The sequence below is a fragment of the Hydrogenophaga sp. L310 genome (genome assembly GCF_055703065.1).
Genome location: NZ_JBVPZA010000007.1, coordinates 164,369 through 219,748, shown reverse-complemented (window position 1 = coordinate 219,748; position 55,380 = coordinate 164,369). Strand labels below are relative to the sequence as shown.

The 55,380-nt window shown below is 66.2% G+C and carries 53 protein-coding genes (2 of these 53 only partly in view); 21 read left to right on the top strand and 32 right to left on the bottom strand.

Annotated features, from left to right (window positions below; genetic code table 11):
• Positions 1-345, bottom strand: partial view of an anthranilate synthase component I gene (gene trpE, locus AC0GNO_RS14035; protein WP_472904372.1) — the 5' end (the start) only. The gene continues 1,155 nt to the left of window position 1, outside the view; 345 of the gene's 1,500 nt are visible here — the first part of the coding sequence; its start codon is at positions 343-345; its stop codon lies off the left edge, out of view.
• 439 nt (positions 346-784) lie between these two features.
• On the opposite strand from trpE, the gene AC0GNO_RS14030 reads away from it, so the two are divergent.
• Positions 785-1,363 carry a chalcone isomerase family protein gene (locus AC0GNO_RS14030; protein ID WP_472890216.1) on the top strand — a complete coding sequence of 193 codons (579 nt, stop codon included), beginning with the start codon at positions 785-787 and terminating at the stop codon, positions 1,361-1,363.
• 37 nt (positions 1,364-1,400) lie between these two features.
• On the opposite strand, the gene gph is transcribed toward AC0GNO_RS14030, so the two are convergent.
• Positions 1,401-2,096, bottom strand: a complete 696-nt coding sequence (gene gph, locus AC0GNO_RS14025) for a phosphoglycolate phosphatase (RefSeq protein ID WP_472890178.1) — start codon at positions 2,094-2,096, stop codon at positions 1,401-1,403.
• Complete coding sequence (rpe, locus tag AC0GNO_RS14020; RefSeq protein WP_472890179.1) at positions 2,096-2,773, bottom strand: ribulose-phosphate 3-epimerase; 678 nt, start codon at positions 2,771-2,773, stop codon at positions 2,096-2,098. Before rpe ends, gph begins: the two co-directional genes overlap by 1 nt.
• An 83-nt stretch (positions 2,774-2,856) precedes the next feature.
• Here rpe and apaG point away from each other — a divergent pair, with 83 nt between their 5' ends.
• Genes apaG through AC0GNO_RS13995 form a run of 5 tightly spaced genes read left to right on the top strand, consistent with a single transcriptional unit; the run spans position 2,857 to position 7,626 of the window.
• Positions 2,857-3,258, top strand: coding sequence for a Co2+/Mg2+ efflux protein ApaG (gene apaG, locus AC0GNO_RS14015; protein ID WP_472890180.1), 402 nt, complete (start codon positions 2,857-2,859; stop codon positions 3,256-3,258).
• Positions 3,259-3,310: 52 nt separating this feature from the next.
• The gene (locus AC0GNO_RS14010; protein ID WP_472904371.1) at positions 3,311-5,536 is read left to right on the top strand and encodes a site-specific recombinase; all 2,226 of its coding nucleotides are present in this window, start codon (positions 3,311-3,313) and stop codon (positions 5,534-5,536) included.
• Positions 5,533-6,543, top strand: a complete 1,011-nt coding sequence (gene thiL, locus AC0GNO_RS14005; protein ID WP_472904370.1) for a thiamine-phosphate kinase — start codon at positions 5,533-5,535, stop codon at positions 6,541-6,543. Before AC0GNO_RS14010 ends, thiL begins: the two co-directional genes overlap by 4 nt.
• A gap of 47 nt (positions 6,544-6,590) precedes the next feature.
• Entirely contained in the window at positions 6,591-7,136 is a 546-nt protein-coding gene (locus AC0GNO_RS14000) for a phosphatidylglycerophosphatase A family protein (RefSeq protein ID WP_472904369.1), read from the top strand.
• 1 nt (position 7,137) lies between these two features.
• On the top strand, positions 7,138-7,626 hold the full coding sequence (locus AC0GNO_RS13995) for a CinA family protein (protein WP_472904368.1): 489 nt from the start codon (positions 7,138-7,140) through the stop codon (positions 7,624-7,626).
• Here AC0GNO_RS13995 and AC0GNO_RS13990 read toward each other — a convergent pair.
• On the bottom strand, positions 7,615-8,586 hold the full coding sequence (locus AC0GNO_RS13990) for an NAD-dependent epimerase/dehydratase family protein (protein ID WP_472904367.1): 972 nt from the start codon (positions 8,584-8,586) through the stop codon (positions 7,615-7,617). The two genes, AC0GNO_RS13995 and AC0GNO_RS13990, sit on opposite strands and share 12 nt — an antisense overlap.
• Positions 8,587-8,658: 72 nt before the next feature.
• Between AC0GNO_RS13990 and AC0GNO_RS13985 the strand changes: the two genes are divergently transcribed.
• From AC0GNO_RS13985 to AC0GNO_RS13975, 3 genes are all read left to right on the top strand, one after another.
• Positions 8,659-9,540: a LysR family transcriptional regulator gene (locus tag AC0GNO_RS13985; RefSeq protein WP_472904366.1), complete on the top strand. Its 882-nt coding sequence runs from the start codon at positions 8,659-8,661 to the stop codon at positions 9,538-9,540.
• A 10-nt stretch (positions 9,541-9,550) separates the two neighbouring features.
• On the top strand, positions 9,551-10,693 hold the full coding sequence (locus AC0GNO_RS13980) for a DNA alkylation repair protein (protein ID WP_472904365.1): 1,143 nt from the start codon (positions 9,551-9,553) through the stop codon (positions 10,691-10,693).
• Positions 10,694-10,897: 204 nt separating this feature from the next.
• Complete coding sequence (locus tag AC0GNO_RS13975) at positions 10,898-11,365, top strand: CZB domain-containing protein (RefSeq protein WP_472904364.1); 468 nt, start codon at positions 10,898-10,900, stop codon at positions 11,363-11,365.
• A gap of 157 nt (positions 11,366-11,522) precedes the next feature.
• On the opposite strand, the gene AC0GNO_RS13970 is transcribed toward AC0GNO_RS13975, so the two are convergent.
• From AC0GNO_RS13970 to AC0GNO_RS13960, 3 genes are all read right to left on the bottom strand, one after another.
• Positions 11,523-12,329, bottom strand: a complete 807-nt coding sequence (locus AC0GNO_RS13970; protein WP_472904363.1) for a YecA/YgfB family protein — start codon at positions 12,327-12,329, stop codon at positions 11,523-11,525.
• Between the two features lie 218 nt (positions 12,330-12,547).
• Positions 12,548-14,284 carry an N-acyl-D-amino-acid deacylase family protein gene (locus AC0GNO_RS13965; protein WP_472904362.1) on the bottom strand — a complete coding sequence of 579 codons (1,737 nt, stop codon included), beginning with the start codon at positions 14,282-14,284 and terminating at the stop codon, positions 12,548-12,550.
• Between the two features lie 341 nt (positions 14,285-14,625).
• Positions 14,626-15,480 carry an SDR family oxidoreductase gene (locus AC0GNO_RS13960; protein WP_472904361.1) on the bottom strand — a complete coding sequence of 285 codons (855 nt, stop codon included), beginning with the start codon at positions 15,478-15,480 and terminating at the stop codon, positions 14,626-14,628.
• Positions 15,481-15,569: 89 nt separating this feature from the next.
• Between AC0GNO_RS13960 and AC0GNO_RS13955 the strand changes: the two genes are divergently transcribed.
• Positions 15,570-16,031 (top strand): winged helix-turn-helix transcriptional regulator, encoded by a 462-nt coding sequence (locus AC0GNO_RS13955; RefSeq protein ID WP_472904360.1) that lies wholly within the window; start codon positions 15,570-15,572, stop codon positions 16,029-16,031.
• A 22-nt stretch (positions 16,032-16,053) separates the two neighbouring features.
• Complete coding sequence (locus tag AC0GNO_RS13950) at positions 16,054-16,299, top strand: hypothetical protein (RefSeq protein WP_472904359.1); 246 nt, start codon at positions 16,054-16,056, stop codon at positions 16,297-16,299.
• A gap of 9 nt (positions 16,300-16,308) precedes the next feature.
• Here AC0GNO_RS13950 and AC0GNO_RS13945 read toward each other — a convergent pair whose 3' ends face one another.
• From AC0GNO_RS13945 to AC0GNO_RS13885, 13 genes are all read right to left on the bottom strand, one after another.
• Positions 16,309-16,701, bottom strand: a complete 393-nt coding sequence (locus AC0GNO_RS13945) for a glutaredoxin family protein (protein WP_210822460.1) — start codon at positions 16,699-16,701, stop codon at positions 16,309-16,311.
• Positions 16,698-17,153, bottom strand: a complete 456-nt coding sequence (locus tag AC0GNO_RS13940; RefSeq protein WP_472904358.1) for a putative toxin-antitoxin system toxin component, PIN family — start codon at positions 17,151-17,153, stop codon at positions 16,698-16,700. The genes AC0GNO_RS13945 and AC0GNO_RS13940 overlap by 4 nt, the downstream gene beginning before the upstream one ends.
• Positions 17,150-18,484, bottom strand: coding sequence for a THUMP domain-containing class I SAM-dependent RNA methyltransferase (locus AC0GNO_RS13935; RefSeq protein ID WP_472904357.1), 1,335 nt, complete (start codon positions 18,482-18,484; stop codon positions 17,150-17,152). Before AC0GNO_RS13935 ends, AC0GNO_RS13940 begins: the two co-directional genes overlap by 4 nt.
• Positions 18,481-20,130, bottom strand: coding sequence for an RNA polymerase factor sigma-54 (gene rpoN / locus AC0GNO_RS13930; protein WP_472904356.1), 1,650 nt, complete (start codon positions 20,128-20,130; stop codon positions 18,481-18,483). The genes AC0GNO_RS13935 and rpoN overlap by 4 nt, the downstream gene beginning before the upstream one ends.
• A gap of 193 nt (positions 20,131-20,323) precedes the next feature.
• A complete protein-coding gene (gene lptB, locus AC0GNO_RS13925; protein WP_472904384.1) occupies positions 20,324-21,100 on the bottom strand; it encodes an LPS export ABC transporter ATP-binding protein in 777 nt (258 codons plus the stop codon).
• Between the two features lie 5 nt (positions 21,101-21,105).
• On the bottom strand, positions 21,106-21,741 hold the full coding sequence (lptA, locus tag AC0GNO_RS13920) for a lipopolysaccharide transport periplasmic protein LptA (protein WP_472904355.1): 636 nt from the start codon (positions 21,739-21,741) through the stop codon (positions 21,106-21,108).
• Between the two features lie 139 nt (positions 21,742-21,880).
• Positions 21,881-22,519, bottom strand: coding sequence for a thiol:disulfide interchange protein DsbA/DsbL (locus AC0GNO_RS13915; RefSeq protein ID WP_472890199.1), 639 nt, complete (start codon positions 22,517-22,519; stop codon positions 21,881-21,883).
• 65 nt (positions 22,520-22,584) lie between these two features.
• On the bottom strand, positions 22,585-23,274 hold the full coding sequence (locus AC0GNO_RS13910; protein WP_472890200.1) for an SPOR domain-containing protein: 690 nt from the start codon (positions 23,272-23,274) through the stop codon (positions 22,585-22,587).
• Positions 23,275-23,288: 14 nt separating this feature from the next.
• A complete protein-coding gene (gene argS, locus AC0GNO_RS13905) occupies positions 23,289-24,962 on the bottom strand; it encodes an arginine--tRNA ligase (RefSeq protein ID WP_472904354.1) in 1,674 nt (557 codons plus the stop codon).
• A 240-nt stretch (positions 24,963-25,202) separates the two neighbouring features.
• A complete protein-coding gene (locus AC0GNO_RS13900) occupies positions 25,203-26,114 on the bottom strand; it encodes an HTH-type transcriptional regulator ArgP (protein ID WP_472904353.1) in 912 nt (303 codons plus the stop codon).
• Positions 26,115-26,157: 43 nt separating this feature from the next.
• Positions 26,158-26,976: an ethanolamine ammonia-lyase subunit EutC gene (eutC, locus tag AC0GNO_RS13895; protein ID WP_472904352.1), complete on the bottom strand. Its 819-nt coding sequence runs from the start codon at positions 26,974-26,976 to the stop codon at positions 26,158-26,160.
• Complete coding sequence (locus AC0GNO_RS13890) at positions 26,973-28,367, bottom strand: ethanolamine ammonia-lyase subunit EutB (protein ID WP_472904351.1); 1,395 nt, start codon at positions 28,365-28,367, stop codon at positions 26,973-26,975. The genes eutC and AC0GNO_RS13890 overlap by 4 nt, the downstream gene beginning before the upstream one ends.
• A gap of 12 nt (positions 28,368-28,379) precedes the next feature.
• Positions 28,380-28,775 carry a hypothetical protein gene (locus tag AC0GNO_RS13885; RefSeq protein WP_472904350.1) on the bottom strand — a complete coding sequence of 132 codons (396 nt, stop codon included), beginning with the start codon at positions 28,773-28,775 and terminating at the stop codon, positions 28,380-28,382.
• A 346-nt stretch (positions 28,776-29,121) separates the two neighbouring features.
• Here AC0GNO_RS13885 and AC0GNO_RS13880 point away from each other — a divergent pair, with 346 nt between their 5' ends.
• Genes AC0GNO_RS13880 through AC0GNO_RS13870 form a run of 3 tightly spaced genes read left to right on the top strand, consistent with a single transcriptional unit; the run spans position 29,122 to position 32,284 of the window.
• Positions 29,122-29,763: a LysE/ArgO family amino acid transporter gene (locus AC0GNO_RS13880; RefSeq protein WP_472904349.1), complete on the top strand. Its 642-nt coding sequence runs from the start codon at positions 29,122-29,124 to the stop codon at positions 29,761-29,763.
• A 10-nt stretch (positions 29,764-29,773) separates the two neighbouring features.
• Entirely contained in the window at positions 29,774-31,447 is a 1,674-nt protein-coding gene (locus AC0GNO_RS13875; protein ID WP_472904348.1) for a flavin monoamine oxidase family protein, read from the top strand.
• 24 nt (positions 31,448-31,471) lie between these two features.
• Positions 31,472-32,284, top strand: a complete 813-nt coding sequence (locus AC0GNO_RS13870) for a carbon-nitrogen hydrolase family protein (protein WP_472890207.1) — start codon at positions 31,472-31,474, stop codon at positions 32,282-32,284.
• Between the two features lie 33 nt (positions 32,285-32,317).
• Here AC0GNO_RS13870 and AC0GNO_RS13865 read toward each other — a convergent pair whose 3' ends face one another.
• The 5 genes from AC0GNO_RS13865 to AC0GNO_RS13845 form a co-directional block, all read right to left on the bottom strand.
• Positions 32,318-33,103, bottom strand: a complete 786-nt coding sequence (locus AC0GNO_RS13865; RefSeq protein ID WP_472904347.1) for a trypsin-like serine protease — start codon at positions 33,101-33,103, stop codon at positions 32,318-32,320.
• Positions 33,104-33,166: 63 nt separating this feature from the next.
• Positions 33,167-34,099, bottom strand: a complete 933-nt coding sequence (locus AC0GNO_RS13860) for a LysR family transcriptional regulator (protein WP_472890209.1) — start codon at positions 34,097-34,099, stop codon at positions 33,167-33,169.
• A gap of 144 nt (positions 34,100-34,243) precedes the next feature.
• On the bottom strand, positions 34,244-34,627 hold the full coding sequence (locus tag AC0GNO_RS13855; RefSeq protein ID WP_472890210.1) for a DUF4189 domain-containing protein: 384 nt from the start codon (positions 34,625-34,627) through the stop codon (positions 34,244-34,246).
• Positions 34,628-34,763: 136 nt separating this feature from the next.
• Positions 34,764-35,684 (bottom strand): hydroxymethylglutaryl-CoA lyase, encoded by a 921-nt coding sequence (locus AC0GNO_RS13850; RefSeq protein WP_472904346.1) that lies wholly within the window; start codon positions 35,682-35,684, stop codon positions 34,764-34,766.
• A 10-nt stretch (positions 35,685-35,694) separates the two neighbouring features.
• Entirely contained in the window at positions 35,695-36,915 is a 1,221-nt protein-coding gene (locus tag AC0GNO_RS13845; protein ID WP_472890212.1) for a CaiB/BaiF CoA transferase family protein, read from the bottom strand.
• 382 nt (positions 36,916-37,297) lie between these two features.
• Between AC0GNO_RS13845 and AC0GNO_RS13840 the strand changes: the two genes are divergently transcribed.
• The 4 genes from AC0GNO_RS13840 to AC0GNO_RS13825 all read left to right on the top strand — a co-directional run bounded on the left by AC0GNO_RS13840 (position 37,298) and on the right by AC0GNO_RS13825 (position 42,958).
• Complete coding sequence (locus AC0GNO_RS13840) at positions 37,298-38,695, top strand: sensor histidine kinase (RefSeq protein ID WP_472890213.1); 1,398 nt, start codon at positions 37,298-37,300, stop codon at positions 38,693-38,695.
• Positions 38,696-38,719: 24 nt separating this feature from the next.
• A complete protein-coding gene (locus AC0GNO_RS13835; RefSeq protein WP_472890214.1) occupies positions 38,720-40,096 on the top strand; it encodes a sigma-54-dependent transcriptional regulator in 1,377 nt (458 codons plus the stop codon).
• Between the two features lie 220 nt (positions 40,097-40,316).
• On the top strand, positions 40,317-42,533 hold the full coding sequence (locus AC0GNO_RS13830) for a malate synthase G (RefSeq protein ID WP_472904345.1): 2,217 nt from the start codon (positions 40,317-40,319) through the stop codon (positions 42,531-42,533).
• A 125-nt stretch (positions 42,534-42,658) separates the two neighbouring features.
• Positions 42,659-42,958, top strand: coding sequence for a hypothetical protein (locus AC0GNO_RS13825; RefSeq protein ID WP_472904344.1), 300 nt, complete (start codon positions 42,659-42,661; stop codon positions 42,956-42,958).
• Between the two features lie 13 nt (positions 42,959-42,971).
• Here AC0GNO_RS13825 and AC0GNO_RS13820 read toward each other — a convergent pair whose 3' ends face one another.
• Positions 42,972-43,613, bottom strand: coding sequence for a hypothetical protein (locus tag AC0GNO_RS13820; RefSeq protein ID WP_472904343.1), 642 nt, complete (start codon positions 43,611-43,613; stop codon positions 42,972-42,974).
• A 345-nt stretch (positions 43,614-43,958) separates the two neighbouring features.
• Here AC0GNO_RS13820 and tnpA point away from each other — a divergent pair, with 345 nt between their 5' ends.
• From tnpA to tnpC, 3 genes are all read left to right on the top strand, one after another.
• Entirely contained in the window at positions 43,959-44,402 is a 444-nt protein-coding gene (gene tnpA / locus AC0GNO_RS13815; RefSeq protein ID WP_247655648.1) for an IS66-like element accessory protein TnpA, read from the top strand.
• A complete protein-coding gene (tnpB, locus tag AC0GNO_RS13810; protein ID WP_210824873.1) occupies positions 44,399-44,731 on the top strand; it encodes an IS66 family insertion sequence element accessory protein TnpB in 333 nt (110 codons plus the stop codon). Before tnpA ends, tnpB begins: the two co-directional genes overlap by 4 nt.
• A gap of 82 nt (positions 44,732-44,813) precedes the next feature.
• Positions 44,814-46,325 carry an IS66 family transposase gene (tnpC, locus tag AC0GNO_RS13805; RefSeq protein WP_210824929.1) on the top strand — a complete coding sequence of 504 codons (1,512 nt, stop codon included), beginning with the start codon at positions 44,814-44,816 and terminating at the stop codon, positions 46,323-46,325.
• A gap of 289 nt (positions 46,326-46,614) precedes the next feature.
• Here tnpC and AC0GNO_RS13800 read toward each other — a convergent pair whose 3' ends face one another.
• The 6 genes in view from AC0GNO_RS13800 to AC0GNO_RS13775 are tightly spaced (at most 9 nt apart) and all read right to left on the bottom strand, a layout consistent with a single transcriptional unit that may run on beyond the window.
• The gene (locus AC0GNO_RS13800; protein ID WP_472904342.1) at positions 46,615-49,356 is read right to left on the bottom strand and encodes a DEAD/DEAH box helicase family protein; all 2,742 of its coding nucleotides are present in this window, start codon (positions 49,354-49,356) and stop codon (positions 46,615-46,617) included.
• Positions 49,353-50,459: a virulence RhuM family protein gene (locus AC0GNO_RS13795; protein ID WP_472904341.1), complete on the bottom strand. Its 1,107-nt coding sequence runs from the start codon at positions 50,457-50,459 to the stop codon at positions 49,353-49,355. Before AC0GNO_RS13795 ends, AC0GNO_RS13800 begins: the two co-directional genes overlap by 4 nt.
• Entirely contained in the window at positions 50,456-52,204 is a 1,749-nt protein-coding gene (locus AC0GNO_RS13790) for a site-specific DNA-methyltransferase (protein WP_472904340.1), read from the bottom strand. Before AC0GNO_RS13790 ends, AC0GNO_RS13795 begins: the two co-directional genes overlap by 4 nt.
• Positions 52,201-54,549, bottom strand: a complete 2,349-nt coding sequence (locus AC0GNO_RS13785; RefSeq protein WP_472904339.1) for an AAA family ATPase — start codon at positions 54,547-54,549, stop codon at positions 52,201-52,203. Before AC0GNO_RS13785 ends, AC0GNO_RS13790 begins: the two co-directional genes overlap by 4 nt.
• Positions 54,512-54,703: a hypothetical protein gene (locus AC0GNO_RS13780; protein WP_472904338.1), complete on the bottom strand. Its 192-nt coding sequence runs from the start codon at positions 54,701-54,703 to the stop codon at positions 54,512-54,514. Before AC0GNO_RS13780 ends, AC0GNO_RS13785 begins: the two co-directional genes overlap by 38 nt.
• Before the next feature lie 9 nt (positions 54,704-54,712).
• Positions 54,713-55,380 carry the 3' end of an SNF2-related protein gene (locus tag AC0GNO_RS13775; protein ID WP_472904337.1) on the bottom strand. It continues 2,188 nt past the right edge of the window, so only the last 668 of its 2,856 coding nucleotides appear in the window; its start codon lies off the right edge, out of view; it ends in the stop codon at positions 54,713-54,715.

Genomic DNA, 55,380 nt, shown 5'->3' with positions numbered 1-55,380 from the left:
CGCGACCTTGAAGCGCTGCTGGTAGGCGGCGATGAAGTCCAGCGGGTTGCCGTGGTTCGTCTCGACCACGGCGCCGTCGCGCACGACTTCGGTCTTGGCCTCGGCACCGAAGCCGCTGGCGCGCAGCAGCGTGCGCGCGGGCAGGCCGATGAAGCTGTAGCGGCCGAAGCGCTCGCCGCCGACGACGGATTCGAGCAGGAAGCTGTATTTGCCGTCGCCCCGCCCGTGGGCGAGCTTGAGGTACAACGAGAGCGGGGTTTCGAGGTCCGCAAAGGCCTCGGCCATCAGCGGGATGCGGTTGTAACCCTGGCTGGCCAGGCTCTTGAATTCGAGTTCGGTGATCATGTTCAGACGCTCCATCGGCTCCTGGCTGCCTAGCAGGGGTGGGGAACCTTTTTTCTGGGGTGCCCGGTCAGGCGCGCTGCCGGGTTCGGGGGCTGGGGTGGCGCGGGCTGGGATTGCCTGGGGGCTGTTCCGGAGTCTGCGCACCGCCGGGGGAGTGCACGTTTACGCTGGCTTGCGCCAGGGCCAGGCTCCCCGGCCATTGCGGCTCGGCAGACCACCTGTGAAGGATGTGCGTGGGATGAACATGGGGCCAAAGTGTAGCAAAGCTGTCGCGCTCCCGGCCAGAAAACGCGGCCGATGGCAGGGTTCTCCGGTGAAACCCTGTTGCATTCGGCCATGGGGGTGCTGAGAATTCTTTTCGAACGGTCGTTCTTTTTCAACATCCTCTCTGTGTGGACCTCACGCCATGAAAACCCCCCATCGCCACATTTCGCGTTCCATGGCTGGCCCCTTGTTGGGGCTGTGCCTCTGTCTGGGGGCGCTGCAGGCCACGGCAGCCACGATCGAACTCAGCGGCGTCAAGCTGGAAGACCAGGTGAGCCTGGCGGGCAGTTCGCTGCAGCTCAACGGCGCCGGCGTGCGCTACAAGGCGGTGTTCAAGGTCTACACCGCCGGGCTGTACCTGAGCCAGAAAGCGAGCACGCCCGATGAGGTGCTGGCCGCGCCGGGCCCCAAGCGCATGACGATCACCATGCTGCGCGAAATCGACTCGACCGAGCTCGGCAAGCTGTTCTCTCGCGGCATGGAAGACAACATGGAACGCAGCGCATTCTCCAAACTGATACCCGGCGTGATACGCATGAGCCAGGTGTTCAGCGACCACAAGAAACTCAAGGAAGGCGAGACCTTCCTGCTGGACTGGATCCCGGGCACCGGCACCGTGCTCACGATCAAGGGCAAGGTCGAAGGCGAACCGTTCAAGGAGCCTGAGTTTTTCAACGCGCTGATGCGCATCTGGCTCGGCCCCAAGCCGGCGGACTGGCAGCTCAAGGACGCGCTGCTGGGCAAAAAGAAATAACTGCAGCCCCCACCCACCGCCGCTGCGCGGGTCGCGTTCAGCTCAGCAACTCGGTCAGCGATCCAATCAACCGGTCGTGCGGCGCCGCGGCGATCGGGTCGCCGTGGTTGTAGCCGTAGGTCACCAGAGCCACCGGGCATCCCGCGGCGCGTGCGGCGATGCCGTCGTTCTGCGAATCGCCCACCATCAGGGTCTGCCCAGGCAACGTGCCCAGCGCTTCGCAGGTTTTCAACAGCGGCATCGGATCGGGCTTCTTGCGCTCGAAGCTGTCGCCACCGAACACCTTCTCGAAAAATTCCTCCAGACCCTTGGCCTGCAGCAGTCCCTGTGCAAACGCAAGTGGTTTGTTGGTCAGGCAAGCGAGCCGCAGGCCGGCGGTGCGCAGGCCTTGCAGCCCGTCGAACACGCCGGGGAACACATCGGCAAACTGGCCGTTGATGCTCCGGTAATGGTGCTGGTACTGGCCCCAGGCACGCTCGTACAGGGCATCCACACTCAGGGCCGGACACGCCTGGCCACAACCGATGACTTCGGGGCGCCGCAACTGCTCGGCCAGCAGGCTGCGGATCAGGTGCTCCGAACCCTTGCCCACCGTGCGCTCGACGGCGGCACGGTCCACCCCGGGCAGGCCCAGATCGGCCATGGTGCGGTTGAGCGCCACTTCGAAGTCGCCCAGCGTGTCCACCATCGTGCCGTCGAGGTCCACGATGACGGCTGTGATGCCCCGGAACATCACGCCAGGGCCACACGCATCTGGTCGATCACACTCTTGTAATCGGGCTTGCCGAAGATCGCGCTGCCAGCCACGAAGGTGTCGGCGCCCGCGTCGGCCACGCGGCGGATGTTGTCGACCTTGATACCGCCGTCCACCTCCAGCCGGATGTCCCGCCCGCTGGCTTCGATGCGCTTCTTCGCCGCTTCGATCTTGCGCAGCGCGGAGTCGATGAAGCTCTGGCCGCCGAAGCCGGGGTTCACGCTCATGATCAGGATCAGATCGATGTCATCGATCAGGTAGTCCAGCACGTCCAGCGGCTCGGCCGGGTTGAAGGTGAGGCCAGCCTTGCAACCCCTGGCCTTGATGGCCTGCACGCTGCGGTGCACGTGGGCCGAAGCGTCGGGGTGGAAGCTCACCAGGTCGGCACCGGCGTCGATGAAGGCGCCCGCGAGCGCGTCCACCGGCTGGATCATCAGGTGCACGTCGATCGGCACCGGCGTGCCGTCAGGTTTTTTCGCGTGCGGCTTGAGGGCCTGGCAGACCATGGGCCCGAAGGTCAGGTTGGGCACGTAGTGGTTGTCCATGACGTCGAAGTGGATCCAGTCGGCGCCGGCGGCGATGACGTTTTTCACTTCCTCCCCGAGGCGGGCGAAGTCGGCGGACAGGATGGACGGGGCGATGCGGTAGGTGGTCATGGCACGTAGAAGTTGGAAACAGGACTGGTGCCGATTTTCGCAGGCCCGGCAAGGATTTGCCGCGCCGCGGTAACATGCCGCTCATGTCGAAATACCAGTTGACCTGCGAGGTCGAGCCCCAGTACCTGAGCGAGCAGTCCTCGCCCGACGAGGATCTCTACGCCTTTGCCTACACCATCACCATCACCAACACCGGTGACATGACTGCGCAACTGATCTCGCGCCACTGGATCATCGACGACGCCCAGGGCCACACCGAAGAGGTCAAGGGCCTGGGTGTGGTGGGCAACCAGCCGCTGCTGCGGCCCGGCGAATCCTTCCAGTACACCAGCGGCACACGCCTGCAGACGCCCAACGGCACCATGCGCGGCAGTTTTTTCTGTGTCGCCGAGGATGGCGAGCGGTTCGAAGCCCTGGTGCCCGAGTTCGCGCTCAGCGCCGGCGCTTCCGGTGCGGGTCCAGGCGCAGCGCGCGTGCTCCACTGACCGCCGCCACTGGCAGCGGCGCGGGCACGCGCTTGCCCACATCCACGCTTTCATGACACTCACCGACCTGCTCGACACGCTGGACCCGGACGCGCCCCTCGCGCAGCGCCACCTCTGGCTGATGGACGCGTTGCGCTGGGTGCGCGGCGAAGGCGAAGATCCTCAGGCCAGCGTGGGGCGCGTGCGCCAGCTGCTGGCCACGGTCCGTGAAGACCCGGCGTGGCTGGCCCGCTGGCACCGCTGGTGGGCCCGTTTCCTGCAGACGGTGGACCTCACGCCGCTGCTGGCCGACTTCGGTTTCGCTCCGCGCACGGCCTTTTTGAGCGAGCTCGGCCACCGCCTGCGCCGCAAGCTGCTGCCCGGCACACCCGAGACCAACGACATCACCGACCTGTTCGGGCTGTTGCTGCCGGGCCGCTTTGACGTGCGCTGGCTGCAGGCACTGGACACGCGGACGCTGGAAGACATCCGGCTGCTGCTGCTCAGCGACGCACCCACGGCACCCGATCCACAGACCCCGTCGCACTGGCAGGCGACCCTGCTCGACGCCCTGGTCTTTTGCGTCGGCCAGGTCAGCGCCACCGGTTTCGCCAGCGAGATCCGCGGCCGCATGAGCCACGAAGAGCGCGCCCGGCGCGCCTTTCACGCGCTGCCGGTGCAGGCGGAGGCCGTGCGCCGCAGCGCCCTGCGCCACGGCGCGCGCAGCGGACAGGTGCGGCACGAGGTGAACAAGCTGCGCCGCCAGCTTGATGTGTGCCGCGTTGCGGCCCAGTCGGTCTACGCGCACCTGGACGAACACGGCGTCTCGGTCGGCATCGTGTTCCGGCTGCGGCAGCTGGCCGAACGCATCGTGCGCATCCAGCAACTGCTCGACTGCATGCTCTCCGAGCAGCCCGACCGGGCCACGGCCGCGCTGCTCGCAGACCTGGCGCAACTCGGGCAGGACAACCGCAGCATCCGCGCCCTGGTCGCCCACAGTTCCGGTCTCACGGCGGCCAAGGTGGCCGAACGCAGCGCCGAAACCGGCGAACGCTACATCACCCGCAACGCCAGCGAATACCGCCAGATGCTGGGCATGGCCGGCGGCGGCGGCGCCGTCCTGGGGCTGACCACCTGGGTCAAGTTCGGCGTCACCGCGCTGGCCCTCTCGGCCTTCTGGGCCGGCTTCGCCGCCGGGCTGAACTACGCGCTGTCTTTCGTGCTGATCCAGTTGCTGCACTTCACCGTGGCGACCAAACAGCCCGCCGTGACCGCGCCGGCCATGGTCGCCAAGCTGCGCGACATCCAGCAACGCGGTGCGGTACGGCGATTTGTCGACGAGGTGGCCCACCTGTTCCGGTCGCAGATCGCCGCCATCCTGGGCAACGTCGGCCTGGTGGTGCCGGTGGTGGTGCTGATCAGCGTCGTGCTGGTGCAGGCCACGGGTGCGCCCATGATCGATGCGGGCGAGGCCTCCCACGTGCTGGAGTCCCTGCACCTGCTCGGCCCGAGTGCCCTGTTCGCGGCGTTCACCGGCGTGCTGCTGTTCGCCTCCAGCATCATCGCCGGCTGGGTGGAGAACTGGTTTGTCTACTACCGGCTCGACTCCGCCATCCGCTACAACCCCCGTTTCACGCAGGTGCTGGGCGCCCAACGCGCCGCACGCTGGGCGCAGTTCTTTCGCGACAACATCTCCGGCCTGGCCGCCAACACCTCGCTGGGTTTCATGCTCGGCCTGGTGCCGGCATTTGCCCAGTTCTTCGGCCTCGGTCTTGACATCCGCCACGTGACCCTGGCCGCCGGGCAGCTCGCGGCGGCGGCGGCGGCCCTGGGGCCGGCTGCGCTCGTCGATGCCGGCTTCTGGTGGGCCGTGGCGGGCGTGCTGGTGGTCGGCCCGCTGAACCTGTTCGTCAGCTTCTACCTGGCGTTTCGTCTCGCCCTGAAGGCGCAAAATATCAGCGACGTCAACCGCAGCCTGATCCACCTCGCCCTGCGCCGCCGACTGCGCAGCCATCCGCTGGGCTTCTTCCTGCCGCCGCGCACCGCGGCGGCGGCGCCGACCGAAGACGTCAGCGACATCGAAGCGGCCTGGGCAGCCGACACCCGGCACGACGCCATGGACGAAGCCAGCCGGCGCTGGGCCGAAGCCTACCTGGCGCGCGCGGCCGACGCCAGCGCACCCGCTGAAGACCTCTGGGACCGCAGCATCACCAGCCCGAACACCGCGCCGGCACCGGGCACCGATGCGCCCGCCGCGGGCGACGACAGCGCGCGCCTGACCGACTTGCGCACCCCATGAAACCCCGTGAAGACGCCGCGCCTGCACCGGGCACCGAGTTCGACCTCATCCGCCGGCACTTCCAGCGCGCAGGGTCGCCAACGACCCCCGCCGTGGCGCTGGGCATCGGTGACGATTGCGCCCTGCTGCTACCCAGCCCCGGCCACCAGCTCGCCATCTCCAGCGACATGCTGGTCGAAGGCGTGCATTTTTTCCATGATGCAGCGCCCGAGGCACTGGGACACAAGGCCCTGGCCGTCAACCTCAGCGACCTCGCGGCCATGGGCGCCCGGCCGCTGGGCTTCACGCTCGCGCTGGCCCTGCCCCGGGCGGACGACGCCTGGCTCGCGGCCTTCTCGCGCGGGCTCTTCGCACTGGCCGACGCGCACGCCTGCCCGCTGGTCGGCGGCGACACCACGCGCGGACCGCTCAACCTCTGCATCACCATCTTTGGCGAATTGCGGCCGGGCCAGGCGCTGCGGCGCGATGCGGCGCAGGTCGGTGACGACCTCTACCTCAGCGGTGCGGTCGGTGAGGCCCGGCTGGCCCTTGAACTGCTGCGCGGCACCCCCTGGGCCAACGCCCACAGCGCGCCCGATGCCCTGTCCCGGCTGCGCGAACGGCTGGAGCGTCCGACGCCCCGCGTCGCGCTCGGCCAGGCGCTGGCGGGGCTGGCCCACGCCGCGATCGATGTGAGCGATGGTCTCACCGGCGATCTGGGCCACATCCTGTGCGCCAGCGGCGCCGGGGCCGAGATCGAACTCGGCGCCCTGCCCCTGCCGCCCGACCTGGCGCGCCTGCCCGAAGCCCAGCGGCTCGAATGCCTGCTGCACGGCGGCGACGACTACGAACTGCTGTTCTCCGCCGGGCCAAATATCCGTGAGCAGGTGTTGGCCGCGGCCCGCGCCAGCCAGACGCCGGTGCAGCGCATCGGGCGCATCATCGCCGGTGCGGGGACACTGCGCCTGATCGGCCAGCAAGGCCAGACGGTGGCCGTGCCCACACGCGGGTTCGACCACTTCGCCTGACCGGCCCCCCGGCAACCGCCAACGCACCCGCGTTCCATAATCGACCCATGATGGTTGACACCGATCTCCCGCTCCGCGCGGCCCTCGCGCAGCCCGCCCCGATCGCTCACCCGGGCGTGCGCTTCCTGCTCGCGCACCCGGCGCATTTCATCGCGCTGGGCGCCGGGTCGGGTCTGGCCCGCTGGGCCCCGGGCACCGTGGGCACGCTCTGGGCCTGGGCTGTCTTCGCCCTGTTGCCATCCTCGATGTCCGACGCCGGCTGGGCGGCCCTGATCGGGCTGGGCACGCTGATCGGCTGGTGGGCCTGCACCGTGACGGCCCAGCACATGCGCATCGCCGATTCGGGCCACATCGTCTGGGACGAGGTGGTCGCCTTCTGGCTCGTGCTCTGGCTCGTCTCGCCCACCAGCTTCTGGGGCCAGCTCTATGCGTTTGTCTTGTTCCGAGTGTTCGACGCCGTGAAGATCGGGCCCATGGCCTGGGCCGACCGGACCTTCAAGGGCTTCGGCCCGCGTGGCGGCTTCGGCATCCTGCTCGACGATTTTGCGGCGGCGCTGTGCACGCTGCTCGTCATCGCAGCCTGGAGATACTGAGATGCCCCCCATCCCTGAACTGGTTGAACAACTGGCCAGCGAACTCAGGGCACGCGGCCAGATGATGGTCACGGCCGAGAGCTGCACCGGTGGCCTGATCGCCGGCGCCTGCACCGAACTCAGCGGCTCCAGCGACTGGTTCGAACGCGGTTTCGTCACCTATTCCAACGCCGCCAAGACCGAGCTGCTGGGCGTGCCCGCGGCGCTGATCGAGGCGCACGGCGCGGTGAGCGAGCCGGTGGCGCATGCCATGGCGGCGGGCGCCGTGGCCAACGCCCATGCGCACTGGTCGGTGGCCGTCACCGGCGTCGCCGGCCCCACCGGCGGCAGCCCTGAAAAGCCGGTCGGCACGGTGTGGTTCGGCTGGGCCACACCCGCTGGCGTGTTCACCGAGCACCGGCGTTTTGACGGCGACCGCGCTGCGGTGCGCCAGGCGACGGTGGCGCACGCGTTGACCGGATTGCGCACCCTCCTCGCCTCAGGCCGCTGAACGCCAGGTCCGGGCCAGGCCCTCGCTGTACGGCGTGGGCCGCAGGCCGAAGGCCTGTTCGATCTTGCCGCTCTCGAAGCGGTAGCCGTGTTGGTACTGGTACATCATCTCGCGGTTCTCGCGCAGCACCGGCACGAACCAGCCCATCGCGTGGAGCAGCCAGGCTGGCGCCACCTGCAGGCGATCGGGCTGACCGGCCAGCGCGCACACGGCCCGCGCCAGCGCCCGGCCGGTCACCGCCGCGCCGTCCAGCGACTGCGCCGTGGGCAGGTGCCAGGTCTGACCGAACGCCTCGGGTGTCTGTCCCAGCACAGCCAGCGCGAGCCCGGCATCGGGCGTGAAGGTGAAGGTGTGCGCCAGATCCGGGTTGCCCACCCACTGCGGCGCTTTGCCGGCGCGCAGGCGAGCGAAGAACACCGCTTCGAGCAAGCTCAACCGGGCACCCGGGCCATAGAAGTCGGCCGAGCGCGCGATCAGCGCCTGCAGCTCGCCGCGCCGCATGGCGCCGAGCAGCGTGGAGGCGATGGCCGCGCGCACCTCGCCCTTGCGACTGCAGGGGTTGAACGGGGTGTCTTCGGTCATGGCGCCGTCCACCCGGCCATAGGCGTAGACGTTGTCGAAGAACACCAGGCGCGCACCGTGGCGGCGGCAGGCATCGATGGTGTTCTGCATCACCCGCGGCCAATGCGCCTGCCAGACGGCCGCGTCGTAGGCCAGCCCCGCCACCAGGTACACCACCTCGCTGCCGGCCACCGCCTCGGCGGTGGCGCCCGCATCCAGCAGGTCGGCGGTCTTCAGCTGATCTCTGGCCTGCACCGCCGCCGGATGGCGCCCCACCTGACGGATGTGCCGTCCATCGCGAGCCAGTTGCAGCGACAGCTCGCGGGCGATCACGCCACCCGCGCCCAGGACCGTGTGCAGGCCGGAGCCCGAAGAAGAAGCAGTGTGTGGTTCAGCCATGCGGTCATTGTGGGCGCCCGGATCGGGCGGCACAATCCACCGAATGTGCACACCGGTTGTGCATTTCCGAACATGTTCGACTTCAACTGGCAGCTGATTCCTTCGTTCCTGGCGGCGCACCAGCATGGCAGCCTGCTGGCCGCGGCGCGTGCGCTGGGCATCAGCCAGCCCACGGTGGGCCGGCATGTGACGCAACTGGAAGCGCAACTCGGCACGCCGCTGTTCGAGCGAACAGGTCGGGGGCTCGTGCCGACACCCGCCGCCCTGCGGCTGGCCGAAGCGGCGCGGGCCATGGAGGCCGGCGCGCAGACGCTGATGCGCGGTGCGCAACAGGCCCAGGCCACGCTCTCGGGCACGGTGCGCATCTCGGCCAGCCAGCCGGTGGCCTGTTTTCTGCTGCCGCCGCTGCTGGCCCAGATGCGCACCGCATTGCCCGGCATCCAGATCGAGCTGGTGGTGAGCAACGCGGTGAGCGACCTGCTGCGCCGTGAGGCCGATGTGGCGATCCGCATGCTGCGTCCGGCGCAGGGCACGCTGGTGGCGCGGCGCATCGGACAGGTGGGCGTGAGCGCCTGCGCGCACCGCGGCTACCTGGCCCGGCGCGGCACGCCATTGACGCCCGCCGATCTGCTGGCCCATGAGCTGGTGGGCAATGACCGCGTGCAGGAAATCTACCGGGGATTCGCGGCCATGGGTCACCCGGTGGGGCCGGAACAGTTCGCGCTGCGCACCGACGACCTGATCGCCTACTGGGCCGCGGTGCGCGCCGGCCTGGGCATCGGCTTCGTGGCCAGCTACCTGCTGCGTCACGACCCGTTGCTGGTGGCGGTGCTGCCCGATCTGCCGGTGCCGGCGATGCCGGTCTGGCTGGTGGTGCACCGCGAGATCCGCACCAGCCGGCGCATCCGTGCGGTGGTGGATTTTCTGGCGCGCGAATTGCCGCCGATGTTGTGAACGGACCGGCATGGAACCCTTCAAGAACCTCATCAACACCGGCACAGTGCAACGCGCTGGGCAACACCTGCAACGCGTGTGGCCGGCGTTCGACCGTCAGGGCTTTGAACTCCGCGCCGCCAGTGGCCTGGACGCCCTCGAATTCAAGGCCCGCGCCATGCAGATCGCCGACGCGCTGGAGGCGGCCCTGCCCGCCGACTTTGCCGACGCCGCCAGCGTGCTCGAAGCCAGCCTCGCGCCGCCCATTCCACTGGACGCTCGGGGCGAACCTGCGGGCCTGAGCGACGCTCAGAGCGAACAGGGCCTCTCGGGCTGGATCGTGTGGTCCATGGGGGACTGTGTGGCCCGCCGCGGCATGGGCGATGTGCCACGCGCCCTGCGCTGCCTGCACGCGCTCACGCAGCGTTTCTCGGCCGAGTTCGCGATCCGCCCTTTCATCCAGCGGGCACCTGACACGGTGCTGGCGACGCTGGCGCAATGGGTCGAAGACCCGAGCGCCCACGTGCGCCGGCTGGTGAGCGAAGGCAGCCGCCCGCGCCTGCCCTGGGGTTTGCGGCTGCAGGCGCTGGTGGCCGACCCCACGCCCACGCTGCCCCTGCTGCGCGCCCTGCAGGACGACCCCAGCGCCTACGTGCGCCGCAGCGTGGCCAACCACCTGAACGACATCGCCAAGGACCACCCCGAGCTGGTCGCCGACTGGGTGCACCAACACCTGCGTGCCGCCAGCCCGGCGCGCACGGCCCTGTTGCGCCACGCCAGCCGCAGCCTGATCAAACAGGGCCACGCGCCCACCCTGTCCGCCTGGGGTGTGGGCCAGGGCCTGCGGGGCACGGTCTCGCTCGGCCTCTCGGCCACCCGCGCCGCGGTGGGCGGCGAAATCGCGCTGGCGGTCTCGCTGGCGTCCAGCAGCCCGCAGCCGCAGGACCTGCTGGTGGACTACGTGGTTCACCACGTGCGCGCCAACGGGTCCACCTCGCCCAAGGTGTTCAAGGGCTGGAAGCTCACGCTGGGCCCCGGCGAACAGCGCACACTGAGCAAACGCCACAGCCTGCGCCCGGTCACCACACGGGTGCTCTACCCCGGTCCGCACCGCATCGAACTGCAGGTGAATGGCCAGACACTGGCCCAGGCGGACTTCGATCTGATGAACTGATCCCGCCGTCCGCCCCTCGGATCGCCCCTATCAGGGTGCAATGCGTCACATCGCTGATGCATCCACACCAAAAATGGCGCCCCAAGGCCGGCGTTGTCACTTTTGACAGGCTGCCAGCGCCCCGCAGGGCCCGCGCCGCTAAGGTACCGGTTGCACCCGCTGGCCCAAGGACCGACGGCGGGTCCTTGTCACACACCCCAAGCCATGAGATTCCAGCAACTGCTTCAACGCCTGCCCTGGCTGCTCTCGTTCATGCCCAACCGTTCCGCGCCGGGGACACCGCGTCTGTCCACGCCGGGCCCGACCACCGCCCTGCGGCCCGAGCGCCTCGACACCCGGGCAGCGGTCATTCACCACCTGGAATGGTGTGTGCTCTTCAACGAACACCTGGCGGTGGATTCGACCCACACCCACGGCATCAGGCCGCTGCCCGATGCGCACCACTGCGATCTCGGCCAGTGGCTGGCCCGGATGCACCCGCGCATGACCGACCGGGACCCACGCTTCCTCGACCTGCAGCAGGAGCACCTCCGGCTTCACACCATGGCGTCTCAGGCGCTGGCGCTGGCCCGCAACAACCGCATGGCCCGCGCGAGCACCCTGCTCAACACCGACTTCGAGCGCAGCCGCGCCAAAGTGCTGGGCCTGCTGCGCGAGATGCAAAGGGATTGACAAGAGCCCCCCTGCGCCGCTGTGCGGCTTCCTCCCCGGGGAACCACGCCCTTGGCCCGGCGAAGCCGGAGCCCCGGCGTGTGCTGGAAGCGCGCCTGCGATGGCGCCCGATCGAGATCAGCGAGCCATACGCGGTGAGCGAGCGCGGCGGGCAAGCTCAAGCGCCGTGGCACTTTTTGTATTTTTTCCCGCTGCCGCAGGGGCAGGGATCGTTGCGGCCCGGCTCGTCCGCCTTGCGGGCCGGCTCCACGCGCGGCCCCAGGCTCTGCCAGATCTGGCGCAGGTCGTACACCGCCCAGATCGCCGCGCCAAACGCATTCAGGCGCTCGTCGCTCACGCTCGGCGGGCCGTCTTCGCTGTGCATGCACACCGTGGGTTCGTCGGTGTCGTCTTCGGTCAGGACCACGATCGCCTCCAGCGCATCGTTGAGCATGGCCACGACTTCCTTGTCGCGCGGCTCGGCCCATTCTTCGGCCCAGTTTTCCACCACGAACATGAAGCCCAGCGCCCAGACCTGCGCAAACGCCGGCAGCTCCTGATCGCCGATTTCGGCGCGTTCCGCCTCGGGCAAACCCGCGACGGCGCCGCGCACGTCCATCACCTCGGGGTGGTAGCTGCGTTCGTCCTCCAGCGTCTCCACATTCGCCCCCAGCGCGCTGGCCACCTCGTTCCAGCGGCGTGTCCAGAGGGTCATGAACTGCGCGTATTGCGCTTCATCGGCGAACCAGGTGTCGCCCTCTTCGCCGCTGGCCACGCCGGGCTGGCTGTCGCCCGTGCCCAGCAACAGGGGCAGGAACTCGTCGGGCAACACCAGGCGGCGCGTGCACAGCAGCGCGGCCATGGCGCCTTCGCAGAACTCCCACTGCGGCACGTCTTCGCCGCGCGCGCGCAGGTCGTCCAGGATGGCGTCCAGCGCGTCAAAGTCTTCGTTGTCCATCGGCTGGATCGGGGTTTCAGAGGTCATGTTGAAGCGGGGTCGGGTTTTACGGTGCGGGCAGTGTAGTCCCTCACCCCTCTGAAGGCCCGCCTGCTCGAACGCCACAAACGCCCTCGACCCGGTGCGCCCTCCTGAGCCTGTTCATTCTGGTGGGTTTCTGCATCGGCGGCTTCGGTTCATGCGGCAGAAGATCCGGCCCGAAAGCCGCCCGGGCTTTCTGGCGAGCGACTCCGGGGCCACGCCACTCAGTGCAGGGCAGGAGCCTGTGGCCCCCGCACCAGCCGACCAGGCAGCAGTCCGGTCGGCACGCCACCTCGGTACACGACAGCGCCACTCACGATCGTGGCGGTGTAGCCATCTGCGCGTTGCACGAGGCGCCGTCCGCCGCTCGGCAGATCATGGGCCACCTCCGGCGCGTGCAGATGCAGGCGATCCAGATCGAAAAGGTTCAGGTCCGCCTTGTAGCCGGGGGCGATGAGCCCGCGGTCCTCAAGACCCACCGCACGTGCGGTGTCGCAGCTGAGCAGCTTCACCACCGCGGGCAAGGGCAGACGCTCGCCACGAGTCCGGTCACGGACCCAGTGCGTGAGCATGAAGGTCGGATAGCTTCCGTCACAGATCGTCCCGCAGTGGGCACCGCCGTCGCCCAGCCCGAGCACCGAACCCGGGTGACGCATCATGCCCAGTGATGAATCGAGTGAACCGTGTTCGTAGTTGCACAGGGTCACGTAGAGATTGTTGCGCCCGTTTCGCTCGAGCATGAGATCGTAGGCAAGCTCTTCCGGTGAGACCGCCAGACGTTTTGCCCGAGCCGCAATGCTCTGCCCGACCGGCTGCTCGTAGTCCGGCGGATCGCCGAGCAGGAACATGTGGTCGAACTCCCGCGCCAGGCGCCCCAGCACGATGGTCGGATCGGGATCGGCTGATTCCGCCAGGATGCGCGCGCGAACCTCAGGCCGCCTCAGTTCACGAATCTTCTCGTCGAAGGGCAACTGTGCCAGCTTGACGTAGGACCCGCAGGTGTAGAACGTGTTCAGCGTCAACTCGTGTCCCAGCATCACGCCAATCGCCCGGCTGAGGACCTGGGCCTTGATCGGGAGCCCGGCGGAGGTGGCCTCGGCCGCCCAGTCGAGTACGTCGTGCCAGCGCAGTGTCATCGGGCCGTAACTTCCCTCCAGCAGAGAGACTGACAACGGCCGCCCCGCACGCTGCACCAGTCGGCGCAGCAATGCAAAGGTCTGTTCGGGGTCGTCGAAATCGCTGATCAGCTGCATGACGCCCTTGCCCGACGCCTTGAGGGCCTGTGCGAGTGCCATCAGCTCGAACTCGGCCGCCTCGAAGCTCGGTGTGGACTTGCCATCGGCGGAACGGTGGAAGAAAGTGCGCGATGTTGAAAAGCCCATCGCACCCGCCTCCACAGCCTCGCGCACGATGCGGGCCATCTGCTCCAGATCGGCCGGCGTCGCGGGCTCCCGGTCTGCGCCGCGCTGGCCCATCACATAGACACGGACAGGGGCATGCGGCACGTAGGCGCAGATGTCCATGTCGTACCGTCGGGTAGCGAGGAAATCAAGGTACTGGGGAAACGTCTCCCAGGTCCATGGCAATCCGTCCACCAGCACCGGGTGGGGGATGTCTTCGACACCTTCCATGAGACCAATGAGCATCTCATGCTGATCGGGCCGACATGGGGCGAAGCCCACGCCACAATTGCCCATCACGACAGTTGTCACACCGTGGCTTGATGAAGGTATGAGGCGATCCGCCCAGGTGACCTGCCCGTCGTAGTGCGTGTGAATGTCGACGAAGCCGGGGGTGACCACCAGCCCTTGCGCGTCGACTTCATCGCGTCCACGCACTGAGAGCGTCCCGACCTCGACAATGCGCCCGCCGGAGATGGCGATATCGGCCTCGAAGGCCTCGGCCCCAGTCCCGTCGACGATCCGACCGTTTCTGACAACCATGTCCACATCGTGTGCCATGTCTTGGCCCTCCACGGTCACGTTTTCACGTTTCGCAGCAGATCACGAACGCCGGTCTATGAGCCCAGCGCCCTGCAGGTCGTCGCCCAATCCCGGAAAACCCGACCAGGCAACGGGCTACACGGGCTCTCGCAAACCAGCAGTTGGACCGCGTGCGTGAACGGGTTCTTTATAAACACTATCGCCTCGGGACGGAAGAGACCCCTTTGCAGGGGGTCGCTTTTTGTTCGCTGGCATGGACGCTCTGGGGTCATGCGGCATCCGCGCGAGATGGGTGCGAGCGAGGCACACACCCGGCTCAGGCGCATGCCGTCTGAGCGACCCCTGTCTGGCTGCGCTGATCAGCCCGCGAGCGCGGCCTTCACCACACCGGCCAGCGGCGTGGTCGGGCGGCCGATGAGCTGGCTGAGCTGGTGGCCGTCGTCGAACAGGCCGCCTTTGGAGGCACCCACGTCCGAGTCGGCCAGCAGCGCGGCGAAGTCTTCGGGCAGGCCCACTTGCATCAGGGCTGCGGCGTAGGCGGCTTCGGGCAGGTCGTTGTAGACCACGGGCTTGCCGGACTGCTGGGCGATTTCGGCGGCGAGTTCGCTCAGGGTGTAGGCGGTGTCGCCCGCCAGTTCGTACACCTTGCCGGCCTGGTCGTCCTTCGTGAGCACGGCGGCGGCCGCGGCGGCGTAGTCGGCCCGGGTGGCGGAGGCGATGCGGCCGTCTTTCGCGCTGCCCATGACGGCGCCGTATTGCAATGCGGCGCCGACGCTGCCGGTGTAGTTTTCGGTGTACCAGCCGTTGCGCAGCAGCACATGGGGCAGGCCCGAGGCGCGCAGCATGGCTTCTGTCTCTTTGTGTTCGGCGGCGAGGGCGAGCGGCGAGGTGTCGGCGCGAAGGAGGCTGGTGTAGGCGAGCAGCTTCACGCCGGCCTTTTGCGCGGCGGCGATGACGGCGGCGTGTTGCGTGGCGCGCTGACCGACTTCGCTGGACGAGATGAGCAGCAGCTTGTCCACGCCCTGAAAGGCTGCTTCGAGGGTGGCGGGCTGTACGTAGTCGGCCTGGCGGACCTGCACGCCGAGCGCGGCGAGGTCGGCGGCTTTTTCAGGGCTGCGCACGGCGGCCACGATCTGGCTGGCGGGCACGGTCTTGAGCAGGTTCTGGAGGACGAGGCGGCCGAGCTGGCCGGTGGCGCCGGTGATGGCAATCATGGAAAAACTCCTTGTGGGGATGAACAGAGGAGCGGAGAATACCGACCTAACAAACTTTTCGTAAGTACGCACACAAAGGTAAGTACCCCATGAATGCCAACGAACCGTTGCCCGGTGCCGAAGCCCCCGCCATCGCCAAGCTGATGGAACGCGGCGAGCTGTTCGCGGCCGAATGCCCTTCACGCGCCGTGCTGCAGCACGTGACCAGCCGCTGGGGCGTGCTGGTGCTGGTGGCGCTGCTGGCGGGCACGCACCGCTTCAGCGACCTGCGCCGCAAGATCGGCGGCGTGAGCGAGAAGATGCTGGCGCAGACGCTGCAGTGGCTGGAGGGCGATGGCTTCGTGCTGCGCACGCAATACCCTGTCGTGCCGCCGCACGTGGAATACAGCCTCACACCGATGGGCGTGGAGGTGGCACGTCAGGTGGAAGGCCTGGCGGACTGGATCGAGGGCAACCTCGGCCGCATCCTGAGCGGGCGGCGCGAGCGCGCCGACGCGCTGGCAGTCGCCCCCTTGCCCGGCGTGCGCGCCGGGGTGCGGACCCCGGCATGAGCGCAGCACGGAGGGTCGTCCAGTGAGCGCAGCGCCGGGACCCTTGAGCCTGCGTCCGGTGAACGAGGGCGTGTTCGCCGTGCTGGACGCGGCCGGCCAGCATGTGGGTTACCTCAAGCGCATCGGCGCGGTGTGGAAGTTCAAGGCCGTGGGCATCACGGCGCAGGGCGAAGCCATTCCCGGCGGCGGACCGCTGACGGCGCGGCACAACACGGTGTTTGAGCGGCCGGATGCGGCTGGGGTGAGCGCTGGCTTGCTGGCCGGCTGAGCCTGCGGCTCAGGTCGTGGCGAAGCGCCCGCGCAGGTAGCCGATGATCGCGGCCGAATCGACCAGCCACTGGCTCTGGCCAGACGCATCGGTGATCTTCAGGCAAGGCACCTTGGTCGCGCCGCTGCCTTGTTGCAGTTCGGCGCGGTGGGTGGCGTTGTGCTGGGCGTCGCGCTGCTCGATGGGCAGCGAGAGGCGGCGCATCTCCTGCCGCACCTTGATGCAGAACGGGCAGGTGCTGAACTGGTACAGCGCGAGGTTCTGGCACTGCAGGTTGACGGTGGTCTGCGCGGCGGGCTCGCGCACCACGCCTTTCGGCTGGGTGAGGCGCTCTTTCAGCAGCATGAACGGGCCGAGCACGGCGCGCACGGTTTTGAAGAAGGCGCGGACGATGGTTTTCATGGGGTGATGGGTTGGGGTTGAATGGCGGCGGGCTCCCATTGGCGGTTCACGCTCACACCGAGTGTGGCCAGCCGTTTGGCCATGCACAGCACGGCCTTGTCTTTGCTCAGCAGCACGGCCGTGTGGGCAACGGCGAGGTCGATGAACTGCTGGTCGTCGGTGTCTTTGCAGGTGAAGGGCGCCTTGGGGGCCGTGTCCGCGAGCTGCGCGCGGGCATCGAAGGCAGCGAGCACGGCCTCGGCGGTCAGGGACCGGGCCTCCAGGCGTTTGACCACCTGCGGGTAGGCCAGCACGCGGCGCAGTTCTTCGCGCATGACGGGCGTGGCCAGCCAGCGGATCTGTGGCTCGGCCAGGGTCGCGCGCAGCGGTAGGGTGGCCGGGTCTTCGTAGACGAAGAGGTCGAGCACGACGTTGGTGTCGAGCACCAGCGTCACCGGATCCGTTCTGCTCATGCCGCCGGCGGTGTGGCGTCGGGGGCACGCCGAGCGGTCAGATCGAAGCGGAACAGCCGGCATTCGATCGGACCGTTCCACAGCGGCACGCGGCGCGATTCCTTGAAGCGCATCTTGCCGGGCAGCTTCAGGTCGGGCGTGAGCAACCAGGCGCTCCAGCCGGCGTAGTGGCTTTTCCAGTGGGCCGCGAGCTGCTGGAAGAACTCGCTGCCGTCGCCGCCGTCGGCCATCTGCGCGCTCTCGCGGCCCAGGCCGGGCGCGGGGGGCGCAGCCTTGCCGGCCGCGCCGGTGCGGGGGGCGCGCGGCTCCATGCGCTGGGCGCGGGCACTGGCGTTTTCTCCAGCCACACCGGCCGCGGCGATGCGCTCGCCGTAGGGCGGGTTGAGCAGCATCACACCGGGTTTCTGGGTGGGCGGCATACGCTGCAGGGCGTCGCCGCCGCGCAGTTCAATGGCGTGGGCCACGCCCGCGCGCTCGGCGTTGCGCTGCGCGAAATCGACCATGCGGAACGAGACGTCGCTGCCGAAGACGATGGGCGCATGGCCTTCGGGCCAAGGGCGCATGTCGCGTTCGGCTTCGTCCTGGATGGCGTGCCACACATGCTGCTGGAACGGCAGCATTTTTTCAAACGCGAAGCGGCGCAGCATCCCGGGCGGGATGTTGAGCGCGATCTGCGCGGCCTCGATCACCACCGTACCGCTGCCGCAGCAGGGGTCGTACAGCGGGGTGATGGCGTCCAGCGTTTCGGCTTCGCCGCCGTTCCAGCCGGTGGCGGCGATCATGGCCGCGGCCAGCGTTTCCTTCAGCGGTGCATCGCCCTTGTCTTCACGCCAGCCTCGCTTGAACAGCGGCTCACCCGAGGTGTCGATGTAGAGCGTGAGTTCTTCGGTGGTGACGTGGGCGTAGATGCGCACGTCGGGCCAGGTGGTGTCCACGCTGGGGCGTTCGCCGCGCTTGTCGCGGAAGCGATCACAGATCGCGTCCTTGATCTTCAGTGCGGCGAAGTTGAGGCTGGTCAGCGGGCTGTGCTGCGCGGTGATCTCGACCTTGATGGTCTGCTGCGGCGTGAACCAGATTTCCCAGGCGATCTCGCTGGCTGCGTTGTACAGGTCCTGCTCGCCGCGGTAACCACCGTGCCAGAGCTGCACCAGCACGCGCTGGCTCAGGCGGCTGTACAGGTTCAGGCGCATGGCGTCGCGCCACGAGGCCTTGATGCCCACACCGCCGCGGGCCTTGAAGGCCAGCGGTTCGTTGGTGATGCGCTGCACCTCGTCGGCGAGCATGTCCTCCACGCCGGCCGCACAGGGGAGAAACAACTTCAATTGATTCACAGGCTTTTTCTAAGGTTGGCCGGTGCGATGCGAAGTGCCTCGCGGTACTTGGCCACGGTGCGGCGCGCGCACTCGATGCCCTGCTCCTTGAGCAGGTCGGAGAGCTGGTTGTCGGACAGCGGTTTCTTGGGCTCTTCGGAGGCGATGAACTGTTTGAGCAGGGCGCGCACCGCGGTGCTCGACGCGTTGCCGCCGGTTTCGGTGCCGAGCGAAGAGCCGAAGAAGTACTTGAGCTCGTAGGTGCCGAACGGCGTGGCCATGTACTTGGCGGTGGTCACGCGGCTGATGGTGGACTCGTGCAGGCCCAGCTCGTCGGCGATCTCGCGCAGCACCAGCGGGCGCATGGCGAGTTCGCCGTGCATGAAGAAGTTGCGCTGGCGCTCGACGATGGCACTCGATACGCGCAGGATGGTGTCGAAACGCTGCTGGATGTTCTTGATGAACCAGCGCGCTTCCTGCAGGCGCTGCTGCATGGCGGCGTGGCCGGCTTCGCCGCCGTTGTCGCGACCGCCGCGGTTTTGCCGCATGGCGTTGGCGTACACGTCGTGCACGCGCAGGCGCGGCATCACGTCGGGATTCAGGATGACCTTGAAGCCCCGGCCGGCGCGTGTGACGATGACGTCGGGCACGACCACGTTGCGCTCCACATCGATGAAACGGCGCCCGGGTTTGGGTTCAAGCCGCGCGATGACACCCAGCGCGGCGCGCGCCGTTTCGTCGTCGATGCCGCACAGGGCGCACAGACGCTTGATGTCGCGTTTGGCCACCAGCTCCATCGACTGGTTGCAGATGGCCAGCGCCGCGCGCGCTTCGGGGGTGTTGCGCAGCTCTTCGATCTGCAGGCGCAGGCATTCGCCGAGGTTGCGCGCACCCACGCCGGTGGGCTCCATGTGCTGCAGCCAGCCCAGGGCCATGCGCAGCTGCGCTTCGACGGCCTCCAGCTCTTCGATGGCAGGCGAGGTGGCCTCGCGGCCGTGCATGAGCCGCCAGAAGTCCAGGGCGAGCTCGGCCATGTCGTCTTCGAGGTAGGCATCGTCGTTGAGCGATTCGATGAGGAAATACAGCGCCGCCGCGTCCTCGTCGCTCAGCCGCAGGCAGCGGGCCTGCTCGTGCAGGTGGTCCTGGAGGCTGACGGGACTGCGGGCCAGGTCGGCTGCGCTGGCGGTTTCGTCGTCGCCACCGGAGCCGCTGTTGCGCGCCGGTGCGTCGCCGCCCCATTCGCTGTCGTCAGGCGCCATCTCGACCGTGCCGTCGCCTTCCCAGCTTTCTTCCACCGGGGTGGCCCCGTCGAGCCGGCTTTCGATCTCGTCGCCTGAGCCGCTGTCGGCGGGCGCGTCGGACGTGCTGCTGACGCGGTCAGGCAGCGGGCCGTCAAATTCGGCGGGGGCGGCCACGGCGTCGGCCACCGGCAGCGCGGCATCGGCGATCTGTTCGCCGGCGCTCACCGGCGCATCGACCTGCTCCAGACCGAAAGCCTCGCGCTCGGCGATCTCTTCCGTGCGCTCCAGAAACGGGTTTTCGTCGAGCATCTGCTCGACCTCCTGCGCCATTTCCAGCGTGGAGAGTTGCAGCAGGCGGATCGATTGCTGCAACTGGGGCGTGAGCGCCAGGTGCTGCGATACACGCAGGGAGAGGCCTTGCTTCATGCCTGGGCGTACAGCAGTGGGAAACGGAGATTCGCCGCCGGGCCGCCCCAAGGCGAATCAACCCCCTTGGGGGGCAGCGCGCCGCGCAGCGGCAAGGCGTGGGGGCCACAAGACGCCGCCGGGCCGCCCCAAGGCGAATCAACCCCCTCGGGGGGCCGCGAAGTACATGCAATGACGAGCGTGGCGGTCATGTTCACATGCGGAAGTTCTCGCCCAGGTACACACGGCGTACTTCGGCGTTTTCCACGATCTCTGCGGTGGGACCGCTGGCCAGAACATGGCCGTCGCTGATGATGTAGGCGTGGTCGCAGATGCCCAGGGTTTCGCGCACGTTGTGATCGGTGATCAGCACACCGATGCCCCTGGACTTCAGAAAACCGATGATGTGCTGGATCTCCAGAACCGCAATCGGGTCGATGCCGGCAAAGGGTTCGTCCAGCAGGATGAAGCGCGGGCGCGTGGCCAGGGCCCGGGCGATTTCCACCCGGCGCCGCTCGCCCCCGGAAAGGGCGGGCGCCGGCGAATCGCGCAGATGGTCCACCCGCAGGTCCTTGAGCAGTTCATCGAGGCGGCTGCCGATTTCTGCTTCGGTCAGGGGTTTGCCATCCACATCGTGCTGCAGCTCCAGAACGGCGCGCACGTTCTGCGCCACCGTGAGTTTGCGGAAGATCGAGGCCTCTTGTGGCAGGTAACCCAGGCCCAGCCGGGCACGGCGGTGGATCGGCAAGCCTTCGATGCGCTGGCCGTCGAGCAGGATCTGCCCGCCATCGGCACGCAGCAGGCCCACGATCATGTAGAACGAGGTGGTCTTGCCGGCGCCGTTCGGGCCCAGCAGGCCGACCACTTCACCTTTGTCGACCTTGAGCGAGACATCCTTGACCACCGTGCGGGTGCCATAGGATTTCTTCAGACCCCGGACTTCCAGACTGCTGCGCACCGCCATCGCCTGAGGCGTGCTGGCCATGAGCATGGTCGTCACTTCTGCTTCTCGTTGAGATCGGTGCTGGGTCGCAGCTTGGCAGGATCGGTCGGGGCGGGTGCCGGGGACGCCGCATCGGGAATGGGCGTGAGCATGGCACGCACGCGACCCGAGGGGTTGGCGGCCGTGCGGTTGGCGGGTCCACCCTTGACGGTGAACACCTCGGTCAGGCTGTTGTAGGTGATCTGGTTGCCCACACTTTCGTCGTTCAGCTGGGTGCCGCGGTAGCGGCGCAAGACGGCGCTGCCGGTGAACACCACGGTCTGGGCCTTGCTGTCGTATTCGATGCGCTCACCCTCGCCTTCGATCCACTCGTCCAGACCTTCGCGCTTCTGGCGGAAGAAACCAGGCGCTGCCGCCGTGCCGGTCACCACGCCAAACTGGTTGCCCTGCGGATCCTGGCGCACGTCCATCTTGCTGCCCCGCATGACGATGGTGCCCTTGGTGATCAGGACATTGCCGGTGAAGACGCTGGTCTGCCGCGTGTCTTCGTAGCGCAGCGAGTCCGCCTCGATGTTCATGGGCTTGTCTTTGTCGGCCAGCTCCGCCTGGGCCGCGCCTGCCAGCACCAGACCGGCCATCGTGACAAAGAGACTGCGGATCCATGGGGGGGGAAGGTGGTGTGTGGGCATGGCTTTAATAGGGCACAAATCTTGCATTCATTGTAACGGTGCAAAGGCCACTTGTCGGCGTCCAGCGCTCAATGAACCGACCCGAAAAGCACAAGACCCGCCTGCAGCGGGTCTTGCTCGCGGCACGGGGAACCCGGGATCAGGTTTTGCGTGCTTCAGCAATGAGTGAATCGGCAATCAGCATCGTGCGCGGACCCTGCCCACCGATGTAAAAACGGCCCGCCACACCCAGCGCTGGTGTGCCTTCAACGTCATAAGCGTTCTGCAGCCCGATGGCGGCCTCGGCCATCTTGATGGCACTGCCGTTGAAGAAACCGGTGAATTTTTCACGGTCAACACCCTGCTTCTCCACCCAGGCGGTGATGGCCGGCGCCGTGGTCAGCGGCAAGCGCTCTTCGTGAAAAGCCTTGAACACCTTCTGGTGCAGGGCATCGACCAGGCCCATGGATTCCAGCGCGAAATACAGGCGCTGCATGGGCACAAAAGCCGTGTTGAAGGCCACCGGCACGCGGCGCACCTTCACATCGGCGGGCAGCTTCTTGATCCAGGCGTCGAGCAGCGGCTCGAAATGGTGACAGTGGATGCAGGAGTAGGCAAAAAACTCCACCACTTCCACCTGCCCCGGTGGCGTGCTGACCGGCACCGGCTTGCTCAGTCGGACAAAGTCCTTGCCCTCCTGGAACCCGACGCGCTGCGCCCAGGCGGGGCTGAGCCCCAGGCCACTGGCAGCGAGGGCACCGGCAGCCAGCAGAGAACGGGATAGATCGCGGCGTTGCATCGAATCAAACTCCTTGTGTTGACCTGCTTGGTTTCACAGGCCATGGGAAAAGTTCCGGGATGGGTTCAGCGCTGAACGCGCACCAGGGCGGCATCCACCCCGTTGACTTCGAGTTGTTCCAGCGTGGCGTCGGCCATGGCTTTCTGGCTGAATGGTCCGACGCGCACCCGGAAAACGGGGCGCCCGGACTGCTCCCGTTCGCTGATGTCGGCCGCCATGCCCAGCATGGCGAGTCGGGCGCGCTGGGCTTCGGCTTCTTCGGGCGCGCGGAACGCGCCCGCCTGCACGAAGTAAGTGAAAGGATCGGCCGGCACCGACGCACTGTCCGACGGTTCGGCCCCCTTGACCGCGCCGGTGCGCGCCCGCATCAGGTCGCCCAGGGGATCGGCCTGCGTCGGCTCTGGTTGCCGGGCGGCGGTCTTGTCGGCGGCCGGCTCGGTGGTCGTTGCGGCGGGACTGTCTGCCGGTTCAGCCACGGCTGAAGCGGGCGCCGGCTCCGGGCTCACAACCGGTGGTGGCAGGGTGGCCGGGCTGCCGGCCAGACCGGCATTGGGGTTCCAGCCTTGGTTGCGCTCGGCCTCCTCCACATCCTGCGCCGGTTTGCGCGACACGCCCCGGTCGACAAAGGGCACCGGTACGCGCGTGACGTACACCGCCACCGACAGCGCAATGCCCAGCCCCACGAGCAGGCCCACCACGAAGCCCACGATGGTGCTGCCGTGCTGTTTGTGTGCCTGCAATGTCTGTTGTTTCATAGGGGGTTTCCGCTTCACATCTTTTGCGGGGCGCTCACGCCCAGCACCGCGAGGCCATTGTGCAACACCTGCGCCGTGGCTTTCACCAGCGCCAGGCGGGCCAGTTTCACCGCCTCGTCGTCCACCAGGATGCGCTCGGCATCGTAGTAGCTGTGGTAGCTGGCGGCCAGTTCACGCAGGTAGAAGGTGACGTCGTGCGGCGCGAAGTCGCGCGCAGCGTCGGCCAGCATGGCGGGGTACCTGGCCAGCAGCAGCATCAGCGCCTGCGCGGCCGGGCTGTCCAGCGCCGAGAGGTCCACGCCGCCCAGCGTGGCCGGATCGCCGCCCCAGGAAGCCAGCACCGAACAGATGCGCGCATGGGCGTACTGCACGTAGTAGACCGGGTTGTCGTTGTTCTTCTGGACCGCCAGATCGACGTCGAAGGTGTATTCGGTGTCGGGCTTGCGGCTGAGCAGGAAGAAACGCACCGCGTCTTTCGAGGTCCATTCGATCAGGTCGCGCAGCGTCACGTAGCTGCCGGCGCGCTTGCTGATCTTGACCTCTTCGCCGCCCTTGACCACGCGCACCATGGTGTGCAGCACGTAGTCCGGATACCCGGCCGGGATGCCGACGCCAGCGGCCTGCAGGCCGGCGCGCACGCGGGCAATCGTGCCGTGGTGGTCGGTGCCCTGGATGTTGATCACCTTGCTGAAACCGCGCTCCCACTTGCTGATGTGGTAGGCCACGTCGGGCACGAAGTAGGTGTAGGAGCCGTCGCCCTTGCGCATGACGCGGTCCTTGTCGTCACCGTAGTCGGTGGACCTGAGCCACAGCGCGCCGTCCTGCTCGTAGGTCTTGCCGGCGTCGCGCAGCTTCTGCACCGTGGCGTCCACCTTGCCGCTGGTGTACAGGCTCGACTCCAGATAGTAGTGATCGAACTTGACGGCGAAGGCCTGCAGATCCAGGTCCTGTTCGTGGCGCAGGTAGGCGACGGCGAAAAGGCGGATGTCGTCGAGCGCATCCACGTCGCCGCTGGCGGTGAATTCGCGGTCATCCGAATGCACCGTCTTCTTGGCCAGGTAGTCGTTGGCGATGTCCTGGATGTAGTCGCCGTTGTAGGCGGCCTCGGGCCATTGTTCGTCGCCGGGCTTGAAGCCCTTGGCGCGCAACTGGGTGCTGTTGGCCAGGGTGCCGATCTGCACGCCCGCGTCGTTGTAATAGAACTCGCGGTGCACGTCCCAGCCCTGGGTCTGGTACAGGCTGCAGATGGCGTCGCCCAGCGCGGCCTGGCGGCCGTGGCCCACGTGCAGCGGGCCGGTCGGGTTCGCCGAGACGAACTCGACCATCAGGCGCTGACCGTTGGCCGGTTGCACACCGAAGCCCGCACCGGCCTCCAGCACTTCTTTCACGATCTGCTGTTTGGCGGCGGGCTTGAGGCGGATGTTGATGAAGCCGGGTCCGGCGATGTCGATGTCGCTGACCCACTGCTGGTACACCGGCATTGCGAGCAGCGCGGTGCGCAGGCTTTCGCCAACCTGGCGCGGGTTGAGCTTGAGCGGTTTGGCCAGCTGCATGGCCGCGGTCACGGCGAAGTCGCCATGGGCCGCCACCTTGGGCGATTCGAAGGCGGCCTTGGCGCCCGCGCCGGGCGAGAGCGCGTCGAGCGCGGTGGCCAGACCGGCCAGCAGTTCCTGTTTGATCTTGAGCATAGGGATGGGATTTTAGGCGGCGGGCCTCTGCGCTTGTTTCAGGCGGGCACAAGGCCAGCCGGGACCTCGCCCGAGAGCCAGCGCGCCCGGTGGTCGGTGCAGGCGCGCACCTTGGGCAGGCGGTGGCGCTCGGGCAGCATCGCCGCGCAGATCGGCACGCGCTGCGGTCGACCCAGGTGTCGAGCACCAGCACCTGAACCCGTACCCGTGCGGGGGAAGCCCCGGCAATCCCGCTGCCGTTCAATCCGTTGAAACCGGCGGCAGGCTGGCATGGGCCGCGGCCTTGACCGCCTGTGTCAGGCGCTGGGCCGACAGCGGCTCGCGCGCCCAGTGCTGCCAGTAGAGCACCACGTCCACCGTGGCGCCGGGCAGCACTTCCTGCAGCCCCGGCCGCCGGGCCAGATGCTGCTCGGGCACCATGCCCCAGCCCAGGCCGAGTTCGATCGCGGTCTCGAAAGCTTCCACCGCGGGCGCGAAGTGCTTCGGGTAGTTCGGCTGCTTCAGGCCGAAGTGCTGCGCCAGAAAACTGTCCTGCAACGCATCCTTGCGGTTGAAGATGATGGCCGGTTGTGCCAGCAGCTTGTGCGGCGACACCGCACCGCGCGGAGTGCGGCAGCGCTGCACCACGGCCGGCGCGGCCACGCAGCGGTAACGCATCACGCCCAGCGGCTCGGCCACGCAGCCCCGCATGGGTTCCGCGAGCGTGGTCACGCAGCCGATCACGTCGCCGCTCTTGAGCGCGTCGTGCGTGTGGTCCTGGTCGTCGATCAGGATCTCCAGCAACAAGCGGTGGCGCTGCAGCAGCGGCGCCACGCCGGGCAGAAACCAGCCCGCCACCGAATCGGCGTTGATGGCCACACTCAGGCTCTGCCAGGCGGCGCCCGCGCCACGCGGCTCGCCCCCCTGCAAGCCGACCAGCAGGTCGGCCTCCATCATCTGCAACTGCTTCACGTGCGCCAGCAGCGCCTGCCCGGAGGCGGTGGCGCGCACCGTCTTGCCCCGCACCAGCAGGCGCTGGCCCAGGTGCGACTCCAGCGACTTGATGCGCAAGGACACAGCGGCCAGGGTCAGGTTCAGGGCCTGTGCGGCCGGTCCGAAACCGCCGTGTTCGATCACGGCGGCCAGGGCTTGCAGTTGGCGGGCGTCCAGCATGGATGAGAGAAACTTGATCGATCCGAAGACGGTTCAGACCAGTTTAGCCAGCATCCAGATGGGCAGGCGCTTGGGACACCATGGGCAGGCCGCTGTGGTCTTTGAGCGCCACACCGGTCACGCCCAGGCGCAGGCCCTGGTGCACCAGCCAGGCCAGGCGCCGCGCAGCGGTGAGCGGGTCTTGTCCGGTAGGCCGCACGTTGGAGATGCAGTTGCGCTGCGCGTCGGTGCAGCCCACGCGGGGCGCGTGGGTGAGGTAGATGCCCACACTGTCGGGTGAACTCAGGCCAGGGCGCTCGCCCACGACCATGGCGACCATGCGCGCGCCGAGCTGTTCGCCCACCTCGTCGGCCACGGCCACGCGCGCCTGGCTCACGAGCACCGGTGGGCTGAGGGTCAACGGCCCGCCCAGCGCCGCGCGGATGGCGCCCAGCAGCGGCACGGCATGGCGCTGGATGCCCAGGGCCGACAGCCCGTCGCCCACGACCAGCGCCACATCCGGGGATGCGCCACTGGTGTGCCAGGCCTGCAGTGCCGCCACACTGTCCCCGTCGAGTCGACGCCCCAGATCGGGGCGCAGCAGGTATTCGTGGCGATCGCGGGCTCGGCTGCGCAGCGTCAGCGGCGCGGGCCAGCCATCGGCCTGCAACTGGTCGGCCAGCGTGACCACGTCGAGCGGCAGATGGATGGCGTCGCGCGCCTGCGCGTGGGCGAGCGAGAAGCCCAGCACCTCGTGCGTGGGCAGGCTGACCCCGCTGCGGCCGAGCGCGATGCGTGCGGGCGTGTAGCGTTTGAGGCGCGCCCAGGGGTCGGCACCGGTCTCGATTTCGGTGCCCGGCGCGGGGGTCTGGTCCGGTGTCATGCGGGCTCCGGCAGGGTCCACAGGCGTTGCGACAACGCGCCTTGCGCGGCGGCCGGCAGCAGGCGGCCATCGGCCCCCGTCACCCCCACGCCCTGCAGCCAGGCCTCGAACTCGGGCGCGCGCTTCAGGCCGAACAGCTCGCGCAGCACCAGCGCGTCGTGGAACGAGGTGCTCTGGTAGTTCAGCATCACGTCGTCGGCGCCGGGCACGCCCATCAGGAAGTTCAGGCCCGCCGTGGCCAGCAGCACCATGAGGTTGTCCATGTCGTCCTGGTCGGCCTCGGCGTGGTTGGTGTAGCAGATGTCGCAGCCCATGGGCAGGCCCAGCAGCTTGCCGCAGAAGTGGTCTTCCAGGCCGGCGCGGGTGATCTGCTTGCCGTCGTACAGGTATTCGGGGCCGATGAAGCCAACCACGGTGTTCACCAGCAGCGGCTGGTAGCGCCGCGCCACGGCGTAGGCGCGGGCCTCGCAGGTCTGCTGGTCCACACCGTGGTGCGCGTTGGCCGACAGGGCGCTGCCCTGGCCGGTTTCGAAATACATCACGTTGTGGCCCACCGTGCCCCGGCCCAGCGCCAGGGCCATGGCGCGGGCTTCGTCGAGCAGCGCCAGGTCGATGCCGAAAGACTGGTTGGCGGCCTGGGTGCCGGCGATGGACTGGAACACCAGGTCCACCGGGGCGCCCAGCTGCATGGCCTGCATGGTGTTGGTGACGTGGGTGAGCACGCAGGTCTGGGTGGGGATGGCGCCGCGCGCCAGCACCTCGGCCAGCAGGTGGTTCAGCCGCACCAGGTCGGGCACGCTGTCGGACACCGGGTTGACGCCGACCACCGCATCGCCCGCGCCGTGCATCAGGCCGTCGATCAGGCCGGCGACGATGCCGGCGGGGTCGTCGGTGGGGTGGTTGGGCTGCAGCCGCACCGAGAGGTGACCACGCAGGCCCTGGGTGTTGCGAAAGCGGGTGACCACCTCGCAGCGGCGCGCCACCAGCATCAGATCCTGGTTGCGCATGAGCTTGCTCACGGCGGCCACCATCTCGGGCGTGAGGCCGGGGGCGAGCCGGCGCAGCGCCTCGGGCGTGGCCCGTTCGCCGAGCAGCCAGTCGCGAAAACCGCCCACGGTGAGCGAGGCCACCGGGGCGAAGGCGGCGGCGTCGTGGCTGTCGATGATCAGCCGGGTGACTTCGTCGTCTTCGTAGGGCACCAGCGCCTCGCTCAGGAAGCGCGCGAGCGGCACGTCGGCCAGCACCCAGCGAGCGGCCACGCGCTCCTGCTCGGTGGCGGCGGCCAGGCCGGCCAAGCAGTCGCCCGAGCGCAAGGGCGTGGCCTTGGCCATGACCTCGCGCAGGTTCTCGAAACGGTAGGCGCGCTGCCCCAGGGTGGTGCCCAGACTCACGGATGCATCCTTTCAGCCGGCGGGGGTGATGCGTTCTAGTCTAGCCACCACAACCGCCGAGCATTCATTCCACCACGCCCAGCATGGCATCCATCGGGCGGCATCGCGTTGCGCGGAACCGATCCGGAAGTGGCCGCAGGCCAGTGCCATCAGGCCCAGGATCAGCACCGAGAGCATGGCGTTGAAGCTCACCACCGCGAACAGACACACCAGGCCGCAAACCAGGGCAATCGCCGGGAACAGCGGGTGGAACGGCGCGCGGAACGGGCACTCCAGCAGGGGCCCGCTGGCGCGCAGCTTGAACAGCGAGGCCATGGTCACGGTGTTGGCGGTGAGCGGCAGGCCGCCGAAGCTGATCCATTCGTCGCTGAACACGGCGATCACGCCGCAGCCCACCACCATCTTCATGGCCGGGGCGGGAAATCGAACTCCACCAGCGTGGCGAACCCCGCGATGAAGCCGCCGGTGGGGCCCAACGCGCGCCGGGCGTGGGCGAACGGGCCGCCGGCGAGGGGATGGCGGTGTGCATCAGCGCCACGAACACCGTGGCCAGCAGGAAGCCCAAGGTGCCGGCAGGACGTGGTGCACCGCGTGCGCACACTGGTCTGAGCTGGTCTGACTTGAATAGAGTATTTTTTAACCAATATCATTTTTTGTTGAAATGATTTAAACAATGGCCGGACGGCGGCAGACTCCGGGCCATGACCGATGCACCCCCCGTGACGGGTGCCGGCGAACGCCACCGAGAACCGCCATGACCCTGAGTTTCCCCACCTTCTCCGCCGGCATGCTGCTGAGCATGTCCCTGATCATGGCCATCGGGCCACAGAACGCGCACGTGCTGCGCATGGGCCTGCAGCGCCAGCACCTGTGGCTCACGGTGGCCGTTTGCGCCGTGGCCGACATCGTGCTCATCTCGCTCGGCGTGCTCGGCCTGGCGCAGTTGGGTGGCCTGAGCGACAAGCTGCTGGGCGCGCTGGTGGGCGCCGGGGTGCTGTTCCTCGGCGTCTACGGCTGGCAGGCGTTCCAGCGTTTCCTGAAACCCCAGGCCCCGGCCTCGCTGGATGACGAACCCGGCGCGCAACGCCGTGCACCAGCCCCCGTGACACGGCGCCAGGCGGTGCTCTCGGCGCTGGCCTTCTCGGTGCTCAACCCGCACGCCTGGCTCGACACCGCCGTGCTCATCGGCAGCGCCTCGCTGGCTTACGGGCAGGGCAGCACCACCTTTGGCCTGGGTGCGGCCGCCGGCTCGGTGGTGTGGTTCGTTGTGCTCGGCGCTGCCGCCTTCTGGCTGGGCCGCCGCCTCAATTCGCTGCACATCTGGCGCTTGCTGGACGGCGCCGTGGCGCTGATGATGTGGGGCACGGCCGCGTGGCTTCTGACCAGCCTGTTTTGAGATCACCACCATGACCGCCACCCGCACCGCCGACGCCCCCGTCACCATCTTCGGCCCGGACTTTCCGTTTGCCTTTGACGACTGGATCACCCACCCGCAGGGGCTGGGCGAGCTGCCGCCGGAGCGGCTGGGCAGCGAGGTCGCCATCGTGGGCGCGGGCATGGCCGGCATGGTGGCCGCCTACGAGCTGATGAAGCTGGGCCTCAAGCCCGTGGTCTACGAGGCCTCGCGCATGGGAGGGCGGCTGCGCTCGCAGCCGTTTGAAGGCGGCCAGGGTGTGGTGGCCGAGCTCGGCGGCATGCGCTTTCCGGCGTCGAGCACGGCGTTTTTCCACTACGTGAACCGGCTCGGCCTGCAGACCCGGCCCTTCCCCAACCCGCTCACCCCCGCCGCCGGCTGCACCGTGATCGACCTCGAAGGCCAGACGCACTGGGCGCGCCACCTGGCCGACCTGCCGCCGCTGTTTGCCGAGGTGGCCGGGGCCTGGGCCCGCGCGCTCGAAGACGGCGCCGGTTTCAGCGGCCTGCAGCAGGCGCTGCGCGAACGTGACGTGCCGCGCCTGAAAGCCCTGTGGGACCGCCTGGTGCCGCTGTGGGACGACCGCACGTTTTACGATTTCGTGGCGCAGTCGCCGGCGTTTGCCGCGCTCTCGTTCCGCCACCGCGAGGTGTTTGGCCAGGTGGGTTTTGGCACCGGTGGCTGGGACTCGGACTTCCCCAACTCCATGCTGGAGATCCTGCGCGTGGTGCTGACCGGCTGCGATGAAGACCAGCACCTGATCGTGGGCGGCGCCCAGCAGGTGCCCGTGGGCCTGTGGCACCACGCGCCCGCCGCACACGAACTGCGCCACTGGCCAGCCGGCACCACGCTGGCCAGCCTGCACCAGGGCGCGCCGCGACACGGCGTGACCGCCATCACGCGCGCGCCCGACGGCCAGCTAGCGCTGACCGACACCTGGGGCAACACGCGCCACTACCCGGCCGCGCTCACCACCTGCCAGAGCTGGCTGCTGACCACGCAGATCGCGGTGGAAGAGTCGCTGTTTTCGCAGAAGCACTGGATGGCGCTGGACCGCACCCGCTACATGCAGTCGAGCAAGACTTTCGTCATGGTCGACCGCCCGTTCTGGAACGACCTGAAGGCCAACGGCTGGCCCACGCTGGGCATGACGCTCACCGACCGCCTCACGCGCGGTACCTACCTGTTCGACAACGGGCCGGACAAGCCGGGTGTGATCTGCCTCTCCTACGCCTGGATGGGCGACGCGCTCAAGATGTTGCCGCACGACACGCAGAAGCGCGTGCAGCTCGCACTTTCGGCGCTGCAGAAGATCTACCCGGATGTGGACATCGCCAGCCACATCGTGGGCGACCCGATCAGCGTGTCGTGGGAAGCCGATCCGCATTTCCTCGGCGCCTTCAAGGGCGCCCTGCCCGGTCACTACCGCTACAACCACCGCATGTACAGCCACTTCATGCAGGACGCCTTTCCCGCCGCCGAGCGCGGCATTTTCATCGCGGGCGACGACGTGTCGTGGACGCCGGCCTGGGTCGAAGGCGCGGTGCAGACCTCGCTCAACGCGGTCTGGGGCATCGTGCACCACCTGGGTGGGCGGTGTCATGCCGAGAACCCGGGGCCGGGCGACGTGTTCCAACAGATCGGACCGATGGCGCTGCCCGACTGAATCCCCCTCAAGCACCCCGTCAGCATGGCCCCGACCGAAGCCCTCACCCTCGCCCTCTGGCAAACCAGCTACGCGAGCACGACCGCCGAGGCGCTGCAGCGGCTCGACGACGCGGCCGCCCAAGCCCGGGCGCAGGGCGTGCAACTGCTGGTGTGCCCCGAGATGGGCCTCACCGGCTACGCCATCGGTCCCGGACGCGTGCAGGCCCTGGCCGAGCCGGCCGACGGCCCGCTGGCGCAGACAGTGGCCAGCATCGCGCAGCGCCAAGGCGTCGCCATCGTCTACGGCTACCCCGAACACCACCCGCACGGCGGCCAGCCCTTCAACGCCACGCAGGCCATCGCCCCCGACGGCACGCGCCTGGCGAACTACCGCAAGACCCACCTGTTCGGCGACATGGACCGCGCGCAGTTCAGCGCAGGCGACGCGGCGTCACAGCTGTTCGAATGGCAAGGCTGGCGCCTGGGCCTGCTGATCTGCTACGACGTGGAGTTCCCCGAGACCGTGCGCCTGCTGGCGTTGCAGGGCGCCGACGCGGTGCTGGTGCCCACGGCCAACATGATGGCGTTCGACGAGGTGCCGAACCTGCTGGTGCCGGCGCGCGCCTGCGAAAACCGGGTGTTCGTGGCCTACGCCAATGCCTGCGGCAACGAACCGGGCGTTCACTACGGCGGACTGAGCACGGTGGCGGGCCCCGACGGGGGCGTGTGGACCCGTGCCGGGCGCGACGCGGCGCTGCTGCGGACAACCCTGACGCGGGAGGCCCTGACCGGTGCACGCCGGTCGTCCCCGTTGCCGGCGCGGCGCAGGGATCTCTACGGGCCGCTGGCCGGTTGACGCACGTCAGGCCGCCATGACGGCGACAGGGTTTCAGATTTCAGCCGCGCCCGGCGCCTGCGAACGGATGAAATTCAGCACCGAAGCGCCCTGGGTGTTGGTGAACAGCGAACGATCACCCACCTCGCAGTTGGCCACCGTGCCGGACGACGTGAGTCCGACCACGCCCTGGCGCCCGCCCACCGCCCGGTAGACCGGGCCACCGGAATCCCCCGCGCAGGCGTTGCTGAGCTTGCCGGTGTAGGTGAAGCCCACGTGGTTGTCGTTGACCGTGGTCAGGCTCGCAAAGCCCACCGCCAGCTCGAACCCCGGACCGCCCCAGCCCGAGAGAAACACCGAGTCACCCACGCTCGACGGCTGGCTGACCAGCAGCGGCATGGTGGGGTTGGGCATGGCGCCGGGCAGGGTCACCACGGCCGCATCGTTCACATAGCCCGTGCTGCTCTGGGCGAAGCCGGGATGGGGCACCCAGCCGCTGGCGTTCAACGCGGTGACGCTGCCGTCGGCGCGCCACACGGCAGCCGCCACCCGGCGCGTGCCGGCGGGCACACAATGCGCCGCCGTCAGCACCTTCGCCGGCGTGAGCAGCACGCCCGAGCAGATGCTGGAGTTGCCCTCTGCCCCCACCACGACCAGCAGGATCACCGGCGTTTTTTCCGGCGTGGCGCAGTTGCTGCCATTGGCGATCTTGGGCTGCACGCCCACGCTGCCGCACAGTTCCGCTGCGCTGGGCAGCGACACCTCGTCACCGCCACCACCGCCGCAGGCAACGAGCAGCAAGGCCATCACCACGCCCAGGTATTTGCATCCGTTTTTCATGTTGTCCCCTATGAACTCGACCGCTCACCAGCGGCGGCCCGCAACCCCGACTGTAGCGCCAGATCAGGTGCGCCCGGACGACCAGAAATCGGGCTGGCCGTAGTGGTGCTTGAGGAAGTCGATCCACAGCCGCACGCGCAGTGCCAGGTGCTTGCGCTGCGGAAACAGCGCGTAGATGCCGTTGGGCGGCGCAGCGTAGTCCTCCAGCAAGACCTCCAGCCGCCCGGCCGCGATGTCGGCTTCCACCTCCCAGATGCTGCGCCAGGCGATGCCGTAGCCGGCCAGGCACCACTCGTGCAACACCTGCCCGTCCGAACAGTCCAGCGGACCGCCCGGTCGCAGGTGCACGATGTCGGTCCCCTCCCCCACCGAGGCCGGCACCGCGAAGGCCCAGCCACGCGTCTGCGAGGCATCGCTGGACAGGGTGAGGCAGTCGAACCGCGCCAGGTCGGCCGGCGTGGCGGGTCGGCCGTGTTGCTGCAGGTATTTCGGCGTGGCCACGCACAGCCGGCGGTTGTCGGCCAGGCGCACGCTCACGAGCGACGAGTCCGGCAGGTCGCCCACGCGCACGGCGCAGTCGTAGGCTTCACCCGCCACGTCGACCACGCGGTCGCTGAGGTTGAGCGAGATCGTCACTTCGGGGTGCAGTTCGCGAAAGTGCGGCACCAGCGGTGCCACGTGGCGGCGGCCGAAACCGGCCGGCGCGGTGAGGCGCAGGTGCCCGCTGGCCTTCACACCGCCGGCGCTGACGCTGGCCTCGGCGTTGGCCAGGTCGGTCAGCAGGCGCTGGCAGTCTTCCAGGAAGGCGCTGCCTTCGTGCGTGAGGGTGATGCGGCGCGTGGTGCGCACCATGAGCTTGACACCAAGACGCGACTCCAGGCCGTCGAGCCGGCGGCCGATGATGGCCGGCGCCACGCCCTCGGCCTTGGCGGCGGCGGTGAGGCTGCCGCGGGTGGCCACGGAAGCGAAGGTTTCGAGCTGCTTGAGCTTGTCCATGGAGCCGCAGATTACCTCAACAAAAGAGGGCAATCAACGGAAATCATGCATCAACTTTTAACCAAATTCGCCACACTGGGGCGGCGTGGCCAGCAGCACCAGCGCGCTCCGGCCGACCGGAGCGCTTCCGTGCTCAAGCGCAGCTCAGTTGCACTGCGCTTCGAGGTTGGGGATCGGGCCACAACCCTCCCCGCCCTGGGCGGTACAGGCGTTGTTGGCCGCAGTTTGCGCATCGAAGGCCGTACCAGCCCCCTTCGCCACCACCACAAAACCGCCACCGGCCTTGGTGCCCACGGAGACCGCACCGCACTGCTCGAACTGGAGCACCACCCGGCAATCGCTGGCATCGCATTCGTCGCGCGCCTCGTCGTTGGCGACCGACTGCGTCAGCGCGCCGGTAGAGATGGCCACGCGCCGCGTCGAATCGCTCACGGCCACCGATCCATAACCATCGTCATTGCCGCCGCAGGCGGTCAACAGCAGAGAAGCCACGCACACAGCACACAGGCCCCACAGCGATGTTTTCATATCCAACCTCCTCTGAGAAGTACAACAGGCATGAACGCGACACCCGCGCTCCACGAAGAGTCTATTCCAGCCGGGGGCTTGCATCCACCACGGAGAGCCGCCCCTGCCCCGGCTGGCGGGGCGGCCTTCATGAACCTCAGGCGCGCCAGCCCCTGGGCAGGCCGGCCTCGGGTGTCATGCCGTAGACCGGCTCGCCGGGCAGGCCGGCCTTGAGCGGCTCCCGTGCAGCGATGAGTTTCTGCAGGTCCACCCCGGTGGACACGCCCATGGCTTCGAACATGAAGACCAGGTCTTCGGTGACCACGTTGCCGCTGGCGCCGGGCGCATAGGGGCAGCCGCCCAGGCCGCCGAGCGAGCTGTCGAAGCTGCGCACGCCCACGTCGAACGCGGCCAGGCAGTTGGCCAGGCCCAGGCCGCGCGTGTTGTGCAGGTGGGCGGCGCCGGCGCGCTCGCCCAGTTCGGCGCGCAGGCGGGTGAACAGGCGGCGCACCTGGGCCGGGTGGGCCATGCCGGTGGTGTCGGACAAACCCACTTCGTCCACGCCCGCGTCCGCACAGGCGAGCGCGAGGCGGATCACGTCGTCTTCATCCACCGCGCCCTGCAGCGTGCAGCCAAACGCAGTGGACAGGCCCACCTCCACCGGCACCCCGGGCGCCTCGGCGTTGCGCAGCGCGATCACCTCGCGCAACTCGGCCAGCATCTGCCCGCGCGTCTTGCGCACATTGGCCAGCGAATGCGCTTCACTGGCCGACACCGGCAGGGTGAGCTTGTGCACGCCCGCGGCCAGCGCGGCTTGTGCGCCGCGCCGGTTCGGCACCAGCGCCATCACGCACAGGCCAGGCAGCGTGCGCGCGTGGCCCACCACCTCGGCCACGTCGGCCATCTGCGGCAGCAGCCTGGCGGGCACGAACGACCCCACCTCGATCTCGCGCAGACCGGCCGCGGCCAGCGCATCGATCCAGCGGCACTTGTCGGCCGTGGACATGACGGTCTGGACGGACTGCAGCCCGTCGCGCGGGCCGACTTCGCTGATGTGGACCTGGGGGGCGTTGGGCATGGCGCCTCCCTCAGCCAGCGACCACGCGCTGGGCATGCAGGCGCTGGATATCGGCTTCGGCATAGCCCAAAGCCTGCAGCAACTCCACCGTGTGCTGCCCCAGGGTGGGCGGCTGCAGGCGCACACCCAGGCGGTGACCGTCCATGGTGAAGGGAAACAGCGTGGTCTTGGCGGTCTGGCCGGCGCGCGCACCGTCGGGCAGGGTGATGTCGGCCAGGCCGCCGGTGGCCAGCAGGTGTTCGTCGTCGTACAGCTCCTCGGGCTTGCGGATGGGGGCGAAGGGCAAGCCGACCCGTTCAAACAGCGCGGCCAGATCGGCGGCGCTGCGCCCGGCCAGCCGCTCGCGCAGGATGGGCAGCAGCTGCGGGCGTTGCCTCACGCGGGCGTTGTTGTCGGGGAAACGCGGGTCGGCCTTGAGGTCGGCAAAACCCAGCGCATCGCAGAAGGTGGTCCACTGCGCGTCACTCACGGCGGCCAGGAAAATCTGCTCGCCGTCTTTCACGGTGAACACGTCGTACACCGCCCAGGCCGAGATGCGCTCGGGCATGGGCGCGGCCGCCTGGCCGGTGATGGCGTACTGCAGCATGTGCTGGCCGACGAGGAACACGTTGTTCTCGAACAGCGCGCTCTGCACCTCCTGGCCCTTGCCGGTGATGCCGCGCTGGATCAGCGCACCCAGCGCGCCAATGGCGCCGAACATGCCGCCCATGATGTCGTTCACGCTGGTGCCCGCGCGCAGCGGATCGCCGGGGCGCCCGGTCATGTAGGCCAGGCCGCCCATCATCTGCACCACCTCGTCCAGCGCGGTGCGGTGGTCGTAGGGGCCGGGCAGAAAGCCCTTGAGGCTGATGTAGATGCAGCGCGGGTTCACCTGCGACAGGGCCGCGTAGTCGAGCCCGTATTTGCCCATGGTGCCGGGCTTGAAATTCTCGGCCACCACATCGGCGCCGGCCGCGAGCTTGCGCGCCAGCTCGGCGCCCTCGGGCCTGTGCAGGTCGATGGCGATGCTTTTCTTGTTGCGGTTGAAGAGCGGGAAGAAGCCCGCGCCCGAGCCCAGCAGGTGGCGCGTGCGGTCGCCGTCGATCGGCTCGACCTTGATGACTTCAGCCCCCATGTCGGCCAGCACCATGCCACAGGTGGGGCCCATGACCATGTGGGTGAACTCGACCACGCGCAGGCCCTTGAGCGGCTGCGGGATGTCGGCGGAAGGGGCGTTGGGCTCGGCGTTCATGGTTCCGGTTTCGTGAATCAAGGTGCTCATCATGCCAACGCCCTCAGCCTCTGATCGAACCCTCATGGTCCGCGTGGGCAAAAAGGGTGCCCTCTGTCGGCGTCCAGGCGGCCGATCATGATGGATTCCGTCCACCGGATGAAGGGCCGTACCACGCCCCGATCGTTACAAAGAGTCGCACAGGCACCCCGCCGATCAGCCGGCAACGCAGCAGGTGGGAAGTGCGCGCCAGCAACCACTTTTTGCCGGTCCGGCGCCCGCTTCATTTGTTGCACAAGATACCCAGTTCTTGGTATTGACAGCCCATGGGGGCACTGGCAATGTAACCAACCGTACACACCGATTTCGCTGCGCAACGGAACTGGACACCGGGTTAAACCAAATGACCGTCTCCGAGATCCTGAGGCCACCACAGCCGCTGAACCTGCGCAAACGGTTCGCGCTGGCGAGCCTGCTTGTGATCTCGGCGATTGCCATCGTGCTCGGGCTGGTGCTGTCCAACGTGCTGACCGAACGCATGTTGCAGCGCGAGGGCGAGGTCACCGGGGCCTTCATGCAGAACCTGCTGACGACCGACCGGTCGGCCGAGTTCCTGGCCAATCCCGCCGATCCCGAACTGCGCCAGCGCTTCCTGCGCTCCATGGAGCACATCGTCGCCATGAGCGACACCGTGCGCTCGAACGCCTACGGGCTCGACAAGTCGGTGCTCTGGTCCACCAACAAGAGCCTGGTCGGCAAGCGGTTTGACGACAACCCCGAGCTCGACACCGCGCTCACGGGCCGTCTCGAAGTGCACGCGGAAGACGTCAACCTCGAAGAAGTCTTCCACGACCGCAAGACGGAACACGTCGGCATGTCGACGCAAGACGGCTTTTTTGTGGAAACCTACATCCCGATCCTGGCCCGGGACAGCGACCGGGTGCTGGGTGTCATGGAGGTCTACAAGCGGCCCACCCAGCTCAACGCCGCGATCCACCGCGGCCTCCAGCAGCTCTGGATCGCCTGCTTCCTGTGTGCCATCGGCCTCTTTGTCACCCTGTACTGGATCGTGGCCCATGCCGACAAGACCCTGCGCGACCAGCAGCTGCGCCTGACCGAAGCGCAAAGCCTGGCTTCGGCGGTCGAGCTCGCCAGTGCCGTGGCCCACAACCTGCGCAACCCGCTGGCATCCATCCGCTCGGCGGCCGAACTGATGAACGGCGGCCACCTCGACGAAGACGAGATCAGCGAAGTGAGCGAAGGCGTGATCGACGCCGTGGACCGGGCCGACCGCTGGATCACGGAGCTGGTGCACGTGTCGCAGGCGCCCCAGCTGCAGCCCGAAGCGGTGGATCTGGGCACGCTGGTCGAGACCTGCCTGCTGGAGATGGCCCCCGAAATGACCCGCCGACACATCGTCTGGAATGTAGAAAACACCAGGGCCCTGCAGGTCGATGCCCACCCGGCCACCCTGCGCCAGATCCTGCTGAGCATCATGGCCAACGCCATCGAGGCCATGCCCGGCGGGGGCCACCTGGACATCAGCTGGTGCAGCACGCCCACCCTGGCCGGGCTGCGCCTCGCCGACAGCGGCACCGGCATCTCGGACGAAGTGCAGAAGCGCCTCTTCCGCCCGTTCTTCAGCACCAAGGGCGGCGGCCTGGGCATCGGTCTGGCCCTTGTCAAACGCATGGTCGAGCAGTGGCATGGCCACCTCACGCTGGCGCCGGCCACCCCGCAAGGCACCAGCGTCGAAATTCTGCTGCCCCGTTCCGCGCCCTGCCTGACCCAACCGGCCTGAAAGCCCCAACCCGAGAGCTGCACCATGGCAACCCTACTGGTCATCGAAGACGAGCCGATGCTGGCCAAGAACATCGCACGCTTCTTCCAGCAACACCACCACACGGTGGAAATTGCCAGCGATGGGGTCGCGGGCCTGGAGGCGGCGCGCCGTCTCATGCCCGACGTGGCCATCGTGGACTACCAGTTGCCCGGCATCAACGGACTCGAAGTGATCCGCGAACTGCACCGCAACGACGACCAGGTGCGCACGGTGATGGTGTCGGGGCATGCCAACGTGGCGGTGGCGGTCGATGCCATGAAGGCGGGCTCCTTCGACCTGCTCACCAAGCCGGTCCCGCTCAAGACCCTGAAAGACGTGATCGACCGCGCCCTGGCGGAGGCCAACGCCCGGCGCGAACTCGACTACTACAAGCGCCGCGAAGCCGAACACGGCGGCATCGAATGCATCCTGGGCGAATCACGTCCCATCCAGGCCTTGCGCGAACTGATCCAGGTCCTGATCCAGAACGAACCGTCCGACGCCTCCCCGGTGGCACCCATCCTGATCTGCGGCGAGACGGGCTCCGGCAAGGAGCTGGTGGCCCGGGCCTGCCACTTTTCGGGGCCGCGCGCCAAGGGCGCCTTTGTCGAAGTCAGCTGTGCCTCGCTGCCCGCGCACCTGATGGAGGGCGAACTCTTCGGTTACGAAAAAGGCGGCGATCACGCTGAACGGCGCATCGGGCTTTTCGAAGCGGCGGATGGCGGCACCCTGTTCCTCGACGAGATCGGCGAGCTGGACCTGAGCCTGCAGGCCAAGCTGTTGCGCGTGCTGGAAAACCTCCGGGTGCGGCGGCTGGGTGCCGTGACCGACCGGTTGATCAATGTGCGCGTCGTGGCCGCCACCAACCGCGATCTGGAGGCGATGACGCGCGCCGGGCAGTTCCGCGCCGACCTGCTGTACCGGCTGCGCGTGTTTGCGGTCCGCGTGCCACCGTTGCGCGCCCGCGGCAGCGATCTCTGGCTGCTTGCGCAACATTTCGCCACCGTGTTCACCAAGCGCTACAACAAACCGCCCACCACGCTCGACCCCTCCGCCGAGGCCGCCCTGCTGCAACACACCTGGCCGGGCAACGTGCGTGAACTCAGCAACGTCATCGAGCGCGCCGTGCTGCTGAGCACCGATGGCCGCATTTCCTCCTCCGATCTCCTGCTCACGCCCAGCGCGCCCGTGGACTTCGCTGAAAAACCATCGGAACTGCCCGAGTTCACCCGCAACGAAGAACTGGAACGCTCGCACCTGGTGCGCGCCCTGGAAGAAACGCACTGGAACCTGCCGGCCGCGGCCACGATGCTGGACGTGAGCGTCGATGCGCTGCAACAACGCATGGACCGCCACGGTCTCTACGCGCCAGCCAAGTGACACCAGCCCTCCGATAGCGGCAAATTACATTCAAAAAAGTCACTTATCAATCGGACCTTTGTTATTTAATACCGATCCAGGTATGGAATAACATTCCTCTTCTTGTGTCCAGCCTGGGGAATGTCCCCTTTCGGTACAGCACCCGGCACGATGTTTGCCCGTGCAGCCCGGGACACCTGACACGCCTGCCCCATTCGTTTCACCTGTCCGAGGTATTGCCATGTCCGCCACCACCGCACGCACTTCCGTTCACGGTCTGCAGGTCGCCACCGCCCTCTACGACTTCATCAATCAAAGCGTGCTGCCCGGCACAGGCGTTTCCAGCGATTCTTTCTGGAAAGGCTTTGATGCCATCGTCGCCGACCTCGCCCCGAAAAACGCCGCCCTGCTGGCCGAACGCGACCGCCTGCAGACCGAGCTGGACACCTGGCACAACGCCAATCCCGGCCCGATCACCGACATGGCGGGCTACCGCAAATTCCTGGAGACCATCGGCTACCTGGTGCCGGTGCCAACCGACGCCCAGGCCACCACGACCAACGTGGACGCCGAGCTCGCCATCCAGGCCGGCCCGCAGCTGGTGGTGCCGATCCTGAACGCGCGCTACGCGCTCAACGCCGCCAACGCCCGCTGGGGCTCGCTGTACGACGCGCTCTACGGCACCGACGCCATCTCCGAAGCCGACGGCTGCGAAAAAGGCCCGGGCTACAACGAGAAGCGCGGCGCCAGGGTCGTCGCCTTCGCGCGCCAGCTGCTCGACGAAGCGGCTCCGCTGGCCGGCGCCTCGCACAGCGACGCCACGGTGTATTTCGTCAAGGACGGCAGCTTGCAGGTCGCCGTCAAGGGCGGCCAGGTCGTCGGCCTGAAAGACCCGGCCCAGTTCGTCGGCTACCAGGGCGATGCGCGCGGCGTCTCCAGCGCCCTGCTCGTGCACAACGGCCTGCACATCGACATCATCATCGACCGCTCCAAACCCATCGGCCAGAGCGATGCGGCCGGCATTGCCGACGTGGTGGTTGAAGCCGCTCTGTCCACCATCCTCGACCTCGAAGACTCCGTGGCCGCCGTCGACGCCGAAGACAAGCTGCTGGCCTACAGCAACTGGCTCGGCATCCTCAAGGGCGACCTGACCGAAGACGTCGCCAAAGGCGGCAAGACTTTCACGCGCGGCCTCAACCCCGACCGCGTGTACACCGCGCCCACGGGTTCGGGCGAAGTGCGCCTGCACGGCCGCTCGCTGCTCTTCGTGCGCAACGTCGGCCACCTGATGACCAACCCGGCCATCCTCTGGGGCACGGACGCCCAAGAGATCCCCGAAGGCATCATGGACGCGATGGTCACCACCACCATCGCCCTGCACGACCTGCAAGGCCACGGCCAGCTCGCCAGCGGCGCTATCCGCAACAGCCGCACCGGCTCGGTCTACATCGTCAAGCCCAAGATGCACGGCCCCAAGGAAGTCGGCTTCGCTGCCGAACTCTTCAGCCGCGTCGAACAGGTGCTCGGCCTGCCCGACAGCACCGTCAAGCTCGGCATCATGGACGAAGAGCGCCGCACCTCGGTCAACCTGAAAGCCTGCATCGCCGCCGCCGCCAGCCGCGTCGCCTTCATCAACACCGGCTTCCTCGACCGCACCGGCGACGAGATGCACACCGCCATGCTCGCCGGCCCGATGGTGCGCAAGGGCGACATGAAAACCAGCGCCTGGATCCAGGCCTACGAGCGCAACAACGTGCTGGTGGGACTCTCCTGCGGCCTGCGCGGCAAGGCGCAGATCGGCAAGGGCATGTGGGCCATGCCCGACCTGATGGCCGACATGCTCAAGCAGAAGATCGCCCACCCCAAGGCCGGCGCCAACACCGCCTGGGTGCCCAGCCCGACCGGCGCCACGCTGCACGCCCTGCACTACCACCAGGTGCTGGTGTCCGACGTGCAGAAAGAGATGGAGAAGATCGACGCCAACGCCGAGCGCGACAACCTGCTCACCGGCCTGCTGACCATCCCTGTGACCGCCAACCCCAACTGGACCGCCGAAGAAAAACAGCAGGAACTCGACAACAACGCCCAGGGCATCCTGGGTTACGTGGTGCGCTGGGTGGACCAGGGCGTGGGCTGCTCCAAGGTGCCTGACATCCACAACGTCGGCCTGATGGAAGACCGCGCCACGCTGCGCATCAGCAGCCAGCACATGGCCAACTGGCTGCACCACGGCGTGGTGACGGAGCAGCAGGTGCGCGAGACGTTTGAACGCATGGCCGCCGTGGTGGACCAGCAGAACGCGGGTGACCCGCTGTACCAGCCCATGGCCGGCCACTTCGACACCAGCATGGCCTACCAGGCCGCCTGCGACCTGGTCTTCAAAGGCCTGGCCCAGCCCAGCGGCTACACCGAGCCGCTGCTGCACGCGTGGCGTTTGAAGGTCAAGGCCGCAGCCTGAGATCCCCGCATGTCCCCTCTCCCTCTGGGAGAGGGCAGGGGCAAGGGCCCTCACCGAGCCAACCCCTTCACTGCACGCAACGGCGCCCTCGGGCGCCGTTTTACGTGGCACAGACAATCAACCCCATGGCACTGCAATACCTGATCTTCGACGCCAGCGACGATGGCGAAGGCACCGGCACCTGGGACGCCATGGCCAGCGTGCGCGCGGCCGAGCTGCCCGCGGTATTGGCCGAAGTGCGGGCCGTGCTGGACTGGGCCGAACGCCACAGCCCCGGCCTGCGCGGGCCTCTGGACGAAGGCGGTGCCTGGGACGCCGACCAGCAGCTGCAGACCGACGGCGACTGGACCACGGTGACGCTGACGATCACGGGGCCCTGGGAATGGGGCGAGTCGTTGGTGACGCGGTTTACAGAACAGACGTGACGTCTGACCGCGATCACGAATCAGACCGTCTCGGTAGGTCACCAAATACAACGCGGAACGGAGTTCCCAGCCGCAAGACTTCTTCGAGCCGGTGAATGCTGATCTGCTTGGGCTTCTGCAACCGCAGAGCAGACATGACCTTGGTCGTTGGCGACGCAGCTCCGCGCATGAACCGCCGAACCTCGTCAATTGATACCCGTCCGCCGGCAGGCCTGAGTTCGCGCAACTCTGCACCAATATCCAGATCCCCCAGAACCTCTTTATCACCCAGAAAGGATCCAAACACCACGATGCAATCCACTTGGCATCGGTGCTTCTCGGGGTCGGCATTGATCTTGATGGCGCGTTCGATCACCCGTTCGAGCAATTTTTTCGCTTCAACTCGAAGCAACCCATTTGTAGCATTGGCAAGCGCGAGCTGAGCCAGCTTGTTAGTCACTGAATATCGGTCAGAGCACTCTGCATTCGCCTGAAAGAAGCCGTCCGCCACCATTGCATAAAGCACCGGCAATGCCTCCCGCACAGGCGCCCCCAATGCTTCACAAAATTCATCCAGAGAAAAAGGTCGGCCGTCACGCAGATGAAGCTGTCTTGCACAGTCCAACAGAATTTCGGGCGCCACGCCATACACCAACTCATTCGGCACCAGATGCATCGCGCGCTCCTTGATCCCCCTGTCGGATCAGTGATTCCCAGGTCCCATCCAGCCTTCGCCGAATGATCTTGGCTCGATCAAAGCCGACAGAGGAAGGGAGTGAACCCAACGTCCCATCTTTGCGTGGCTTTCGACCCGCCAAGTCCCACATCCAGTCATTCCGACCCCACTCCCACTCCCAGCGGACACCAAATTCAAGAACCTGAAGACGGCTCTCGTAACCGTCGTGACGCTGGAGGTGAATGACCATGTACCGTTCAAGCCCCAACTCCCGTCCAAGGTAAGCGGCTGGCAAACCCATCTTGAATGACCTGGTCGGTCTGAGCAAGATCATGTGCACGCAACATGAACGTGGACACGATGCTCAAAGACCCTCAGACCCAGCGCTATGCGCAGCGCCGTACGCACCGCACCTACACCCCGCAATTCAAGGCCGAACTGGTGGCCATGTGCCAGGAGCCCGGCGCATCGATCGCGGCGGTGGCCCTGCAACATGGCATGAATGCCAACTTGCTGCACCGCTGGCGCAAGGAGTGGGCACAGGGACTGCACCGCATCGAAGGTGGCATCACCACGACAGTCGCAACACCTCAGACCCCGGCCTTCATTCCCATCGAGCTGAGCAGCGCAGCGTCAACGGCTGCCAGTGAGCAGCCCAGCGTTGCCTCCTCAACGCCAGCGGCCGACATCCGTATCGAATGCCAACATCCCGGCATATCCGTGACCGTGCACTGGCCCTTGTCCGCCACGGCCCAGTGCGCCCAGATGCTGCGCGAGTTGTTGCGGTGATCCGCATCGATGCGGCCTGGCTGGCCACCGCCCCGCTGGACATGCGCGCGGGCACCGACACCGCCCTGGCGCGGGTGATCACCACCTTCGGCGCGGCCCATCCGCACCACGCCTACGTCTTCGCCAACCAGAGAGCCAATCGCCTGAAGGTTCTGGTGCACGACGGCGTGGGACTGTGGCTGGTTGCGCGCCGGTTGCACCAGGGCAAGTTCGTCTGGGCGCCGCCGGGCAGTCCGAACGTGGCACTGGAACACGCTCAGCTGGACGCCCTGGTGCTGGGCTTACCCTGGCAACGCGTGGGCTCGCGCGGCGCCATCACCGTGATCTGAATCTTCCGTTCGACGATGAATCCATGGCAATTGGGAGATTTGCCAATGGCCTTGGCTGTTGGTGATTGGCACACTGCGGGTCATGGTGATCGACGAGCAAGCCCTAGGCGAACTGGACGCAGAGCAACTGCGTGAAGTCACCCAGCGCCTGCTCACCGAATTGCGCCACCAGCGTGCCCTCAACGAGAAGCTCGCCTATGAGTGCGCGCTGCTCAAGCGGCTGAAGTTCGCCGCCCAATCTGAGCGTCACAGCGCCGATCAGCGCAACCTGCTGGAAGAGGAGCTCGACAGCGACCTGGCCGCCGTCGCGCACGAGATCGAGCAATTGCGCCCGGCACAACCTGCTGCCCAGAAGCAGCAACCCAAACGCGCACTGCTGCCGGCCAATCTGCCACGGCGCGAGATACACCACGAACCCACGTCCACGACATGCCAGTGCGGCTGTCAGTTCAAGCGCATCGGCGAGGATGTGGCCGAGAAGCTGGACTACGTGCCGGGCGTCTTCACGGTGGAACGTCACATCCGGGGCAAGTGGGCCTGCGCAAAGTGCCAGACCATCACGCAGGCGCCGGTGGCCGCCCACGTCATCGACAAAGGCATCCCGACTACTGGCCTGCTGGCCCAGGTGCTGGTGGCCAAGTACGCAGACCATCAGCCCTTGTACCGGCAGGAGAACATCTTCGGTCGTGCCGGTCTGGCCATTCCCAGATCCACCCTGGCGCAATGGGTGGGCACCTGCGGCGCGCGCTTGCAACCGCTGGTCGAGGCCCTCAGGGCCGAGTTGCTCGGCCACCGGGTGTTGCACGGCGACGAAACCCCGGTGGCCATGCTCAAGCCGGGCAACGGCAAGACGCACCGGGCCTACCTGTGGGCCTATGCCCCGGGAGCGTTTGAAGACATGAAGGCCGTGGTCTATGACTTCTGCGAGTCACGTGCCGGAGAACACGCCCGAGCCTTCCTGGGCGACTGGCGCGGCAGCCTGATCTGCGACGACTACGCCGGGTACAAAGCCAGCTTCGCCCAAGGCGTCACAGAAGCTGGTTGCCTGGCTCACGCCAGACGCAAGTACTTTGATTTGCACGCGGCCAACAAGAGCCAGATCGCCGAGTTTGCCTTGACGCAGTTCGCCCGGGTCTATGAGATAGAACGGGAAGTCCAGGCCCTACCTGCACCGCAACGGCTGCAGGTGCGCCAGCAGCACAGCCGGCCGATACTGGACGCCTTGCACCAGTGGATGGTGCTGCAGCGCCAGCAGGTGGCGGGCAACTCGGCCACAGCCAAGGCACTGGACTACAGCCTCAAGCGCTGGACAGCGCTCACGCGCTTTGTCGATGACCCGCAATTGCCGGCTGACAACAATTGGATCGAGAACCAGATCCGGCCCATTGCCCTTGGGCGCTCGAACTGGTTGTTTGCCGGTAGCCTGCGCGCGGGTCAGCGAGCAGCGGCCGTGATGAGCCTGATCCAGTCGGCACGCATGAACGGGCACGACCCATATGCCTACCTCAAGGATGTGCTCACCCGGCTGCCCGCGCACAAGGCCAGCCGCATCGATGAGCTCTTGCCGCACCGCTGGCAACCCGCCGACATCTGAACCTCAGCCATGACCGCCAGCAGCGGTCAACATGGGTTCACCGCGCGCATACCGTCCAAGCACCTGAGCTGACAGTCGATCCACCTCCGCATACAGCTGCGTTCGAACTGCTCTGAGGGCCTCATAGCCCTTCTGTTCTGCCTTTGGCTTTTCGGCGTCCGCACGAACCCTCTCGTGATGCCTTGAGAGCTTCCTCAACAGACTCTTGGCCTGGCGCAACTCTGCGGGCTTCATGAGGCGGATGGGGGAGAGGTCCAGAAATTCCATGAGAAAGCCAGCCACCGAAAAACTATGAGGGCAGCTTCTCAAAACGCAGGTAGTCCGCCACTCCTTTGTCTTCCGTCACCTGCTCGTGCGGAATCAGGAGGTATTTCCAGGGTTTGGCGCCCACGCTGCTGGCGTGGTCTGAAGCGTTTTGGCACCACACCGCACCAGCCTCTGCCTTGGCCACTACGTGTGCCGCTTCCATTTCATTGCGTGCCTTGGTCTCCACCATCAACACGAAGTGCTCGGTCTCGGCCACGAAGTCGGGCACGTATTCCGGCTGTTCTGGGCCCAGCTTGTAGAACATCTGGAACTGCCCCTTGGCAGGCTTGAACCACTTGTTCGCATCCCGCTCCAGGATCACCGCAAAGCGCCGCTCGGTGTCCGAGTCGAACTTCTGCTGCGGGTACAGGCATTTGCTGAACCCGCCGAAAACCATTTGTTTGATGCGGCTTGGCTCGTCCACCGTATCCCGGTAGTTGCGCACCGGCTGCCCGGCCGCCACCGTGTAAGTCGGTTCCTTCAATGCGGTGAAACCACGGCTGATGACCACCTCGTATCCGCCAGCCGACTCATAAAAGTGAGTCGCCATCTGGGCATGGATGTTCTTGGCGATCAACACACGGTCCAGGTCCAGCACATTGCGCACCTCTTCCGGGTCACTCAGGTAGCTCTGCAGGTGCTTCACCATCTGCCCCGCCAGATCGTAGAGCAGCCCGGCATGCACCGTGTAGTCGATGTCGTCAAAGTCGATCAGCGCATGGACGATGTAGTCCTCCAGCCGCCGTTCGGTGCGCCCGCCCTGGGCCGACAGCGTGAACTGCTTGTGGGTGCGCAAGTCTTGCCCCACTAGGGAACGGTCTTTCGGCTGCAGGTGCAGGCCTGACACATCCAGCGTGAACGGATGGAAGCCGCTGGTGACCTCGCCCTTGGGTACCACGGCAATGCGCGGAATATCGATGGTCTGCTTCACCACCTCTTCCACCGTGCGCCGCACCACATCGGTCAGGTCCAGCTCCAGCGGCGCGTCCACACCATCCAGCGTTGCCTGCACAGGCGGAAGCCGTTCTTTGACCGCTTGCGCGATCTGGGCTTGCAGCTCGGGCGACAGAAAGGCCTGGCGCGTGGGCGCTTCGTCGCGGCGCACCTCGTACTGCCCCAGCACATCCATCACCACGGCCGCAGCTTGTCGCTCTTGCTGCGTGGCAAACACCGGCTCAATCTTCGCAGTACCACGGGATTCCTCTGCCCCGCTACCGTCACTGCCATCGGTAGAACCAGGTTCCCCGCCCCCACCCAGGCGCTCCGCCAGATTCGGCCTCACCGTCACGCTGCGGGTGCCCGCGTTCTCCCGGTCAGGCGCCTCCAGAATCAGCGTCTTGAGCTTGATCGGCGAATCCGCGCGGTTCGCGTCGTCGATGATTTCCTGAAACCGGTCGTGCGCAATGATGTTCAGCCGGTCCACCGCGTCCACGCCGGTGCGCTTGCCATATGGCAGTCGCAAGCCCCGGCCGATGGACTGTTCCACCAGCGTGCGCGCGTTCGCGGCGCGCAGCGGCACGATGGTGTAAAGGTTGGTCACGTCCCATCCCTCTTTGAGCATGTTCACGTGGATCACGATCTCGGTCGGTTCGTCCACGCTTTCCACCGCCAGCAGACGGCGGATCATGTCCTCCTCGTCCGCGCCGGTCTTGCTGCTGTCCACCTGGATCACCTTGTTGCGGTAGCGCCCGGCAAAGAAATCGCCAGACTGCAGGTAGGTCAGCAGGTCGCCCGCATGTGTGGTGTCGCGCGCGATCACCAGCATGAAGGGTTTCACCTCTTTCACGCCCTGGGTGCGTGCGTAGGTCTTCAGCTCCACCTTGGTGGACTCGTGCATGCGCACGCCGTCCTGTAGCTTCACGCGCTCTACCTCTTCGGGTGGCATGGACTTGGCGTCAAAGTTGCGCTGCGTCACCACCGCCGGCTCTTTGACAAAGCCATCTTCCATGGCACGAGCCAGCGGGTAGTCCACCACCACGTTCTTGAACGCGACCGGCCCCTTGGTGGTTTCCACAAACGGCGTGGCCGTCAGCTCCAGGCCCAGCAAAGGCTTCAGCTCGTTGATGGCGCGCACCCCAGCCGAAGCGCGGTAGCGGTGCGACTCGTCCATCAACAGCACCAGATCTTTCAAATCAGCCAGGTACTCAAAGTAACTTTGGCCGATGTACTCACTCAGCCGCTTGATACGCGGCGCCTTACCCCCGCGCACCTCGGAGTTGATCTTCGAGATGTTGAAAATGTTGATCGTCACCGGCGACAGCAGGTCGCCCAGCGCCTGGGCGCGCTCTTCGTAGTTGTCGCCGGTGATGATCTCCGGCGGGTACGACGAAAACTCGGCAATGCCCTTGAACACGTACTTGGGCGTGTTGGGCGTGAAGTCGGCGATCAGCTTGTCGTAAATCGTGAGGTTGGGCGCCAGCACAAAAAAGTGCCTGATGCCGTGCGCCTGAAACAGGTAGCTGATGAACGCGCCCATCAGCCGCGTCTTGCCCACGCCGGTGGCCAGCGCAAAACACAGCGAGGGGAATTCCCGCTCAAAGTCCTGCAACGTGGGGAACAGGCCCTTCAATGCTTGCAGTACCGCCGCCACGTCGGCGTCATCGCGCTCGTGCTGCAGCATGGCAGGCGCGGCTTCGATGGCGCTGGCCAGCTGTTTCAAGGATTCGTGTTGTGGCGTCCGCAGGCTCAGGCGGCCCGTGATGGCGTTGACTTCGCGCTGGCTCATGCGCCTCCCTTTTTGTTGGTCTTTGGTGTTTGGCTTGTCTTGGCTGCCGTGGCCTTCTTGGGCACCGGTGCTTTGGACACCTGCTTTTCCAGCGCCTTCACCGGTTTGAGCAAGGCGGTTTCAAAGTCCTGCTCGGCGCGGCTGGGCAGCTCGCGCTGCTGCTGGCGGTAGGCTTCAAATGCAGCCTCGGCCTTGCCCTGCGCTGCCTCGGCGCTGATGCGGCCGGCGTGCGTCAGGATCTCGCGGCCCGACAGGCGCAAAAAGTCGTCCAGCTTGCCGATCCATTGCGCCATCGTCACCGGCAGGCGGTTCAGTGCCTGCAACTCGGCGAACTCCAGGTACGCGTTGACGATGCGGTTGAGCACCTGCAGTTCGTCTTCCGTCAGGTAGTTCTTGGCCACGGCCACATCGGCCTTGCGCGGTGCGCCACCCGTCGGAGCGGCTGCCCAGGTGAGCAAGCCCGCGTGCGGTTTGTTGGCGTCCACCCGCAGCGCGATCAGTTCGGCCGCGGTGTGGCCGTGTGCGGCCCAGTGCATCTTGTTTTGCACCGTGCCAAAAAAGCGCTGAGAGGCCTCGGCGCTGGGGTCGTAGTCCACGCTGGTGGCGTAGATGTCCAGCACCTTGCGCCAGAACATTTTTTCTGAAGAGCGTATGTCGCGGATGCGCGCCAGCAGCTCTTCAAAATAATCCGCATCGGCCCCGCGCTTGAAGCGCTCGTCGTCCAGCACGAAGCCTTTGACCAGGTAACCCTTGAGCGTTTCGGTGGCCCACTGGCGAAACTGCACCCCTCGGTGCGACCGCACCCGGTAGCCCACCGCCAGCACCACGTCCAGGTTGTAGTGCTTGAGGCTGCGGCTCACGTCGCGCCCCCCTTCGGATCGAACTTGTAAGTACGGCTTACAGGTTGCCGCCTCCAGCACCTCGCCGTCGGCATAGATGGCGCGAATGTGCTGCGTGATGTTCTGCGGCGTGCTCTGGTACAGGTCGGCCAGTTGCTGCTGGGTCAGCCACAAGGTGCCGCCCGACAGGCGCACCTGCATGCGCGCCTGCCCGTCGGGTGCCTGGTACAGCACCAGCTCGCCATCGTCGGCCGCCGGGCTCATGCCCCGTCCCCGGCAAACAGGTCGTCCTGCGCCGCCACCTCAGCCACCGGCTTCTGCGCCATCGGCAGGTTGGCCACGTTCAGGCTGTAGTCGTCATGGCCCCACTCGCAGCGGTCCTTCACCATCTTGGGAATCTTCTTGATGGTGAGGTTGGGCCAGCGCTCGGCCGCTTGCGCGGCGGTCACGCCCCGGTAGGCCGCGCAGCACACCAGCAACGAGCGCCCTTCGCCCACCTCGGTGCTCAGCGATTCCAGCTGTTCTGCGCTCAGCGTCTGCGTGGTCACGTAGATGAAATCGCGCTCGCTGCTGTGGCCTTGCTGCCACCACAACACCTCGCTGGGCGCGTAGGTGAAGCCTTCCAGCTTGCACATGGCCGCCGCCAGCATGGTGGCGTCGTACTCGGGGTTGATCACCAGGTTGCCCCAGCGATCGGTGCTCAACAGCGTGGGAGCCAGTTCGTAGTAACGGAAGCCGCCGCCGCCCTGCCAGCCGGTGGCCTGCGTCACTCCGGCCGAATCTTGCCCATCAATAAGCAATTTAAGGCGCGGAACGATATGGGTATCACAGTGTTCTCTTAGCTCTACCATGATCCACCGTCGCTTCATTTTGTGCGCAACTGCACCGGTCGTGCCTGATCCTCCGAATGAGTCGAGAACCCAATCACCTTCATTTGTAGCAATTTCGAGACAGCGTTTAATCAATGCCTCTGGTTTTTTCCCATTGGGAAATGCGACGCCGCCTTCATTGTGCAAATTATTTGAAAGCAAATCATCCCAAAGATTGGTCAAAGGTGAGGCGGTCTGCAAAACTCCATCAATTTTCCTAGTCTTCGCTTTGTAAAAAATCAACTGTTCCCCGGACAAGAAATAGTAATCATCCTTATCTTCTCGCCGAGAAATTTGAACGATTCCAGGATGACTATTGGAGGCTTCCAAAGCTTGCCGCGCGGATTCGTTAACATCCTTGGAAGCTACACGTGCCGTGCGAACGACTCTACAAGCGTTGAGAAGGACGAATTGGTTGACCCTCTCTTCCAGCTTCTCGGCATATTTCTTCTTGGCATCGTCCCAAGACGAAAGGCCACTGTATCGAACAAACGCATCCTTCAGGGCAATGAGCTTCCACTCGGAGCAGTCGAGCTCAAAATTATCGACAAACTTCGAATATCGATCATCTCTCCTTCCTGGTACAAAAACCTTGTTAGGCTTCCAGTGTGATTTGTTTTTGGCATAGCAAACTATGTAGTTATTTGTTGTCACCATGCCTGGGTTAACGGCCTTCGGGCCAGACACCGAGCTTTGCTTGAACGTGATAACGCCTACCCTATTACTTCTACCAAATATCTCATCAGCAACCACTATTAGATAGGCTAGCTCGTTGTCATCTATATGGATAAAAATGCTGCCATCCTTTGATAGCAATCGATTAATTATCTCAAGACGATCGCGCATTAACCCAAGCCACAACGAATGTTCTATGCCGTCGTCATAGTGCTCGAATGCTTGTTGAGTATTGAACGGTGGATCAATGTAGACACACTTAATCTGACCAGCATAGTCCGCCTCCAGCGCTTTCAATGCCAGCAGGTTGTCGCCCTTGATCAGCCGGTTGTCGAACAGGTCTTTCTCCGTCACCCGCTGCTTGGCGTGGTAACTGCGGGCCGAGTCCTCAAGCAAGATGCGCGGCTCCAGCCGGGGCCGCTGGTCTTTACCGATCCAGGTGAGTTCGAGTTTTTGATGTTTCATGAAGGCTTCTTGAGCGGGTGCAACCGTCGCGTTTCTTGGCGCGTGGCCCAGTAGGAGCCCGATTTGTCGCTGCCAGGCCAGCCCTCATCGTCACAAATCAAGGCGGCGCCGACCTCGTGCACTAAGGTGGCGAAATCCAATGCGTCCTTGTGCGGCATGTGGTTCGCCAACTCAGCGTAGTGGCAGCCAAAGATGTTCCTCAACTGAGCCATTTCGTTCAATGCCTTGAGCTTGTCGCCGATCTTGACCTCGGTGTATGTCCCATCCGCAGCTCTGACCTCAACGCGCAAAGCGGCAGTGAGCTTCTTTTCACAAACCTTGGGCAACAGGTCGCCCAAGGTCAGCCTTCCCTTCTTACGTGGCACGTCGCACTCATAGCGCACCGTCAAGAAGTCGCACATGGCTTCGAGCAAGACCCCAGCTGTAGCGCAGGCAGACTGGAGCAGCGGCGGATTGGCTGCGAGGTGCTGGCGAAGTTCGATCAACGGCGCCTGGCTCAGTTTGGCAGTGGCGATACCCGTATTCGCATCCCAGACACCCAGCTCCATCATTTCGCACTGACCATTCTTCAGCCACCCCCAACGAAACTTCTCGCGCCAAGGCTGATAGTGCGTGGTGATGAGGGTGTGCTTGAACTTCTTGGACTCGTCGTACAGCATCTCAATGAGTCGATCCACATGGGGCTCATCAATGCTGCCCAACACATCGTCCATCACGACCAGCGTGCGTTCAGGCTCGCGGAGCGCAGCCAAGGCCAGAAAGATGCAGAGTCCCAACGAGTCCAGGTGGGATTCACTGAAGTAGGCGTGCGGAGGCTGGTCCTGGCTGGACAAAAACTGCGCAGACAGATCCACCGAGCCAGTCTTGTTCGGATCAAGCTTCAGACTGATTTTGTTCAACCCCTCGCCTGGATGGATGATTTCGTAGAGGCGGCCCACCTCCTGCGCGATTGAGGAGAGGATGGCATCGAGGAAGTACTTGCGCTCGTTCTCGCAGATGGCCAGCGCAGCACGCAACCGAGGCAAGACCTTGGAAACCACCTTCTGATTGTCCAAATTCGTCTGATACTGCTCGTACACCGTCCTGACGGTCGTGTACCAGGTTTTCTTGCCTTCCAGGTCAGCGATCAGCGCAACCGCTGACGTGCTTGCGGCAAGTAACACCTCAACAGCAATGGCATCAATCACGCCCTGCTCAGCGATCTGATCAAGTACTGCGGCCAAACCAGGACTCGTGGTGGCCCATTGTTCAGCCAAGAGTTGCGTCTTATCACATGCACCCAAGGCGGCCTGTTTCGAGCGAGTGATTGCGGAGGTGAAAATCGCCTGCTTGGACGTGGCATTTGACTGCGCCTGTCCCAAAGCTTTGCGGGCATCTGTCACCGCTTTTAACTTGGCGAGTCGCGCAGAGACGCGATCAGCCAAGTCCGTCACGCGCTCACCACTCTCACACAGCGGGCATTGATCACCCACTGGATGCTGGGCGAAATGGTCCTTGGCTGCGGACAAGATGCGCTCGAACGCAGCGTCTTCCGCCAAAGCCGCAGCCTCGATCTGAGCCAACGCAGATTCCGCACTTGAAAGAGCCCCTGCAGCCGCCTGTGATTCAGCGCTGGCACTGTCAATCGAATCACGCATCCGCTCGATGGCCTCGATGGCTCTCTGCCCAAGGCGGAGCTTTTCGACTTCCTCGGTCGGGTCGGTAGGCGGGTTCTGCAGAATCGCCTGTGCCCACACCAGAAACGACGCCTCAGTGCTGCCAGACTCCTTGTGCAGCCTGGTCAGTGTTTCGCGGTTCTCAGCGATCCTGTTCGCCGCGGTATTCAGTACGCCTTCCGACTCTTTGACTTGTTTTCGCAAAGCAGCCTCGGATTGCTCGGCCAACGAGATATCGATGAATGGCTTGAGGGCGTCGTATTTCTCCTTGGGTGCCTCCTGAACCAAGCTCAGGATCGAAGCCCGGCGGAGCACCTCGACCTTGGGACGAGCTGTGTCTGCCGGCGTTACTGACACACCTTTGGATGCGGACTGAGCCCTCCAAACCTGATCGCCCATGGTCACTTCCACGAGGATGTTGGTAAGAGGCTGCCCCAGCGTCGGCCAGTAGGGCTTCAACAATCCCAAACCACGGTTTTCCAATGAGCCGACCTTGGCGTTGCCAAGAAAGTCAAACGCATCAGAGATCGTGGTCTTCCCTGTGCCGTTTTCGCCATAGATCAGCGTCAACGATTTGCTGGGATCAAAAGTTAGCGAGAAGTCTTTGGTTGATCCACGGAAGTGCTTGATTCTCAGAGACTTGAGTGGTGCCTTAGCTGCCATCTGTGCCTCCGGCAACTTGTTTTTCAAGCGAGTTCTCAAACAAGGCATACCAGTCCTCTGGCTTCACCTTTCCCGACAAGATCTTCTCTGAGAGCTTGTTTATCTCATCAGGTAGCGCCAGCCCCGTCTTTTGAAGCGCAGCCGAAATGCGTTGTACCAACTCTTCGTTTGGTGTTCCCATGATCCATCCCTATGTCAGTTCCCATTGCACATAAAAAACGTCTGTCCTTTTCAGCTGGCTTGACAGGCCAACTTCCAGCGCAGCGATCAGACTTCCTCGCTGCGAGTCAATCTCATCTTGTCGGTCAAAAATTTGGCGCCTCAACTGCCCGCGCTTGGCTTCGAGCTCACGCTGCCGTTTCTGATGCGCCAATTTTTCTTCCAAGGTGGCGGCGACTGACGCGGTGCGCCGCACGTCCTTGATCTCGCGGTCCAGCTCTTTGACTTCGTTTTCAAGGCCGCCCTTGAGGTCATCGGCCCAGGCGTCGAGCTTCTGCACCTCGGCATCAAAGTACCCCAGGTTGCGCTGGTTCACCTCGCGCACTCGCTGCTCTTGCTGGCCTTGAATGGCCTGTTGCAGGCCTGAAGGTGCATTGGCTGCAGCGGTGGCATCGGCCAACAACTCGGCGGGGAGACGCAGCAGCTTCTCCGTGTCTTCGTCGTGCAGGGCTTGCCCAGCTTGGTTGGTGGCCACCAGCAGCAGGTGATCTTCAGCGGTGCCCAGGGCTTCGACGGTGAGCACGCTCAGGGCCAGCCAGCCGCTGGTACCGCGCAGGGCTTGCAGGGTGGAGACTTTGGCGCCATAGCCGTCGTAGCTGAAGCGCAGGTGAGCGGGGGGCAGGTTGCGTTGGCGGGCCT

What these genes read in the sequence shown, in the direction of transcription:
- AC0GNO_RS14030 (WP_472890216.1), top strand. Translation starts at nt 785, where the DNA reads ATGGCTGGCCCCTTGTTGGGGCTGTGCCTCTGTCTGGGGGCGCTGCAG.
- gph (WP_472890178.1), bottom strand. Translation starts at nt 2,096, where the DNA reads ATGTTCCGGGGCATCACAGCCGTCATCGTGGACCTCGACGGCACGATG.
- rpe (WP_472890179.1), bottom strand. Translation starts at nt 2,773, where the DNA reads ATGACCACCTACCGCATCGCCCCGTCCATCCTGTCCGCCGACTTCGCC.
- apaG (WP_472890180.1), top strand. Translation starts at nt 2,857, where the DNA reads ATGTCGAAATACCAGTTGACCTGCGAGGTCGAGCCCCAGTACCTGAGC.
- AC0GNO_RS14010 (WP_472904371.1), top strand. Translation starts at nt 3,311, where the DNA reads ATGACACTCACCGACCTGCTCGACACGCTGGACCCGGACGCGCCCCTC.
- thiL (WP_472904370.1), top strand. Translation starts at nt 5,533, where the DNA reads ATGAAACCCCGTGAAGACGCCGCGCCTGCACCGGGCACCGAGTTCGAC.
- AC0GNO_RS14000 (WP_472904369.1), top strand. Translation starts at nt 6,591, where the DNA reads ATGATGGTTGACACCGATCTCCCGCTCCGCGCGGCCCTCGCGCAGCCC.
- AC0GNO_RS13995 (WP_472904368.1), top strand. Translation starts at nt 7,138, where the DNA reads ATGCCCCCCATCCCTGAACTGGTTGAACAACTGGCCAGCGAACTCAGG.
- AC0GNO_RS13990 (WP_472904367.1), bottom strand. Translation starts at nt 8,586, where the DNA reads ATGGCTGAACCACACACTGCTTCTTCTTCGGGCTCCGGCCTGCACACG.
- AC0GNO_RS13985 (WP_472904366.1), top strand. Translation starts at nt 8,659, where the DNA reads ATGTTCGACTTCAACTGGCAGCTGATTCCTTCGTTCCTGGCGGCGCAC.
- AC0GNO_RS13980 (WP_472904365.1), top strand. Translation starts at nt 9,551, where the DNA reads ATGGAACCCTTCAAGAACCTCATCAACACCGGCACAGTGCAACGCGCT.
- AC0GNO_RS13975 (WP_472904364.1), top strand. Translation starts at nt 10,898, where the DNA reads ATGAGATTCCAGCAACTGCTTCAACGCCTGCCCTGGCTGCTCTCGTTC.
- AC0GNO_RS13970 (WP_472904363.1), bottom strand. Translation starts at nt 12,329, where the DNA reads ATGACCTCTGAAACCCCGATCCAGCCGATGGACAACGAAGACTTTGAC.
- AC0GNO_RS13965 (WP_472904362.1), bottom strand. Translation starts at nt 14,284, where the DNA reads ATGGCACACGATGTGGACATGGTTGTCAGAAACGGTCGGATCGTCGAC.
- AC0GNO_RS13960 (WP_472904361.1), bottom strand. Translation starts at nt 15,480, where the DNA reads ATGATTGCCATCACCGGCGCCACCGGCCAGCTCGGCCGCCTCGTCCTC.
- AC0GNO_RS13955 (WP_472904360.1), top strand. Translation starts at nt 15,570, where the DNA reads ATGAATGCCAACGAACCGTTGCCCGGTGCCGAAGCCCCCGCCATCGCC.
- AC0GNO_RS13945 (WP_210822460.1), bottom strand. Translation starts at nt 16,701, where the DNA reads ATGAAAACCATCGTCCGCGCCTTCTTCAAAACCGTGCGCGCCGTGCTC.
- AC0GNO_RS13940 (WP_472904358.1), bottom strand. Translation starts at nt 17,153, where the DNA reads ATGAGCAGAACGGATCCGGTGACGCTGGTGCTCGACACCAACGTCGTG.
- rpoN (WP_472904356.1), bottom strand. Translation starts at nt 20,130, where the DNA reads ATGAAGCAAGGCCTCTCCCTGCGTGTATCGCAGCACCTGGCGCTCACG.
- lptB (WP_472904384.1), bottom strand. Translation starts at nt 21,100, where the DNA reads ATGCTCATGGCCAGCACGCCTCAGGCGATGGCGGTGCGCAGCAGTCTG.
- lptA (WP_472904355.1), bottom strand. Translation starts at nt 21,741, where the DNA reads ATGCCCACACACCACCTTCCCCCCCCATGGATCCGCAGTCTCTTTGTC.
- AC0GNO_RS13915 (WP_472890199.1), bottom strand. Translation starts at nt 22,519, where the DNA reads ATGCAACGCCGCGATCTATCCCGTTCTCTGCTGGCTGCCGGTGCCCTC.
- AC0GNO_RS13910 (WP_472890200.1), bottom strand. Translation starts at nt 23,274, where the DNA reads ATGAAACAACAGACATTGCAGGCACACAAACAGCACGGCAGCACCATC.
- argS (WP_472904354.1), bottom strand. Translation starts at nt 24,962, where the DNA reads ATGCTCAAGATCAAACAGGAACTGCTGGCCGGTCTGGCCACCGCGCTC.
- AC0GNO_RS13900 (WP_472904353.1), bottom strand. Translation starts at nt 26,114, where the DNA reads ATGCTGGACGCCCGCCAACTGCAAGCCCTGGCCGCCGTGATCGAACAC.
- eutC (WP_472904352.1), bottom strand. Translation starts at nt 26,976, where the DNA reads ATGACACCGGACCAGACCCCCGCGCCGGGCACCGAAATCGAGACCGGT.
- AC0GNO_RS13885 (WP_472904350.1), bottom strand. Translation starts at nt 28,775, where the DNA reads ATGAAGATGGTGGTGGGCTGCGGCGTGATCGCCGTGTTCAGCGACGAA.
- AC0GNO_RS13880 (WP_472904349.1), top strand. Translation starts at nt 29,122, where the DNA reads ATGACCCTGAGTTTCCCCACCTTCTCCGCCGGCATGCTGCTGAGCATG.
- AC0GNO_RS13875 (WP_472904348.1), top strand. Translation starts at nt 29,774, where the DNA reads ATGACCGCCACCCGCACCGCCGACGCCCCCGTCACCATCTTCGGCCCG.
- AC0GNO_RS13870 (WP_472890207.1), top strand. Translation starts at nt 31,472, where the DNA reads ATGGCCCCGACCGAAGCCCTCACCCTCGCCCTCTGGCAAACCAGCTAC.
- AC0GNO_RS13865 (WP_472904347.1), bottom strand. Translation starts at nt 33,103, where the DNA reads ATGAAAAACGGATGCAAATACCTGGGCGTGGTGATGGCCTTGCTGCTC.
- AC0GNO_RS13860 (WP_472890209.1), bottom strand. Translation starts at nt 34,099, where the DNA reads ATGGACAAGCTCAAGCAGCTCGAAACCTTCGCTTCCGTGGCCACCCGC.
- AC0GNO_RS13855 (WP_472890210.1), bottom strand. Translation starts at nt 34,627, where the DNA reads ATGAAAACATCGCTGTGGGGCCTGTGTGCTGTGTGCGTGGCTTCTCTG.
- AC0GNO_RS13850 (WP_472904346.1), bottom strand. Translation starts at nt 35,684, where the DNA reads ATGCCCAACGCCCCCCAGGTCCACATCAGCGAAGTCGGCCCGCGCGAC.
- AC0GNO_RS13845 (WP_472890212.1), bottom strand. Translation starts at nt 36,915, where the DNA reads ATGAACGCCGAGCCCAACGCCCCTTCCGCCGACATCCCGCAGCCGCTC.
- AC0GNO_RS13840 (WP_472890213.1), top strand. Translation starts at nt 37,298, where the DNA reads ATGACCGTCTCCGAGATCCTGAGGCCACCACAGCCGCTGAACCTGCGC.
- AC0GNO_RS13835 (WP_472890214.1), top strand. Translation starts at nt 38,720, where the DNA reads ATGGCAACCCTACTGGTCATCGAAGACGAGCCGATGCTGGCCAAGAAC.
- AC0GNO_RS13830 (WP_472904345.1), top strand. Translation starts at nt 40,317, where the DNA reads ATGTCCGCCACCACCGCACGCACTTCCGTTCACGGTCTGCAGGTCGCC.
- AC0GNO_RS13825 (WP_472904344.1), top strand. Translation starts at nt 42,659, where the DNA reads ATGGCACTGCAATACCTGATCTTCGACGCCAGCGACGATGGCGAAGGC.
- AC0GNO_RS13820 (WP_472904343.1), bottom strand. Translation starts at nt 43,613, where the DNA reads ATGCATCTGGTGCCGAATGAGTTGGTGTATGGCGTGGCGCCCGAAATT.
- tnpA (WP_247655648.1), top strand. Translation starts at nt 43,959, where the DNA reads ATGAACGTGGACACGATGCTCAAAGACCCTCAGACCCAGCGCTATGCG.
- tnpC (WP_210824929.1), top strand. Translation starts at nt 44,814, where the DNA reads ATGGTGATCGACGAGCAAGCCCTAGGCGAACTGGACGCAGAGCAACTG.
- AC0GNO_RS13800 (WP_472904342.1), bottom strand. Translation starts at nt 49,356, where the DNA reads ATGAGCCAGCGCGAAGTCAACGCCATCACGGGCCGCCTGAGCCTGCGG.
- AC0GNO_RS13795 (WP_472904341.1), bottom strand. Translation starts at nt 50,459, where the DNA reads ATGAGCCCGGCGGCCGACGATGGCGAGCTGGTGCTGTACCAGGCACCC.
- AC0GNO_RS13790 (WP_472904340.1), bottom strand. Translation starts at nt 52,204, where the DNA reads ATGAAACATCAAAAACTCGAACTCACCTGGATCGGTAAAGACCAGCGG.
- AC0GNO_RS13780 (WP_472904338.1), bottom strand. Translation starts at nt 54,703, where the DNA reads ATGGGAACACCAAACGAAGAGTTGGTACAACGCATTTCGGCTGCGCTT.